The organism is Synechococcus sp. MIT2312, assembly GCF_059772315.1.
This window is the reverse complement of record NZ_CM186281.1, coordinates 597,929-651,008: the sequence shown is the minus strand read 5'-3', so window position 1 is coordinate 651,008 and position 53,080 is coordinate 597,929. Positions and strand designations below refer to the sequence as shown.

67 protein-coding genes, 1 other RNA gene and 1 pseudogene (2 of these 69 cut by a window edge) are annotated in these 53,080 nt (G+C 52.9%); 35 read left to right on the top strand and 34 right to left on the bottom strand.

Translation table 11 applies throughout. The features are described from left to right. On the top strand, positions 1-579 hold the 3' portion of the coding sequence (locus AC6EI9_RS04025) for a PCC domain-containing protein (protein WP_498469233.1). Its footprint begins 57 nt before the window's first position; the window shows 579 of its 636 coding nt (coding positions 58-636); its start codon lies off the left edge, out of view; its stop codon occupies positions 577-579. Positions 580-906: 327 nt separating this feature from the next. Here the strand turns inward: AC6EI9_RS04025 and AC6EI9_RS04020 are convergent, their stop codons facing one another. Then, entirely contained in the window at positions 907-1,116 is a 210-nt protein-coding gene (locus AC6EI9_RS04020) for a hypothetical protein (protein ID WP_498469232.1), read from the bottom strand. Positions 1,117-1,664: 548 nt separating this feature from the next. Between AC6EI9_RS04020 and AC6EI9_RS04015 the strand changes: the two genes are divergently transcribed. Beyond that, positions 1,665-1,877, top strand: coding sequence for a DUF6737 family protein (locus tag AC6EI9_RS04015; protein ID WP_498469231.1), 213 nt, complete (start codon positions 1,665-1,667; stop codon positions 1,875-1,877). On the opposite strand, the gene AC6EI9_RS04010 is transcribed toward AC6EI9_RS04015, so the two are convergent. Genes AC6EI9_RS04010 through AC6EI9_RS03995 form a run of 4 tightly spaced genes read right to left on the bottom strand, consistent with a single transcriptional unit; the run spans position 1,865 to position 5,146 of the window. Next, positions 1,865-2,062 (bottom strand): hypothetical protein, encoded by a 198-nt coding sequence (locus tag AC6EI9_RS04010; protein ID WP_498469230.1) that lies wholly within the window; start codon positions 2,060-2,062, stop codon positions 1,865-1,867. The genes AC6EI9_RS04015 and AC6EI9_RS04010 overlap by 13 nt on opposite strands. A gap of 50 nt (positions 2,063-2,112) precedes the next feature. Beyond that, entirely contained in the window at positions 2,113-3,573 is a 1,461-nt protein-coding gene (locus tag AC6EI9_RS04005; protein WP_498469229.1) for an iron uptake porin, read from the bottom strand. A gap of 27 nt (positions 3,574-3,600) precedes the next feature. After that, positions 3,601-4,305 carry a ZIP family metal transporter gene (locus AC6EI9_RS04000; RefSeq protein ID WP_498469228.1) on the bottom strand — a complete coding sequence of 235 codons (705 nt, stop codon included), beginning with the start codon at positions 4,303-4,305 and terminating at the stop codon, positions 3,601-3,603. A 31-nt stretch (positions 4,306-4,336) separates the two neighbouring features. Continuing rightward, a complete protein-coding gene (locus AC6EI9_RS03995) occupies positions 4,337-5,146 on the bottom strand; it encodes an ABC transporter ATP-binding protein (RefSeq protein ID WP_498469227.1) in 810 nt (269 codons plus the stop codon). A 38-nt stretch (positions 5,147-5,184) separates the two neighbouring features. On the opposite strand from AC6EI9_RS03995, the gene AC6EI9_RS03990 reads away from it, so the two are divergent. Further along, positions 5,185-5,367, top strand: coding sequence for a hypothetical protein (locus tag AC6EI9_RS03990; protein ID WP_498469225.1), 183 nt, complete (start codon positions 5,185-5,187; stop codon positions 5,365-5,367). 34 nt (positions 5,368-5,401) lie between these two features. Here the strand turns inward: AC6EI9_RS03990 and AC6EI9_RS03985 are convergent, their stop codons facing one another. Next, complete coding sequence (locus AC6EI9_RS03985) at positions 5,402-5,830, bottom strand: NUDIX hydrolase (RefSeq protein ID WP_498469224.1); 429 nt, start codon at positions 5,828-5,830, stop codon at positions 5,402-5,404. A 241-nt stretch (positions 5,831-6,071) separates the two neighbouring features. On the opposite strand from AC6EI9_RS03985, the gene AC6EI9_RS03980 reads away from it, so the two are divergent. Continuing rightward, positions 6,072-6,515 carry a hypothetical protein gene (locus AC6EI9_RS03980; RefSeq protein ID WP_498469223.1) on the top strand — a complete coding sequence of 148 codons (444 nt, stop codon included), beginning with the start codon at positions 6,072-6,074 and terminating at the stop codon, positions 6,513-6,515. 740 nt (positions 6,516-7,255) lie between these two features. Here AC6EI9_RS03980 and AC6EI9_RS03975 read toward each other — a convergent pair. Beyond that, positions 7,256-7,552, bottom strand: coding sequence for a DUF3104 domain-containing protein (locus tag AC6EI9_RS03975; RefSeq protein WP_498469222.1), 297 nt, complete (start codon positions 7,550-7,552; stop codon positions 7,256-7,258). 121 nt (positions 7,553-7,673) lie between these two features. On the opposite strand from AC6EI9_RS03975, the gene AC6EI9_RS03970 reads away from it, so the two are divergent. From AC6EI9_RS03970 to AC6EI9_RS03945, 6 genes are all read left to right on the top strand, one after another. Next, the gene (locus tag AC6EI9_RS03970; RefSeq protein ID WP_498469221.1) at positions 7,674-7,937 is read left to right on the top strand and encodes a hypothetical protein; all 264 of its coding nucleotides are present in this window, start codon (positions 7,674-7,676) and stop codon (positions 7,935-7,937) included. A gap of 30 nt (positions 7,938-7,967) precedes the next feature. After that, positions 7,968-8,213, top strand: coding sequence for a hypothetical protein (locus AC6EI9_RS03965; RefSeq protein ID WP_498469220.1), 246 nt, complete (start codon positions 7,968-7,970; stop codon positions 8,211-8,213). Positions 8,214-9,174: 961 nt separating this feature from the next. Continuing rightward, positions 9,175-9,417 (top strand): hypothetical protein, encoded by a 243-nt coding sequence (locus AC6EI9_RS03960; RefSeq protein WP_498469219.1) that lies wholly within the window; start codon positions 9,175-9,177, stop codon positions 9,415-9,417. Positions 9,418-10,023: 606 nt separating this feature from the next. Then, positions 10,024-10,308, top strand: a complete 285-nt coding sequence (locus tag AC6EI9_RS03955; protein ID WP_498469217.1) for a Nif11-like leader peptide family natural product precursor — start codon at positions 10,024-10,026, stop codon at positions 10,306-10,308. Between the two features lie 410 nt (positions 10,309-10,718). Then, on the top strand, positions 10,719-10,952 hold the full coding sequence (locus AC6EI9_RS03950; protein ID WP_498469215.1) for a Nif11-like leader peptide family natural product precursor: 234 nt from the start codon (positions 10,719-10,721) through the stop codon (positions 10,950-10,952). A 375-nt stretch (positions 10,953-11,327) separates the two neighbouring features. Continuing rightward, entirely contained in the window at positions 11,328-11,588 is a 261-nt protein-coding gene (locus AC6EI9_RS03945) for a Nif11-like leader peptide family natural product precursor (protein ID WP_498469214.1), read from the top strand. A gap of 276 nt (positions 11,589-11,864) precedes the next feature. Here AC6EI9_RS03945 and AC6EI9_RS03940 read toward each other — a convergent pair whose 3' ends face one another. The 3 genes from AC6EI9_RS03940 to AC6EI9_RS03930 are packed head-to-tail and all read right to left on the bottom strand — an operon-like array spanning position 11,865 to position 12,839. Further along, positions 11,865-12,023, bottom strand: coding sequence for a DUF3104 domain-containing protein (locus tag AC6EI9_RS03940; protein WP_498469212.1), 159 nt, complete (start codon positions 12,021-12,023; stop codon positions 11,865-11,867). A gap of 39 nt (positions 12,024-12,062) precedes the next feature. Beyond that, the gene (locus tag AC6EI9_RS03935) at positions 12,063-12,272 is read right to left on the bottom strand and encodes a hypothetical protein (RefSeq protein ID WP_498469211.1); all 210 of its coding nucleotides are present in this window, start codon (positions 12,270-12,272) and stop codon (positions 12,063-12,065) included. Between the two features lie 30 nt (positions 12,273-12,302). Beyond that, complete coding sequence (locus AC6EI9_RS03930) at positions 12,303-12,839, bottom strand: PAP/fibrillin family protein (RefSeq protein ID WP_498469209.1); 537 nt, start codon at positions 12,837-12,839, stop codon at positions 12,303-12,305. A gap of 692 nt (positions 12,840-13,531) precedes the next feature. Between AC6EI9_RS03930 and AC6EI9_RS03925 the strand changes: the two genes are divergently transcribed. Next, a complete protein-coding gene (locus AC6EI9_RS03925) occupies positions 13,532-14,050 on the top strand; it encodes a hypothetical protein (protein ID WP_498469208.1) in 519 nt (172 codons plus the stop codon). A 64-nt stretch (positions 14,051-14,114) separates the two neighbouring features. On the opposite strand, the gene AC6EI9_RS03920 is transcribed toward AC6EI9_RS03925, so the two are convergent. Further along, positions 14,115-14,585, bottom strand: coding sequence for a DUF427 domain-containing protein (locus tag AC6EI9_RS03920; RefSeq protein ID WP_498469207.1), 471 nt, complete (start codon positions 14,583-14,585; stop codon positions 14,115-14,117). A 53-nt stretch (positions 14,586-14,638) separates the two neighbouring features. On the opposite strand from AC6EI9_RS03920, the gene AC6EI9_RS03915 reads away from it, so the two are divergent. Beyond that, complete coding sequence (locus AC6EI9_RS03915) at positions 14,639-15,340, top strand: esterase/lipase family protein (protein ID WP_498469206.1); 702 nt, start codon at positions 14,639-14,641, stop codon at positions 15,338-15,340. 2 nt (positions 15,341-15,342) lie between these two features. Here AC6EI9_RS03915 and AC6EI9_RS03910 read toward each other — a convergent pair whose 3' ends face one another. Next, the gene (locus AC6EI9_RS03910; RefSeq protein WP_498469205.1) at positions 15,343-15,948 is read right to left on the bottom strand and encodes a DUF1543 domain-containing protein; all 606 of its coding nucleotides are present in this window, start codon (positions 15,946-15,948) and stop codon (positions 15,343-15,345) included. Positions 15,949-16,025: 77 nt separating this feature from the next. Between AC6EI9_RS03910 and AC6EI9_RS03905 the strand changes: the two genes are divergently transcribed. Then, positions 16,026-17,138 carry a DUF819 family protein gene (locus tag AC6EI9_RS03905; RefSeq protein WP_498469203.1) on the top strand — a complete coding sequence of 371 codons (1,113 nt, stop codon included), beginning with the start codon at positions 16,026-16,028 and terminating at the stop codon, positions 17,136-17,138. 55 nt (positions 17,139-17,193) lie between these two features. After that, entirely contained in the window at positions 17,194-17,427 is a 234-nt protein-coding gene (locus AC6EI9_RS03900) for a hypothetical protein (protein WP_067094872.1), read from the top strand. A gap of 47 nt (positions 17,428-17,474) precedes the next feature. Here AC6EI9_RS03900 and AC6EI9_RS03895 read toward each other — a convergent pair whose 3' ends face one another. Then, positions 17,475-17,711 (bottom strand): hypothetical protein, encoded by a 237-nt coding sequence (locus tag AC6EI9_RS03895; protein ID WP_498469202.1) that lies wholly within the window; start codon positions 17,709-17,711, stop codon positions 17,475-17,477. A 272-nt stretch (positions 17,712-17,983) separates the two neighbouring features. Between AC6EI9_RS03895 and AC6EI9_RS03890 the strand changes: the two genes are divergently transcribed. Further along, positions 17,984-18,304: a hypothetical protein gene (locus AC6EI9_RS03890; RefSeq protein ID WP_498469201.1), complete on the top strand. Its 321-nt coding sequence runs from the start codon at positions 17,984-17,986 to the stop codon at positions 18,302-18,304. Between the two features lie 125 nt (positions 18,305-18,429). Beyond that, entirely contained in the window at positions 18,430-18,918 is a 489-nt protein-coding gene (locus AC6EI9_RS03885; RefSeq protein WP_498469200.1) for a hypothetical protein, read from the top strand. Positions 18,919-19,778: 860 nt separating this feature from the next. Here AC6EI9_RS03885 and AC6EI9_RS03880 read toward each other — a convergent pair. Both AC6EI9_RS03880 and AC6EI9_RS03875 read right to left on the bottom strand, forming a co-directional pair. Continuing rightward, on the bottom strand, positions 19,779-20,045 hold the full coding sequence (locus tag AC6EI9_RS03880) for a hypothetical protein (RefSeq protein WP_498469199.1): 267 nt from the start codon (positions 20,043-20,045) through the stop codon (positions 19,779-19,781). Positions 20,046-20,235: 190 nt separating this feature from the next. After that, complete coding sequence (locus AC6EI9_RS03875; protein ID WP_498469198.1) at positions 20,236-20,508, bottom strand: DUF3764 family protein; 273 nt, start codon at positions 20,506-20,508, stop codon at positions 20,236-20,238. Positions 20,509-20,861: 353 nt separating this feature from the next. Between AC6EI9_RS03875 and AC6EI9_RS03870 the strand changes: the two genes are divergently transcribed. After that, positions 20,862-21,926, top strand: coding sequence for a hypothetical protein (locus AC6EI9_RS03870; RefSeq protein WP_498469197.1), 1,065 nt, complete (start codon positions 20,862-20,864; stop codon positions 21,924-21,926). Between the two features lie 98 nt (positions 21,927-22,024). Here the strand turns inward: AC6EI9_RS03870 and AC6EI9_RS03865 are convergent, their stop codons facing one another. The 5 genes from AC6EI9_RS03865 to nadA form a co-directional block, all read right to left on the bottom strand. After that, entirely contained in the window at positions 22,025-24,520 is a 2,496-nt protein-coding gene (locus AC6EI9_RS03865; RefSeq protein WP_498469195.1) for a ligase-associated DNA damage response DEXH box helicase, read from the bottom strand. Next, positions 24,517-26,226: an ATP-dependent DNA ligase gene (locus AC6EI9_RS03860; protein ID WP_498469194.1), complete on the bottom strand. Its 1,710-nt coding sequence runs from the start codon at positions 26,224-26,226 to the stop codon at positions 24,517-24,519. The genes AC6EI9_RS03865 and AC6EI9_RS03860 overlap by 4 nt, the downstream gene beginning before the upstream one ends. 25 nt (positions 26,227-26,251) lie before the next feature. Further along, positions 26,252-26,569 carry a DNA ligase gene (locus AC6EI9_RS03855; RefSeq protein ID WP_498469193.1) on the bottom strand — a complete coding sequence of 106 codons (318 nt, stop codon included), beginning with the start codon at positions 26,567-26,569 and terminating at the stop codon, positions 26,252-26,254. A 71-nt stretch (positions 26,570-26,640) separates the two neighbouring features. Next, entirely contained in the window at positions 26,641-27,618 is a 978-nt protein-coding gene (locus tag AC6EI9_RS03850; RefSeq protein ID WP_498469192.1) for a ligase-associated DNA damage response exonuclease, read from the bottom strand. Positions 27,619-27,671: 53 nt separating this feature from the next. Then, positions 27,672-28,604 carry a quinolinate synthase NadA gene (gene nadA / locus AC6EI9_RS03845; protein ID WP_498469191.1) on the bottom strand — a complete coding sequence of 311 codons (933 nt, stop codon included), beginning with the start codon at positions 28,602-28,604 and terminating at the stop codon, positions 27,672-27,674. Between the two features lie 111 nt (positions 28,605-28,715). Here nadA and AC6EI9_RS03840 point away from each other — a divergent pair, with 111 nt between their 5' ends. The 3 genes from AC6EI9_RS03840 (at position 28,716) to AC6EI9_RS03830 (ending at position 31,586) form a co-directional block, all read left to right on the top strand. Continuing rightward, on the top strand, positions 28,716-29,513 hold the full coding sequence (locus AC6EI9_RS03840; RefSeq protein WP_498469906.1) for a TIGR04168 family protein: 798 nt from the start codon (positions 28,716-28,718) through the stop codon (positions 29,511-29,513). Next, positions 29,507-30,601 carry a hypothetical protein gene (locus AC6EI9_RS03835; protein ID WP_498469190.1) on the top strand — a complete coding sequence of 365 codons (1,095 nt, stop codon included), beginning with the start codon at positions 29,507-29,509 and terminating at the stop codon, positions 30,599-30,601. Before AC6EI9_RS03840 ends, AC6EI9_RS03835 begins: the two co-directional genes overlap by 7 nt. A 247-nt stretch (positions 30,602-30,848) precedes the next feature. Next, on the top strand, positions 30,849-31,586 hold the full coding sequence (locus tag AC6EI9_RS03830; protein WP_498469189.1) for a glycoside hydrolase family 24 protein: 738 nt from the start codon (positions 30,849-30,851) through the stop codon (positions 31,584-31,586). A 21-nt stretch (positions 31,587-31,607) separates the two neighbouring features. Here the strand turns inward: AC6EI9_RS03830 and AC6EI9_RS03825 are convergent, their stop codons facing one another. Continuing rightward, on the bottom strand, positions 31,608-32,405 hold the full coding sequence (locus tag AC6EI9_RS03825) for a TPM domain-containing protein (RefSeq protein ID WP_498469905.1): 798 nt from the start codon (positions 32,403-32,405) through the stop codon (positions 31,608-31,610). 47 nt (positions 32,406-32,452) lie between these two features. Here AC6EI9_RS03825 and AC6EI9_RS03820 point away from each other — a divergent pair, with 47 nt between their 5' ends. Then, a complete protein-coding gene (locus tag AC6EI9_RS03820; protein ID WP_498469187.1) occupies positions 32,453-33,676 on the top strand; it encodes a class I SAM-dependent methyltransferase in 1,224 nt (407 codons plus the stop codon). Here AC6EI9_RS03820 and aroB read toward each other — a convergent pair whose 3' ends face one another. Next, the gene (aroB, locus tag AC6EI9_RS03815) at positions 33,677-34,804 is read right to left on the bottom strand and encodes a 3-dehydroquinate synthase (RefSeq protein WP_498469186.1); all 1,128 of its coding nucleotides are present in this window, start codon (positions 34,802-34,804) and stop codon (positions 33,677-33,679) included. It abuts the gene before it with no gap. 77 nt (positions 34,805-34,881) lie between these two features. On the opposite strand from aroB, the gene AC6EI9_RS03810 reads away from it, so the two are divergent. The 3 genes from AC6EI9_RS03810 to ssrS all read left to right on the top strand — a co-directional run bounded on the left by AC6EI9_RS03810 (position 34,882) and on the right by ssrS (position 37,193). Next, positions 34,882-35,778 (top strand): carbohydrate ABC transporter permease, encoded by an 897-nt coding sequence (locus AC6EI9_RS03810; RefSeq protein ID WP_498469185.1) that lies wholly within the window; start codon positions 34,882-34,884, stop codon positions 35,776-35,778. A 63-nt stretch (positions 35,779-35,841) separates the two neighbouring features. Then, positions 35,842-37,008, top strand: a complete 1,167-nt coding sequence (locus tag AC6EI9_RS03805) for a 5-(carboxyamino)imidazole ribonucleotide synthase (RefSeq protein WP_498469184.1) — start codon at positions 35,842-35,844, stop codon at positions 37,006-37,008. A gap of 1 nt (position 37,009) precedes the next feature. Next, positions 37,010-37,193: non-coding RNA, 6S RNA (gene ssrS, locus AC6EI9_RS03800), on the top strand. Positions 37,194-37,311: 118 nt separating this feature from the next. On the opposite strand, the gene AC6EI9_RS03795 is transcribed toward ssrS, so the two are convergent. Next, a complete protein-coding gene (locus AC6EI9_RS03795) occupies positions 37,312-37,473 on the bottom strand; it encodes a DUF1651 domain-containing protein (protein WP_498470153.1) in 162 nt (53 codons plus the stop codon). Positions 37,474-37,869: 396 nt separating this feature from the next. Here AC6EI9_RS03795 and AC6EI9_RS03790 point away from each other — a divergent pair, with 396 nt between their 5' ends. Continuing rightward, the gene (locus AC6EI9_RS03790) at positions 37,870-38,250 is read left to right on the top strand and encodes a hypothetical protein (RefSeq protein WP_498469183.1); all 381 of its coding nucleotides are present in this window, start codon (positions 37,870-37,872) and stop codon (positions 38,248-38,250) included. A 130-nt stretch (positions 38,251-38,380) separates the two neighbouring features. Here the strand turns inward: AC6EI9_RS03790 and AC6EI9_RS03785 are convergent. Next, positions 38,381-38,661, bottom strand: a pseudogene (locus tag AC6EI9_RS03785) (Nif11-like leader peptide family natural product precursor). Between the two features lie 144 nt (positions 38,662-38,805). Further along, entirely contained in the window at positions 38,806-39,060 is a 255-nt protein-coding gene (locus AC6EI9_RS03780) for a Nif11-like leader peptide family natural product precursor (protein WP_498469181.1), read from the bottom strand. Positions 39,061-39,179: 119 nt separating this feature from the next. Between AC6EI9_RS03780 and AC6EI9_RS03775 the strand changes: the two genes are divergently transcribed. Genes AC6EI9_RS03775 through AC6EI9_RS03765 form a run of 3 tightly spaced genes read left to right on the top strand, consistent with a single transcriptional unit; the run spans position 39,180 to position 40,307 of the window. Beyond that, complete coding sequence (locus AC6EI9_RS03775) at positions 39,180-39,518, top strand: hypothetical protein (protein WP_498469180.1); 339 nt, start codon at positions 39,180-39,182, stop codon at positions 39,516-39,518. A 13-nt stretch (positions 39,519-39,531) separates the two neighbouring features. Then, a complete protein-coding gene (locus AC6EI9_RS03770; RefSeq protein ID WP_498469179.1) occupies positions 39,532-39,969 on the top strand; it encodes a hypothetical protein in 438 nt (145 codons plus the stop codon). Further along, positions 39,966-40,307, top strand: coding sequence for a hypothetical protein (locus AC6EI9_RS03765; RefSeq protein ID WP_498469178.1), 342 nt, complete (start codon positions 39,966-39,968; stop codon positions 40,305-40,307). The genes AC6EI9_RS03770 and AC6EI9_RS03765 overlap by 4 nt, the downstream gene beginning before the upstream one ends. A gap of 390 nt (positions 40,308-40,697) precedes the next feature. On the opposite strand, the gene AC6EI9_RS03760 is transcribed toward AC6EI9_RS03765, so the two are convergent. Then, positions 40,698-40,877 (bottom strand): hypothetical protein, encoded by a 180-nt coding sequence (locus AC6EI9_RS03760; protein ID WP_498469176.1) that lies wholly within the window; start codon positions 40,875-40,877, stop codon positions 40,698-40,700. A 298-nt stretch (positions 40,878-41,175) separates the two neighbouring features. Here AC6EI9_RS03760 and AC6EI9_RS03755 point away from each other — a divergent pair, with 298 nt between their 5' ends. The 3 genes from AC6EI9_RS03755 (at position 41,176) to AC6EI9_RS03745 (ending at position 42,422) form a co-directional block, all read left to right on the top strand. After that, entirely contained in the window at positions 41,176-41,316 is a 141-nt protein-coding gene (locus AC6EI9_RS03755; RefSeq protein WP_498469175.1) for a hypothetical protein, read from the top strand. Between the two features lie 491 nt (positions 41,317-41,807). Further along, positions 41,808-41,987, top strand: coding sequence for a hypothetical protein (locus AC6EI9_RS03750; RefSeq protein WP_498469174.1), 180 nt, complete (start codon positions 41,808-41,810; stop codon positions 41,985-41,987). 54 nt (positions 41,988-42,041) lie between these two features. Next, complete coding sequence (locus AC6EI9_RS03745) at positions 42,042-42,422, top strand: hypothetical protein (RefSeq protein WP_498469173.1); 381 nt, start codon at positions 42,042-42,044, stop codon at positions 42,420-42,422. Positions 42,423-42,462: 40 nt separating this feature from the next. On the opposite strand, the gene AC6EI9_RS03740 is transcribed toward AC6EI9_RS03745, so the two are convergent. Both AC6EI9_RS03740 and AC6EI9_RS03735 read right to left on the bottom strand, forming a co-directional pair. Beyond that, complete coding sequence (locus AC6EI9_RS03740; RefSeq protein WP_498469172.1) at positions 42,463-42,855, bottom strand: hypothetical protein; 393 nt, start codon at positions 42,853-42,855, stop codon at positions 42,463-42,465. 682 nt (positions 42,856-43,537) lie between these two features. Continuing rightward, on the bottom strand, positions 43,538-43,813 hold the full coding sequence (locus tag AC6EI9_RS03735; protein WP_498469171.1) for a DUF2103 domain-containing protein: 276 nt from the start codon (positions 43,811-43,813) through the stop codon (positions 43,538-43,540). 79 nt (positions 43,814-43,892) lie between these two features. On the opposite strand from AC6EI9_RS03735, the gene AC6EI9_RS03730 reads away from it, so the two are divergent. After that, positions 43,893-44,120 carry a hypothetical protein gene (locus AC6EI9_RS03730; RefSeq protein WP_067095102.1) on the top strand — a complete coding sequence of 76 codons (228 nt, stop codon included), beginning with the start codon at positions 43,893-43,895 and terminating at the stop codon, positions 44,118-44,120. Positions 44,121-44,145: 25 nt separating this feature from the next. Here the strand turns inward: AC6EI9_RS03730 and AC6EI9_RS03725 are convergent, their stop codons facing one another. Further along, the gene (locus AC6EI9_RS03725) at positions 44,146-45,534 is read right to left on the bottom strand and encodes a BCD family MFS transporter (RefSeq protein ID WP_498469169.1); all 1,389 of its coding nucleotides are present in this window, start codon (positions 45,532-45,534) and stop codon (positions 44,146-44,148) included. A 38-nt stretch (positions 45,535-45,572) separates the two neighbouring features. Then, on the bottom strand, positions 45,573-45,869 hold the full coding sequence (clpS, locus tag AC6EI9_RS03720) for an ATP-dependent Clp protease adapter ClpS (RefSeq protein ID WP_498469168.1): 297 nt from the start codon (positions 45,867-45,869) through the stop codon (positions 45,573-45,575). 72 nt (positions 45,870-45,941) lie between these two features. On the opposite strand from clpS, the gene petN reads away from it, so the two are divergent. Further along, positions 45,942-46,043, top strand: coding sequence for a cytochrome b6-f complex subunit PetN (gene petN / locus AC6EI9_RS03715; RefSeq protein WP_066907630.1), 102 nt, complete (start codon positions 45,942-45,944; stop codon positions 46,041-46,043). 194 nt (positions 46,044-46,237) lie between these two features. Then, positions 46,238-47,644 carry a hypothetical protein gene (locus AC6EI9_RS03710; RefSeq protein ID WP_498469166.1) on the top strand — a complete coding sequence of 469 codons (1,407 nt, stop codon included), beginning with the start codon at positions 46,238-46,240 and terminating at the stop codon, positions 47,642-47,644. Here the strand turns inward: AC6EI9_RS03710 and psb29 are convergent. Then, positions 47,641-48,321, bottom strand: coding sequence for a photosystem II biogenesis protein Psp29 (psb29, locus tag AC6EI9_RS03705; RefSeq protein WP_498469165.1), 681 nt, complete (start codon positions 48,319-48,321; stop codon positions 47,641-47,643). The genes AC6EI9_RS03710 and psb29 overlap by 4 nt on opposite strands. An 81-nt stretch (positions 48,322-48,402) precedes the next feature. Here psb29 and clpP point away from each other — a divergent pair, with 81 nt between their 5' ends. After that, positions 48,403-48,993 carry an ATP-dependent Clp endopeptidase proteolytic subunit ClpP gene (gene clpP / locus AC6EI9_RS03700; protein WP_498469164.1) on the top strand — a complete coding sequence of 197 codons (591 nt, stop codon included), beginning with the start codon at positions 48,403-48,405 and terminating at the stop codon, positions 48,991-48,993. Between the two features lie 146 nt (positions 48,994-49,139). On the opposite strand, the gene ftsH is transcribed toward clpP, so the two are convergent. From ftsH to pyk, 3 genes are all read right to left on the bottom strand, one after another. Continuing rightward, on the bottom strand, positions 49,140-51,053 hold the full coding sequence (gene ftsH, locus AC6EI9_RS03695; RefSeq protein WP_498469163.1) for an ATP-dependent zinc metalloprotease FtsH: 1,914 nt from the start codon (positions 51,051-51,053) through the stop codon (positions 49,140-49,142). Positions 51,054-51,115: 62 nt separating this feature from the next. Then, entirely contained in the window at positions 51,116-52,345 is a 1,230-nt protein-coding gene (locus tag AC6EI9_RS03690; RefSeq protein WP_498469162.1) for an ABC transporter permease, read from the bottom strand. 16 nt (positions 52,346-52,361) lie between these two features. Beyond that, positions 52,362-53,080, bottom strand: partial view of a pyruvate kinase gene (gene pyk, locus AC6EI9_RS03685; RefSeq protein WP_498469161.1) — the final stretch only. It continues 1,066 nt past the right edge of the window; only the last 719 of its 1,785 coding nucleotides appear in the window; its start codon lies beyond the right edge, outside the window; it ends in the stop codon at positions 52,362-52,364.

Here is a 53,080-nt window from a genome sequence, read left to right as displayed (position 1 = left end):
GAGCTGGCGATGCAGCAACAGCTCAGTGGCTTTGTTCTCGGGATCGTCGGCAATCTTTCTCAGGCCACGTTTCGCTGTCCTGGTCAACAGCAGCCAACGCGGATGAGTGGGGAGCTCGAGGTCATCACGCTGAATGGAACCTTTTCGCCCTCCGGTGTACATCTTCATCTCAGCCTTTCAGATGGCGCCTGTCAGGTCTGGGGAGGGCATCTTGAGCCAGGAACCACTGTTCTCAAGGGTGCTCAGCTGCTTCTCGGCTTGAGCGGTTTGCCCACTGCTCAGACGATTCAGCCGTCTGACCAGGAACCTGTCCAGTTCGAGGAGCGCGTCGAGCTGGCAGTGCTTCCCGGATGTCCATGGAGTTTGCGGGCCAGGCAGCTACTGGAAAGGTTGTCCATTCCCCACCGCCTGGAAACAATCGAATCTGACGATCGCTTCGAGGCATTCCGACAACGCAGCGGTATGAAGACTTTCCCGCAGGTCTTCATTGATGGAGAGGTGGTTGGGGGTTATGACGACCTCGCCCAGCTCGCTTTGCAGCCCTCGTTCAGGGCGATGGCAAAACCCAGGCAGGCCTAAAGCGTTTACAGCTGGGGCCATTCATTCTGCTTGTCCTGAAGAGCAAGTTGGAGAACAGAATGAATGTCAAGTAATTGTTTGAACGAAGGGTTCGATAACACTGGTCTTGGTCACTGCCTTAACTTATTTTTGGGAATATGTAGTTTGTTTGGCATAAGAATGTCGTGTCCTAATGAGTCCTCTGTTGGCTGTTTTCAGCGCAGTGTCTCAAGGTTTTATGGATTTTGAGACAGGGCGCTTATCAAAAAGCTACCCAGTCATTTTGGCGACTTTTGCTGAAGCTCTTGCTGAAGCGTTGAAACTCCCCCTTCCTAAGTTGGCAAGGAGTTAGCGCGAATTGGGCAGTTCTGGGAGCTCGATGCATAGCTGCTCAATCTCGTTGTGCAGCGCATTAATCCTGTCCAACGGTGTCAGCTTGCCGCGGCCAGGGGGCCAGAGCTGATCGCTATCGAGGTCTGAGGCCAAAGCCTCTTCCTCCATGGTCTCGATCAGTTCAGCAAGCTTGGCGCGAGCCTCTAGCCATTTGGTGATGCTCAAGATGTTGAAGGACCGTGGCGCTCGTCAGGTTTGAAACCTAGCCAGCCTGATGGCACAGGTCAGGCTTGCAACAAAGTGATGGAACTCTTCGGATGTCGATGGAGTGCCTGTGAGTTTTGTGCTGACTGTCTCATTTGAATTCAATGATTGCGATTTGCCCCAGTGAACAGCAATTGGGTATCTGTTGTGTTGATGTCTTTTGGATGAATATGTGTGATCAGAGCGTTTCGGAGCTCTGGAAAGGACGAAAAGATGCCAACCAATGCAATCATTCAGTGTTAACACTGGCTGCTTTGATTGAGATGCTGTTGCGAAGTCTGTTGAAGCGTGTTGTCTCCACCGAGATCCATTGCTGCGTTCTTAAGGCTTAATTGAATGCATCTCTCTATCAGTTGCACACTGATCCTCAGCCACGTCATGGCCGTGCAATCTGATCTTTCCTCTGATGCATTTGGAATTTTATGGAGGACATTCTTACCAGCAGTGAACTCACTGCTATGACGCATGGGTGTACAACTCCATGGTGAGGGAGTCCTTGGGAATCTGCGGTGTCTGATGCTCCTCTACCAGATCTCTGGGCTGAAAAACCCTGGTGGTGTCAGCCCTGGACGATCCTTCTCACCGGAGTCCTCGCCATCTCCGGCAGTTGGCTGGTGCTGCATCGCCTCTGGGTCACCATCCCGATTGCAGTGATCGTTGTGGCTTGGTGGATGCTGTTTCTAGTGATTGCTCCCACCGCCTACAAGAATCAGCCGCGTTGAGCGCTTCTGAAACGTTGTTTCTCTTCCATCAGTTCGGCTTCGAGCTGTTCAATCAGCTTGGTGACCAGAGCCTGAAATTCGGGCTGGCAGCCTCGAAACGCCGCCTTGTGCCGGATTGGTTCGTTGCGCATGCGCAGATCGGTCAGCATCAACTGAAGGGCGTCGATTCTGGCGTTGCTGTTCAAGGCTTCAGCCTGCAGGCGAGGCGAGGTTATGACACCGCCTCCCCCGTGAACTAGAAGCGCAAAGTGGTTTTTACAAGAGCACCAAGCTGGTTCAGCTGCTGTCCTTCAGGGGTGTCAGCCCCCAGCGGTCGGCTCAAAAAGAACACGGCCGGTGTGACTGTGATGGCATCCGTGACCGGCAGCATCGTCCACCACTCCATGACATAGCCAGCATCGTCGGGGTTTGTCCCGTCAACCAGCGCTGTGGCAATGATCGGCTGACCGACCGCCGCTCCCATGGCTGTTCCCGTGTTGAACAGATCGCTCCACTGAACCGCAACAGTCCAAGACTGGGATATGGCAACGAGTCCTGTGCGATCAACTCCTTCGCGGTAGCGCGTGCTGTTCCAGCCCCAGCCGAGACTCACTGAGGGAATCCAGCCATCTGTCGATGGTTGCCAGTAGCCGCTGATCGCCGTGCTGGTGGTGATTCCAGGTTGTTCGTAGCTGCGCAGGGTGTACGGACTGGCGTAGTCAATGATTCCGAAACCATTCTCGATCGCCACCAATGCAGCCGCAACGCCCCAGTTCTGCCTGGCATATCCAAGCTGCAACGTGCTGCTGCTTCCGGACTCATCACCAATCAACCCGGAACCTTCAGAGCCTTCATGGCCCTGGCCAGCGATGTAATTCGCACTCACGCTCAGCGGACCTCTCTGCCAGATCACACCGCCACCAGCTCCAAGATTGCTGCTGTACGCACCAGAGGCACCGGCCTGGGTGAACAGGTCCAAAACCGTTTCCTCGGGGTAAACGCTGGGTCGCAACGCCAGCATCACGCTCTGGTTCACCCGGCTGCCCAGCGTCAATGTCCAGTCCTGGCCAAGCGGGAACTGGTACCAGGCTCGGTTCACCCCGATCAGGTCGGGAGTGCGGTTTTGTTGGAAGGCCACCTCCAGTTCGGAGAGTTTGCTGGGTCCACCCCCTCCGAAGCTGTCATTGGTTGTGTCTAAATTGCCCCCCCGCAGCCTGAGATTCAGCAGGTCTTTGCCGGTGAAGCTGGTGCGCAGCATCAATTTCTGGTCGTATCCGAATTCCAGCGTTCCGTAACTGCTGCGCACAGAGTTGAGCAGATCTCCCTCCGTTCCGGAAAAGGTGTTGCCTCCGACGATGAATGTGCTCACGCCTTGAAGGCGCGTGGTTGGAGAAAAGGAGAGACTCTCCAGTTCCTTGGTTTGTTGCTCAACCCTCAGCAGCTGCAGGTTGAGTGCTCTGCGCTCCGCTTGAAGTTCGTTCAGAAGCCTTTGGAGCGGATCGTTGATGTTGAGTGCCTCCTCCAGGCATTGCTGAAGAACATCCGCGGCCTGATCGCGATCTCGCAGAGGCTGCGCTGATGTGCAATCAGCTTGTTGAAACAGCTCCTGCAGCTGGGGGGAGATTGATGGTGAGGCCTGTTCGCGTTGTTGAGGCTGCGCAGAACCTTGAACGGCCTGAATCGCGAGCATGACCGCCAGCGATGCAGTGTGGATCAAGGCTTGTGAGTTGAGGCAGCTCACAACTCAGGTGGTGATGCTGTCCAGAAGCCAGATGCAGAGCAGACCAATGAAAAAAGCCACATTGACCAGGCCTGAATCATCTTCTCCGCGTGCGTGGGCTTCCTTCATCACCTCTTCCACCACCAGGTAGATCAAAGCCGCTGTACCGAATGCGAGTGTGCCGGTCAGTGCAGGGCCCTGCAACCCATTGGTGATCAAGAGGCTGGTACTCAGGCCGATCAGGTAGGTGACAGCCATCAGTGCACCTGACAGCGCGCTTCTCCAGCGACCGGCACCACGGCCTAGCAGAGTCCCAAGCCCGAGGGTCGCTAATCCCATTTCAAGGGCAACGGCCACTGGAATCACCCACTGCTGTTCCGCGGCTTCACTGCTGATGCCTACCACCAGCCCATCGATCAGGCTGTCCACGAGAAAGGGCAACATCAACAGCAGCATCGGTCGAGGCCGACCCTGTTCCGGGCTGTCGTGGGGCTCTTCCAGAACCGCATTGATCACCAGCAACAGCGAGAAGCCCAGGCAGAAACCGATGGCCAGTGCAGCTGGGTGACCGCTGTTGCTGGCGGCCGGCATCAGGTCGGCTGCTGCAATGCCCAGCACCAGACCGCCCACCAGATGGGCAACCACTGCTCGAAAGCGTTTGCCAGGTCTGATGCGGCTACCAAGCAGACCGCCAAAGGCCATGCTGATGGCCGGCAGGATCAGAAGCACATCAGCCTCGTGCGGGCATCATTAATCATGGTCACCCTGGCAAGACCTGGCGGTAACCTCCGGCCTGCACAACGACCAGTGGTGTGTCGAACAGTGCTGAAAGCCTGGGTCCGGTGAGTGTGTCTTCAGCTGGGCCATCAAGGCTGACGCGGCAGTTCTGCAGTCCGACGACTCTTTGAATCTCGGGGATGATGGCATCCACCTGGTGGGTCACCAGCACCAGAGTTGTGCCTTGTTGGCACAGATCCCGCAGGGTTCTCAACAAGGCGTGTCTCGCGCGCAGATCAAGCGCGTTGGTGGGTTCATCCAGCACGAGCACTTCCGGTGCATGCACCAGAGCTCTGGCAATCAGCAGCCTTCGACGTTGGCCTTCGGACAGCTGTCCGTAGTTTTCGTCAGCTAGGCCATCAAGATCCATCCTTTGGAGTAATGCTTCAGTTCGCGACCACTGTTCTGCGGTGGGGGTTCTGTCTCTGCCGAGACCGATGGAACCGAAAAAAGCTGCCAGCAAGAGCTCCCGGCCAGTGAGCGATGCCGGGATGCGCTGTTCCACTTCGCTGCTCACGACCCCGAGTCTTTGGCGCAGTGCCCAGAGATTGACCGTCTCCGAACCGAACAAGCGCAGATGCGATCCCGGTTTGACCACTGGGTAGAGCGCGCGGCTGATTAATTTCACGAGCGTGGTTTTGCCAGCACCATTGGGACCGAGTACAGCCGTTGACTCTCCTCTCACGAGACGCAACGTCAGGTCTTTGACGACCTGATGACCATTGATCCAGGCCTCAACGGCCTGACAGTCCAGCCAGGCTGGTTCAGTATCTCTTGCCTGATCAAGCTTCATCGGTTGATTCTGGCCCTATCGAGAAGTTGTGTTGATGTTTGATCGCCGTTGTGCCCGTTGTGGTTCCACCAGCTTTCGTGCTGATCGCTCGCTGGGTGGACGCCTGGTGTGTTCCCACTGCGGAGTTCCTGCGGATCAGCAGGCTCGTCGATCCAGTGGAGGAAAACGATCACTTCGATCGTCTCGAAGCGGTTCAGGTGGTTTCAGGTTTTGGATATTGATCGCTTTGATCGCGCTTGTTCTCGTGTTGTTGTTTCAGTCCGCCTGAGTGATCTCGTCCAGTTTCTCGACCAGCATCGACAGCGCTGATGCCAGCGGACGCTCTTCGTTCAATTTGCTGCTCCAGAGCCGACCGCAGCGGATCTGTTCAGGACTGGCCAATCTCATGTCCTGTCCTTCACGCAGCTGCAGCTGTTGAAGAGGCACGCTGAGCTCGCCTGTGAAGACGTGCACAATGCGCTGCTCATCCTGATGCCGAAACCAGATCTTCAGCTGATCTGGGCACCAACTGATTTCCTCGTTGAGTTCTCGTCGCACAGCGATGAGAGCGGTTTCGCCGGGTTCAACATGGCCACCGAACAGCCCCCAGCACCCTGGCGCGACGATCCTGGGGTTCTCATCGCGCAATTGCAGCAGCCATCGGCCTTGCTGCTGCAGCATTGCAATCGCGAATTCAACGGCCATGGCCTTGTTTCGTGGATACCGAGATGTTCCTTTTTGGCGTGGAGCTTGCCATCAAGGCGGAGGAGATGATCAGCCGACTGAAAGCTTTCGTCTAGGGGCCGAGGAAAAAACCTACTGCCTTCTGTATTGATTGCCAGGTCTGATCTCCTCTGGGATAGCAGGCCATTTCAGCCACAGCTTGATGACAAGCGTTTGGTGCATGCCAATGACAAGTGGCCGAGGTTCAGCCACTATTCACAGCATGGAATTCGAACAATTCGCCGCAAAGATCAGGAGCCTCGACGCGGACTCCAAAGAGCGCATTGCACTGGCAGAACGATGTCCAGACCACGAAGCTCGAATTCAGGTCGGATTGGGTCACGCCAAGAACATCCCTCTCAATGGAAATCTGCTGGAGGCTGATTTCGCCAGCGATGGCACCCGGTTCACCGAGGACGAGTTGAATTACATGAGCGATGAACAAGCATCGATGTTGGCCGGGATGGTGTTCATGAAGCTGTTTCCCAAAGCTGCGCGTATTTCTGAAGACGATATTCTTGAAGTCGAAGATGAAGATGAATCATGGTCGGGCACGGTCTACACAGGTGAGGGGAATGGTTGGGTATTTGCATGGGTAATTGAAAAGAATGATAATGAACAATACGTCATCTCATTCAGTGACTATGAGGATGAAGACGAGGCATAGAGCTTGTCCCAGAAGTGACTGATGGAGCCAGTCCTTTGGCAGATGCCAAGTCTTGAATTTTTGGCTTTTAACTGTTCACTTCGTGGATCCATGATGGTTCGTCATCATGGATCCACGAGTATTAGCAGCTGGAGAGCGATACTTGCTTCGATGTTTCTCTCATGGATTTCATCTCGCATGTGCAGTGGCCTTTGATCGAGGCTTCAGGATCGAAGCCATGCACTGGGCCGGTGTTGATCGCTGCTTCAGGCACGACCACGGGATAGTCCTGATGTTCCGGGGTAAACAGGACGAGCGAGAAGAGTCAAGGTTTTGTTCGCCTCAGGCTTCTTGTTTTGGACTTCGTTTTTGGGTGTGGTCTGCATTGGATCAGCAGCGGTTGTTTTGAAGTTTTGATGGGTGCCTCGCCATCCCCCGTGTCAAGGCACACCCACAAGAAAAGCCGCCCTCCGTGAGAGGAAGACGGCTTGTCTGAATGTTGCTCAAACCCATTACTCAGTCGGCCGAGTAGGGCGGGTCGAAGCGTCTGGCTGTATGGCTTGTCGGGCCAGTCAGGCAGCTTCTAATGGGTGCTCAGTTGGACCGTCGTTACTCATTGAACGCCTCCGAATCCCGTTGATGCGATCACTATCCATCAGCGAGGGGGGCTCTGGCATCCGTCGAATCGCTCATTGCTTGTTGGCACGTTGGGTCCCAATGTGGAGACGACGTTTTGTTTGTGGCCAGAAGACGTCGTCGAATCACTGTTCATCGCCAATGCCATCAAGCGCGTGAACAACGTGGGTCACTGCTTCCGCCTTGACCCAGTGCAATGCTCCGTCGTCAACATTGGCCACCTGCAGCAGAGCGCTGACTCTGGTGTCAATGACCTCTTCTCCACACCCAAGGATTTGTCCCAGCCACCAGTCATCGACAAAGGGCTCTGCAATCTGCTGTTGAGCTCTGATGATTACGAAGTTTCCCGGCCTGACAGCCAGGACCTCAGGTGCAAGAGGGTTTGCGCTTGCTGAGGGAGTCGATGCACGACCGCTGCTCATAGCCTCGCTGCTGGTACAGGCGTTCTATCCGCCTTGGGGTTGGCTGGCAAGAGAGTCCACTAGAAACCAACAGATTTGATTGGCATGCAGCGCCTATCTTTCGTGCACCTGGGGAGCCCATGTGGCAGCCAAGCAATCCACCACACAACCCAACTGTCGCTGTTGGGTCTGGTTCAGGGGAGGTTTAGGGGTTGAATCCGAGTGGATCAGTGGTTTCTATGGCGCGCCATCGACTCTTGGTGGCATCCGCATCGAGCGAAGTGATTACGTTGCCTGCCGTGTGGCTGATTGGCGTGTGGTGTTTGAAGAGCCTGCGGACATCAATGCTGGTCCTGTGATTCCTGAAGGTGCTGAATGGAAGCTTGTACCGACAGACCCAAGATGATGGCAATCAAGAAGAAAGAACCGCGACATCATGACTGAAAAGCATCAACCTCATCCAAAAATCCCTACTTATTTAGTGGCTGTTTGTTCAGCATTTCTTGTTGCTCTATTCCATCTAGAATATACCGGACACTTTTTGGTTGGTTATTCCTTTTTGGTTGGTCTGATTGCAGGTGGATGTGGTTGGTTATTGGCGTGGGGGCTTTGGCGATTCTGGATTGTTTTTCCATACAAGAGAGTTTTCAAGCTCAGAGTCAAAGTCTATTTACAGGATTGACGTGAAGCAGTCCTGGCGATCTGTTATTCAACTAGTTTGAAAGCATGTGATGTTGAGCTGATCAGAGCTGTTTGATCTTGGGCAAGATTCTTGCTTGCCCGCACTTACAAGGCCGGACACTCCACGCGATTAATTTTAATACAGAACCATTCTCTGCTTATTGCTTCGACTGAAACATTGGGCCGGAGCTTATGAACTTAAATTCGAGCAAATCTTTCAAGGAACCCTTCAAGACCTTTCAGTTGTGATAATGGTTTCCTCAACTGAGGTGTCAATCCCAATTGCTCAGTTTGACCATCCTATGGCGAAGTGTCTCATTGAGGCAAGTGGTAAAAGTTTTTGGGACTGTGGCACAAAATAAGCTGAAACTGTGTGCTCTGTGCCATTGAAAGTGATATACCTTTGGTCCTTGAATTATTGTGAAAGTGGTTTCAAGCAATAGTGGAATAAAAGCAAATTTTATATCGATTCAATTTTTATGCCCAAAGATTTTAATTGAAGCTAATTTTCAAAAGGCATTGCCAATTTACGAATAATGTTTTTGGCTGCGGAACTATAATTTGATTTTAGCCTGTCAAGGCTGACTCAAACAGAATTGAACTCTTCTCGCCCCTAACCTGGCAACTACATATGTTGTACCTCAACCTCAACTTCAAGTGTGGTGGCTTATCAGATTGGGGAAGGTTTGGATCAAAAGAACAGCAGAGTTGTTCTTAAAGGAGGAACAGGAAGAGGACGATCCAGGCAGTACCAATCAGAAACAATTTGTCTGAGCCCCTGTCAATATCGAACAGCTCGTAAGGTTCTGGAATCATTGCAAGATCAAAAGCAAACAAGAATCTAGTTGATTTCGGCAGTTCAAGTGATCTCTCCAGATCTCGACCTAAAACTTCCCGTGTGTTCTGCACAACTCATGCTGAGCAGCTGAAAACTCCTAAAAGTCGACAGAGACTGACATGTCATGCCTCTTGAGCAGGGCGAATGTTGTTCCAGCATTGCCCCTACAGACGACGACCACCTGATGACACACCGACAGCTGCAAGAGATCGCTGCTCAGGAGTGGTTCGTGACGACAAGGATGCTGGCGAAAGTACTGAAGCAGAGCACTTCATCTCTGCATGCCTGGGGCTCAGTCATGAATCGCCTGGGGTTCTCTATTGAACGGACCAGAGAACGCGGCATATTTCGTGTGGTGAGGCTTTAGGGCTCAGTGAGTGGAAGTCGAAAAGCGAGGAGTGTCCGGGAGCGGTCAGCCCGTCGTCAGATGGATGCGCAGTCCCAAAGCCGACGATGCCTGGCAAACGATGCAAAAGTCAGGCAGGTGTAAATGTTTTCAGCCCAAGTGGCAAAGGTCTGACCCATTCACCAGAAGCTCACCAGAACCTTTGAGCCTCTACACCAAAGCTTTGCAGTGGGTTTCACCAGAAGGGCTGTGATCTTGAAGGAGTCGAGGGGGAAACACCCCAACACAACTCACTCACTTCAAAACCATGACTACTGCAATCTTGTTTAATGGTGTCACCACTGCTCAGATTCAGACTCAGGATCTGACCGATGACCAGCTTGAGATGATTTCTGGCGGGCACCATGGCGGGCCCCATGGAGGACGTCGGGCGGATCCATCTGGCTTCTGTGAGGATCTGCGGTGGGTATTGCCCGAACAAGATCTTCCCTGTGGATGCAAATAACACGTTTATTAACCAAGAAAACTCTCATATTTCCCGCTTAGTGCGGGGTTTTTTTTGTCAAGCAAGTGAATGCTGTGTTTCCTGCCAACCGTTGCTATGACTGCTGAACAGACCTGAAACCCATGTCAGAAGAGCAACTCAAAGCTTTCCTTGAAAAAATCAAAGGCGACTCCAGCCTGCAGGATAAATTGAAGGCAGCAATGTCTAACGAAGAGATAGCCATTATCGCCAAGGAGAATGGTTACGAATTTGCCTATGATGAATTAAATAAACTCAGTGAAAAGGAGCTCGAAGGTATGGTTGGTGGCGCAACAAAAACACGTGGAAATTTTGATTGTCCAACGATGTTGGCAGATACCTGTCTAGATTGTAGTATGAATTGTACTGCTGGTACGAATTGTGATTAGACCTCGAGTTCCTAATTTTGCAAGAAAAAAACTGGACTTTTGCTATCAAATCATCCCGTTTACTTCATACAATAGCCTGTAATGTCTGGTGGTACGGAGCGCAGTAATTATTGGCAAGGCCCTGAAGTAGTCCGCTTCATAAAGGTGGGAGAGTACGGCTAGCAAATAGTGTTGAAGGTCTGCCAAGTGCTTCAGCAATGACACCCCTGCGGCACATGTTTTTTAGGTCTTGCTGACATCTATCGCTCGGAACAGATTTATCAGTCTGTATCAAAGGCTTGTATGCCTCTGCTCAGGCACGTCGCCGTCGAGGTCTAGGGAGCCATGCAGAAATCAGGCAGCTGGAAACAGTGCTCGCCTAGATAGTGAATCAGACCTTTGCTATAACTACTCAAAGAGGCAAATTACCCATGTCCAAGGAACAACTCAAAGCTTTCCTCAACGAAGTCAGAGGAAATTCCGATCTTCAAAACAAGTTAAAAGCAGCTAAGTCTTCTGAAGAAGTTGTTTGTATTGCTAAAGAACACGGTCATGAGTTTAATTCAGACTATCTAAACGAACTTAGTGACGCGGAGTTGGAAAGTATTTCCGGTTCAGCTGGGACTTGTGCACCTGGGACTAATTCATGGGCTTGTACCCAATAGCTGGTTCAGAATTGCTAATCCCTAGCTAGGTTTGATTTTACTCTTCAATCTACCCTGTTTGCTTTCCAAAAAAATTCGCATCCATTTCGTTGCAATTAATATAAGCTTTCCTCGATAATGGCAAAGGCGATTTAAGGCTTCAAGAGTCTTTCAAGTCAGCAAGGTCGAATGATGCAGTTTTGTTTTCTCCTAAAGAATGCGAACATGAGTATTTGTCGATAAGATTATTTGGCGCAGCGAAAACAAGTGATAATGCGTGTTAATTAGTGCGTAGCATGTAATAAGTAGTAGAATCTGTCGCGATTGGGCGCAGTAAATATTAATCAAAGACTTTTTGGTATATCTTTGCTATAACCGATAAATCAGCCAAAAATCATGTCAGAAGAGCAGCTCAAAGCCTTCCTGGAAAAAGTCAAAGCTGATACCAGCCTTCAGGAAAAGCTCAAAGCTGCTGCTGATTCCGATGCAGTTCTTGCGATTGCAAAAGAGGCTGGGTTTAGTATTTCTGCTGCTGACCTAACCCAGGCTCAATCCGAACTTTCAGAAGATGAGCTAGAAGTCGTAGCTGGAGGAATTGAGAAGTCTACTCAAACTGGTGGCTGGGGCTCACACTGCGGTGTAGGTTGTTGCTGGTAAAAATCTAGTGTCCGAAACGTTTTTCCCTCGGATTCAAAACTTACACACTCAAAGCCTCTGCATTAATAGGAGCTTTTTTTGCTTCAATCTCGCCAATAATCCCACAAATCAGCCTTCAATACCTGGCACCACTGACATTAAAATAGTCATAGCTTTCACTCATCCAGTCAACTAATCCATCCACAAAAAATACAAGGTAGAGCAAACAAAGCCTCAGTTTTCTTTAGTCCTACATCTATTCATATCCCCTCAACGCAACTGCCAATCGTGTCGCTATCACAGCGCGTCACTTAACCCTTCCAGGCAATGGAGGATCTTGAGCATCTCATCCACATTGACCCACCTGATGGCTCCGTCGTCGACATCGGCAATCTGAAGCATCGAGTTGATGCTCGGGTCTCGTGCCCCACCTTCGATCCAGATCACAAGTCCCATCCACCAGTCATCTGTCTTGGCGTGGGCAACGGTCTGTGGCTACTGAACAATCACGAAGTCGCCTCGCTTCACATTCAGGAACTCAGGGCGTGCTTCTGCCGGTGCTGCGGTTCCACAGGCGTGATCGATTGACATGAGCACTCCGCTGGTGTGGATGCTGTAGTGATGGCGTTTGTCGGTGACAAGTGCTCCTGCGGGCTTGATTGCCGGAGTTGTGGAAAGGAATTCGGAGTTCCCAAAAATCGGCAATGGTTCCCATTTGGTTCTCAAAATCAGCGACTATTTCGTGGGAACCTCAGGAAAAAAGTCAGAGACTGACATGTCATGCCTCTTGAGCAGGGCGAATGTCGTTCCAGCATTGCCTCGGCAGATTCGCAGCTCGTTCGTCAGTGCGGTGATATCGAGCCATGCCGGAAAAGACTGGTTCACGGTCTTGAACAATTCGAGTCGTCGTCCACCAGGCAAGGCCGGTCCTCTCCATCCACCTTTGAGAAAACGAACCCCCACACGATTTGCACCATCAGTGCTTAGCTCAGCCTCAACAGTCACTGCTGCTGCCCCTCCAAGAGGACCGGCAAGGCGTAGGAGATTCATCCCCCGAAAATTCACTGGGTCGAGAACCTGAATATTCTCTAACCAGTTCGCTTGCTTCAGCCAGGGCTGAGTTGCACTGCTCCAACGCAGTTCCCAGACACCCATGAGAAGTGCCACATCCTTGCCGAGATCAACGTCTGAATTGGCTTCGGCTGCGACGACGAGATCGGGGATGCTTTCATCGTCCGGCTGTTCTCTCAAGCGTCGAATCAGTTCTTTCATCGGTCAATGATGTAGAAGTTTTTCTGCTTTTTTGGCGTGTGTTGTGGCCTTTCTAAGCATCTTTGATTATCACTTCAATCATATTGCATGATTGATAGATTGTGCTTTTAAATGCATTCAGAAATCAATTCTGCTCTTGCCAGGATTGATCAATGCTGTTGGCGAAGCCGATGATCTCTTGAATTAATCACCACATTTCGGATCTGCGTTTTTTAATCAACTCCTTGATCTGGCATTATTTCGACCGATCAATCCCAAGTCACTGTGCAGCGAAATTTATTGTCACCTCCGGAGGGAACGCCAACGGTCTCGCAACTTGTGTCTGTGATCGTCGCACCTTGTGGCACATTTGTTTTCAGATCGTCGATTGTGGCTGATTGATCGAAACCTGTTGCTGTGACGGATCCAGCATGACTAGGAGCAACAGTTCCTAGAACAATGATGCTGGTCATGATGTGCACGAAAGCCTTCATTGTTGAAATCATCTTTTCTGAAACCTAGCAACTCGACAGCTTTGCGCCAATTCTTCCACGGCATGAAGTTGCAGTTAGGCGTAATAGTGAGCTGCCTCCCTCTTTCTTCTTCGTATGTGGTGGCCCATCAATTTCCCACAAGTGATAACAAAAAGCACCGGCCAGGGCTTCAATTGACGATTCTTTTTATCTCTTATTCCATATGCTGAAGTTATTGACTTGCTTGATGTGGGTATTCCTTCGATCGTTAATTGGCTTGGCGATGACATTGATGATGGCAACGCTGACGCAGCTCTTTATGTTGCGGAAATCCTTCATGATCCTAGCCTGATCACGATTGGCCACTGCGCTTTGAATCAAGTTGATCAGTTGCAATCGAGCTCATCACTTGGCAGGCTGAGATATATCACTTCTGCTGATCCTGAAATAGGTGCTACGCGCTCGACTTTATCGCTTAAAGATTGTTGGTTGGGTGAGCAGTTTCTCCTCTTCCAGCTATCGGACTATCGTGAAAATCTGTATAAAATTGAAAACGCTGATGCACAATCCTACATCGAGACTCTCAAGCTACCCGAAACCGGTGCCTCGAGGTTCATTGAGTGGATTGCCGAAACATCACAGAAGATTTTCTGTCAGCCCCAGTCTGGGTACAAACTCTGTCTGGATACTTTGGTGACAACGTCTAGGCAGCGCCTGCTGTATGAAAAGGTCAAAATGCAATGGATGATCGACGCATAAAGACCTTGCCTGTTGGATGTTTTGCGGCCTGAATCAACAGTTGTTTGACTGATGATTGTCCTGATCAGATCAGTTCTGGATGGAGTGGATCTCCCTTGAAGGGCCCTTCCACCGCTGAGCTGATCCAGCCTCCATAGAAACCTCCCGGCTGAGCAGTCACCTCTTCACCGTTGAGCCAACAGCCATCCATCAATCCTGGATACAGGGCGAACCAACCTGCAATGGATTGGAAGGACTTCGTGGGAGAGGAGTATCGCCAGACAGCACGGTGAATACGTTGCTCTCCAACCGTGACGTCGAAATAATCAGCAACACCCTTCCACTCACAAAAGCTCCGTCCAGCAGCGGGAATCAACAGCTTTTGGTTGGTGCCGGCAGGTGGAAGGTAATACGTCGGTGGATGAAAAGTCTCCAACACTCGCATGCATCCAACGCCATCGAAGAGAACGTCTCCGCCGACCCGTACCAAAACATGATCAGGGCTGACCTCAAGCCGAGGAGGTCGGGGGTAGTCAGCAACTTTCTCAGCTGTCATTCAATCGTTCTTGTCTGCGGAGATGATGGCGTTGTTTCGGTGTGATCGGAGCTATGGCATCTGTTGATCCACGTCAGCCGGTGGTGATTCTCGGTGGTTTTCTGATTACCGAAGAGGCCTATCAACCGATGGCTGATTGGCTGATGGAGCAGGGTGTTCAGGATGCTCAGGTCGTTCCAGTCAGCCGCTATGACTGGCTTCTGACGAGTTGGGGGTTTGGCTGGCGGCGAGTGCTGGATCGAGTTGATGCGCTGGTGAAGGAGCTTCAGCACAAGTCGCCCTCCGGATGTGTGTCGTTGATTGGCCATAGCTCCGGAGGGGTGATGCTCAGGCTTTATCTCAGCGATCAACCGTTCCAAGGTCGTACCTATGGCGGAGCAGCCCGGTGTGATCGGCTGATCAGCCTGGGTAGTCCTCATCAAGCGGTACGTGCCACTCCTCTCAGGGCCATGGTGGATCGATGCTGTCCCGGATGTCATGAGCCTGGCGTCGACTACGTGGCGATCGCCGGTGAGCTCAACCTGGAGAGTCCGATTGCTTCTGTCTTTAGTCGCCGTAGTGCCAAAGGCAGCTATCGCGGTATTTCCGGATCTGTCGATGTCAGGGGTGATGGCCTGGTGCCGGTGAACTCCGCCTTGCTTTCTGGTGCTCGTCATCTCGTCCAGTCCGACACGGCCCATGGTGGACTGTTTGGCACTACCACGTATTTCTCTCCTGCAAGGCTCGCGGCCTGGTGGCGGTTTGCTGCGCAGTGAAATCACGGCAGTTTCTCGGGCTTTGGTTTGGGCTGCCGGCCGTCAATTCTCCAGTAACCAAACCAGTCCGGCTTCAGTTCCGCCTGAGGTCTGTTTGGGTCCGCTTTCAGATGGATTTGCCAATCTTCGACATTGAAAATGGGTAGGCAGTCATCAACCGTGTCCAAGCGATCGAGGGTGTGCAGATCATCTTTATGGACCTTTAAGGCACTGCCTAGCCAACGCCGACGAGCACGTGCCTTGGCCGCTTGCTTGTTGGGAGCCACAACAAGGCCGAACTGGTGCAACTCCTGAAGTGAATCTCGGTCGTAACCACCGAGGTTGATGAACCACAGTTGATCGTTCATTGCTGTTGAAGACGCCTGCTGTTGCTGTGTGCAGTCCACTCGCCGCTGGATCAGCTCAATGGCGTAGCCATCAACATGTTCAATGGCTTTGTAACTGTCGATGTGAAGGCCACTCTGCAGCCCAAACCACTGTTCCCTCAGGGTCGGGATCGTGTTTTCAATGCTTGTTCCCACCACCCAGCGCACATCATGCAATTCAATGTGGCTGGTCGCGGTACGTCCGCCTAAAACGACGAGAAACAGTGTTGGGGTTGCGTTCATCGCTTCATGCTGATGCTTTCAGTCATGCTTTTGAAATCAGCAACTGGCCGTTTGTCATGATTGCCTCCCTTCCGCTGATGTCACTGATTCTGGTCGTAGGCCTGGCAGGCCTCGGCTGGTGGCTAGCTCAGGTGAACAGCCTGGCTCGCAAGCTCGGGTCAACCATGGTGATCCTGATGCTTGGTCTGCTGCTGGCCAACGTGACCACCTGGACTCCGGATCCATCCGCGGTGTCGTGGGTGAACGGACCGTTGACCTCTTTCGCCATTGCAGAACTGTTGCTTGCGGTGGAACTCCGCAGCGTGATTCCTGATGCCCGTCGCTTGTTGCTGCCTTTTCTCACAGCTGTAGCCGGAACACTGGTGGCTGTTGTGCTGGTTGGGTTGCTGCTATCGGGATGGCTTGGGCAGTCTTGGATGTCTCTGGCAGGTCTCTTGAGTGCCACGTTCACCGGCGGCAGTCTGAACTTCGTTTCTGTTGCCAGAAGTCTTGAGATCTCTCCTTCTCTACTGCTGATTGCCACGGCGGCGGATCACGTTGCATTCACCGCATGGTTTCTCATCAGCTTGCTGATCGGCCGGGGGCGTCGGCAGTACAGAGAGACAGAACCCCCGGTGGTGAACAGTTCCGCTTCAACCCCCATCAACGCTGTTGCGTTGCCTTCATTTCAAGTGCTGATGGTCGGTCTTCTCTGGGGGGGAGGAGTTTTATTGATTTCCGAACGTCTGGCCGGTTTGTTGAGTTTGCTGGGGGCTGATGTCCCATCAATTCTTGTGCTTACAACAGTGGCATTGATTGCCGCACAGTTACCCCGAGCAGATTCTCGCAGTGCTTGCTATGCGCTCGGCCTGGTCTTGATTCAACCCTTTTTCGCTGTCATCGGACTGAGTTCGAGTCTGGGTGCGCTCTTTGGTGACGGCCTGCCTGTATTGCTTTACGCCGGCCTGGTGGTTTTCATTCAGGCCATTGTTGTGCTCCAGGCACGCCGCTGGTTCCGCTGGCCGATGGCTGAATGTCTGGTTGCTTCTCAGGCTGCAGTGGGCGGGCCAAGCACTGCTCTGGCTCTGGCGGGAAGCCTTGAGCGCCCCAATCTCGTTTTGCCTTCAGTGGCAATCGGGCTGCTGGGATACTTGCTTGGCACCTACCTCGGCCTGGCTGTGTCGACCTTGCTCAACGGGCTGATTGCCTGAGACTTGATCAATTTTCACCTCATGGTCTTAGAGTCCGTCGACTCATCGAGCTTTGATGGCCTGGGAATACACACAGCTTCGCTTTGTTCCCCGTGGCAAGAGCTGGACTGGAGAAATTGAAGAGCTCTGGCTGGACGACAAGCCCCTGATCTCCAGAAATCATCCGCAGCAGGTGAGCCTGGTGGAGCTGATGAATGAACTCGGTGCCCAAGGCTGGGAACTGGTGACCTATGCCCAACCGTTCACGGGCTATCACGGTGGCTGCTACACCTTCAAACGCCAGCGCTGAAGCTTGTTCAGGTGTTTGCCAGTCGCTGCACGACGTTCAGTAGAGACCTAATTGACGTCATACCTCTCCATGGCCAATTGATGCAAGATCGATAGCTCGGCCAAAGCATCCAATTTTTGCTGGGCTTGAGTCAGCATCGCTCTCCCATGCGGAGCACAGGCTTCGATCAAGGCAGCTCCCTCTGAGGCTTCGGCCTTGATGCGTTCAATACAAAGCTCGAGTTGCAAGTTCAGAGGTTTGTTTTGATCATTGTGTTGATAGGCCGGTCCAGCAAGAACTGACATGAGTTTCAAAATGGCTCGGCGGGTTTCTGCTGAGCTGACTGTCATGGCAACCAATGTCTTGTGTCTATTCTGACGCAACCAGAGCGCGGATTGCATCTGCATCAGATTGAGGTCCTTTCTGACTTGCTCATCCAGTCAGGCATAACCTGTTTGTGTTTCTGATTGGAAAGATATTCTTGTGAAAGGCAATCATAGCTTCTTTAACTGTGATGAATGACATTACTCTTGCTTGAGCCTTAAGCTTAAAATAGAGCTGTTAGAGCAACGACCGCATGCAGATCCGAGACTTCAATAAACAGATTGCTTTGTTTGTCACAGAGAAAGTCGGCACAATGACCTGTGCTTACTTCTTTGCTTTGATAGCACTTATTTCATTGCCAGAAGCCCTGTCATCGGAAGACCCTTTAGAAATCGTGTCGTGGATCGCCGAGACATTCCTGCAGTTGGTCTTGCTTTCAATCATTATTGTTGGCCAGAATATTCAAGGTGATATTGCTGAGCAGCAGGCTCAGACTGACCGAGAGACGCTGGCGGCTATCAAAAAGTTGGCTGAGGAGATCCATGTTGTCGCTACGCGATCACAGCCAACCTGATCGGATTTTTGATCGTTCAATATGATTCATCTCTAAAGCCCAATTGGTTTTCAATAAGGGATAGAGGTTTGGCTCTCAAATAGTGATTGTGTGCCTAGTCTAAATAAAGGATAGTTTATTGACTGATGTCTCCTGAATCTCAAGTCATTGATTCCAAGCAACCGAATCAATGTGATCCAACATCCAAGAAATTTGCTTTTGGCATTGCACCAATGGGAGTCGTCGCCATTGGTATTGTCCCCATGGGTGTGGTTTGCATCGGTGTAGTGCCGATGGGACTTGTCGGCATAGGGCTGGTCTCGATGGGTGCGGTTACGGCGTCTGTTGTTGGTATGGGGCTGCTTTCGATCGGCTTCAATACGATGGCGGTCTGGACAGCAGGCCCACTGAGTATGGGTTTTGTTAATTTAAGTGGATCGAAGCAACAAATTCCACATGTGCATCATTCACATCCGCATCCCTTAGTCAAAAACACTCAGCTTCAGAGTCAGCTGATGTATTCAGACAAAACAATGGCACAACTCGCAGCTCAGAGATTGGGCTGTAATCGTGTTCATCAAGTTGATGGATACTGGAAACCATGCGATCAGAGGGAAAATCCAGAAGTCAAGTAAGGAAAATTTTACAACTTCTTCTCATAGCCAAAGACTAAAACATTCTCTCTTCAAAACCTTAAGCAGCCTCTTTCAGTGCTTTCGACATGTTGATTTTGCCCACATTTATCAATGCTCCGAAAAGAAGATCGTGAGTTCAAGTCTACAATCCTAGACAGATGATGGCTTGTATCAATTAACAATTGAATTGTGCAATGACATTGTCTGATTGATCAAGTACGCGTACAGATCGATTGAGCTGGGTGCTAAGAGATTTTGCCCAGCTAATTGCCCCCTCCATCTCAATCGCTGATCCATGATGATGCCATTCCCGGAATGGATTTAACTCTTCGACTCGGTACGTTTGCAGATTTGTCATCCTGAAGACTCAGGTTTATCTATGAGCCTATGATTTTGACTTATTGTATCAGTTAAGTTTCTAATTGAAATATGATTTTATTGATTGAATCGATGCTTAGTTAAGCAAACCACTGGCTGATAACAAGTGGACTTCCATTGACCAGCCAAAAAGGAAAGACAGAACAACTGAAAAGACGAGGTAAAAATATTGGTTGCTCAGAGGAAAATAGGGTGCTTTGCGTCTGCTCACATTGCTTTAATTGCAGGTGTAACGATAAGAGCAATCGACTTGGATTGCGGTATTAAGATTGTCAAAACTGTTGTGAGCCTGAAACTCATTTGTGACGAAGATCAAATGTTACAAGCCTCTGAAGTTGGCTTGATTGTTGCAATATTGGCTTCGTGATCGAACATTTGAGAGTAAGTATGCCGAATTCATGAAAATTGTACCCGAGCTATTAGCGTCAATTGGATTGTTCCAGTCCAATTCGCTTTGTTGTAGTGATTTGATCACTTGATGCTCATAACGGATGATCAAACGGGTGTGGGTGATCAGGAAGGCTGACTTTGTAGAGAGTGTCTTCAATTGGTTTCCACTGAACAAGATGAAGAGGATTGATTTTATGTTTGTCGAGACAATCCCAGACGTCGTTTCCAGGCAATGTTGCTTCTGACCAGTGATCCCCTTGGCTGATCATTTGCTCTCTGACATAGTCTTTCCACTGACCCCAGTTGATTTGAGGATAATTTTCGATGAACTCATCAAGAATCACGATGTGAAAATCCATTGCTAACTCCTTCAATTCATCAGTGTGTTACAGCAAAGATCATACGCATTGATCGATCTGACGGAAGATTCTGAGGATCTCAACGACAGGGCCGTTGAGATCGATCTCTATGCAGAGTTTCGAGGATCAAATCATTCCCGCCTTAAGCCGGCACTTGATGCTCTGACGCAGCGTTGCTCCTCTGATTCGTTCATTGCTCTGTATACGCTGTGATGATGGTGCTTTCGATGATATGTCCAGCTCCTCGGATCATCTCTTTGTTCTCTTCAAAGATCTTTTGTGCGACCCCAATGGGTGCTTGTTGAATGGCACAGACCTTCGATGGGTCATCTTTGGAAACTCCTCTAAACAGTGATTTGATTCCCACTGATGCGTGCATTTGGGTGACATCATCACTGTCATAGATTTTGGCCCACTCCGAGAACGGAACGCTGAGGTTGAAAGTCCAAACGGTGGTTTCCATTCTTCAGGGTGTTTTTGATTTCTGATTGTTGCACTATCTCTCTGATTTGTTCAGCTATTAATGTGACAGTTTCATTGCTTTTCGGTTGTTCGCCCGGCACAGTTCAAAATCTTTGCATCCTCTCTTTTTATTTTTCTTTATGCTATTCGGCGTCGCGTTAGCTTTGACAGCTTGGATTGTTGTTTTTGACTCATTCCCGAATGGTCTTCACCTCTTGCAGTCATGGTCGTCATTCACCTGATGGCCTCTTTTTTTATCTGGTCTGTTGTCTTTGTGATTAAGTAAACCAGATAGCTTTTGGTTGCTATTCATTTTTCTGACTATTGTGAAAGTCTTGAGCTCATGATGATGCCATGCCGTTAGTTGACAAAAATGATTTCAGCCCCCTTGGTGTTATCGGCTTATCTTTGCTGGCCTGTCTGTCTGCAATTGCTGTTTCCAAACCTGTATCAGCTGGTTATTTTTGTAGTGCTTACGGTCCCGAAGCTCCAAAACCATGGTGCGGAGGCACTCACAATCCTGAGACAGAATTAAGCTGTTCGCCTTTCAATTATCGCCCGTGGACAACCAATAACAACCTTAAGCTTCAAAATAATGGCAGTGACCCTACGTATTGCACACAGAGTAATGTTGTTAATCAATTAGCTGGTGGTCCGTTTAATACAACACGTGCTTGGATGTATTTCAAGGATGATCAAGGGTCTCGCGATAATAACTACTGGGTGTTTCATGGTTGCGATGGAGCCGGTATTATGCCTGATTGCAAGGGAGATATTTTTTATGTAGAGAGAATATTTGAAAGATCTGAAGATCAATCAACTGTTTGGTGCCAAGGTACTGAAGGACTTCCGAACATCACTCTTGGCCAAGTCCCTCAACATGCTCATGAGAATGGCGCTGGGCGACGACAATGTCAGTTTAAGCATCCAGGAACAGGAACGGTTTATAAGAATTATGAGGCAGGTGTCTGGGGTTGGAATCTAACCACCATTCGGGATGACATGGTGGGTTCGGCGGCTGCAAAATTGCAGGGAAGAGAATGGGGCAAAGGTGTGAAAGGCCTTGTGCAAGGTATTACTACTCCCTTTAACGGGCAGCCTGCAATTGTGATGGTGACTTTTCCGTGGGTCTGCACGGGAGCCAATAGTAATGAAGATCAGACAGGTCTTTTCACCAATCCTCGTACGCCAGGTGCCAAGTGTTATTGGGATAATGAGCCTCTCACTGACGGTCAAGGACAAAATGGTTATCCACCCCAGATTCAGGTGTATTGGATGCAGTTAGGCAATGATTCCGGCAAAGAGTATCTAACAGTTTACGGCTATTATTTAGACAACAATGGTGGTCCAAATATCAAGCGCATGAACAATGGGCAGTCCTGGAGGCTGTATGCGTGTCATGGTGAATGTCCTTGGTGAATTGACAATCATCAATGCATTTTGCTTTGTGTGATTTAGAAGTTTAAATCATTTAATTCTGTTATAATGTCTGACCATTGGGACGACTTTTTCACTGTTTACTGTTCCTGACTAAGAGCTGCCTCTTGCATTCGCTTGATGCGTTCCAGTACAGACTCATTGCTCATTCGATTGTTAAGTCTTTCCACCAGCAGTGGAAAGGCGAGAGGTGTCGGTCGAGGCGTTGGACAGTGCAGTGTTTCTCCACGTTGCATTCTTTTCAGTGCACTGCGTAAACGTGGCAGTTCAAGTTGCTCCTGCAGCACTTCTTGTTGCGCTTGTCGCAGGAGAAGATTGCCTGGTTCATGCTTGTTAAAGACCTCCCACAGCAGTGAACCGCTGATCTGCAGCTGCCCTGCGCTTTTGTTCTTGCCTGGGAATCCCTGTACAAGAAGCCCGGCAACCTGGGCGATGCTTCGAAACCGTCGTCGACAGAGTTCGGAGAGATTGAGAGCCTGCTCAAGATCAGTTTCCAGATTGCCGTCATCGAGCAGATCATCCAGATGCTCCTCCAGCAGGTCATCCATGGGGTACCCCTTTGGCGCCAGCAGTTCAAATCCGTAGTCGTTGACTGACACCGTGATCGTTCCGCGATGCTGCCTTGTGAGTCGTGTTGCCCAGAGGAATCCCAGACCCTCATGCACAAAGCGACCCTCAAAGGGGTATGCATACAGATGCATTCCTTCCCGTGTTCGGCAGGTTTCAATCAGCAGCTGTTGACTCGATGGCAAGGTCGACAGATCCATTTGACGTTCAAACAACGGTTCCAGTGCTTGGAGCTCCGCGTTGTCCAGTTCTCCACGGCCTGCGCGTGCCACTTCTTCCCGCAGGTGATGGGTCAACAGATCCGATAGCGACATCTGACCTCCAGCCCAGGCTGGAACCGCAGTGCTTTTTCGGGTTGTTGTTTTGACGTAGGCCGTCATGTCGCGAAGCCTCACGAATTCCAGTTGGCGTCCTGCAAAAAAGAACACATCCTTCGGCTTGAGCTGGCTGATGAAGGTTTCTTCCACGTGTCCCAGCACTGACCCCCGCACGAAGCGCACTCGGATCGATGGAGCTGATGTGATCGTGCCGATGTTGAGCCGATGCAGTCTGGCGATTGCGTTATCGCGAACCACAAAACGTCCGTCATCTGTGGTGTCCAGTTTTCTGTAGCGGGGATAGGCACCGAGGCAATCACCTCCATGCTCAAGAAAGCGCAAGCACCAATCCCATCCCTCTTGTTCGAGCGTTCTGTATGTGCTCGTGCTGCGAATGGCCTCGAGAGTTTCAGCAGGCCTGAACCCTGGCCCGCAAGCCAGTGTCGTGAGGTGTTGCAGCAACACGTCGAGAGGTTGGTTGGGTGGGCGTCGTTCTTCGACCATTCCGTTTTCCAAGCCTCGGCGAACGGCACTCAGTTCCAGGAGTTCCAGGGCATTGGTCGGCATGAACAGCACCTTGGAGGTTCCGCCTGGCAGGTGTGCTGAGCGCCCTGCGCGTTGCAGCAGCCGCGCCAGATTTTTCGGCGATCCGATCTGAACAACGCGCTCCACAGGTTGAAAGTCCACTCCAAGATCAAGCGAGCTGGTGCAGACCACCCAGAGCATCGCCCCCGCTTTGACAGCAGCCTCGATGGCTTCCCTTTCACCGCGATCAAGAGCGCTGTGATGCAGTGCTAGTGAGCCCTCCATTTCTGGGCAGGCGTAGCGCAGGCACTGAAACCAGCGTTCAGCCTGATTGCGTGTGTTGGTGAACAGCAGGGTGCTGGTGGAGGGCTCGAGCTGCCCGATGAGATCTTCGTATCGCCTTAGCCCGAGGTGACCACCCCAGGGGAATCCATCAATACTGTCGGGAAGGATGCTTTTGACATCGAGTCCTCGCTTGGGAGCTCCAGTGATCAGACACGGCTCACATCTCTCGCCAAGGGCATGCCGAGCAGATTCCTCAAGATTTCCGATCGTGGCGCTGATCGCCCATGTCTGCAGTTGAGGACGCTGCTGGCGTAACCAGCTGAGAGCCAGCTCCGCCTGGATGCCGCGTTTGCTTCCGATCAGCTCATGCCATTCATCAAGAACGACTGTCTCGAGCGTCTTGAACAGTGCTTCGCAATGGCGGCTTGCCAGTAGAACGCACAATGATTCCGGCGTGGTGATCAGAATTTCAGGTGGCGTTCTGGTCTGTCGGCTGCGTTCGGCTGTGGGGGTGTCTCCGTTGCGGATCCCGACCCGCAGGGGCCAGCCCATCGCCTCAATCGGTTGCTGTAGTGCGACTGCCAAGTCACGACCCAACGCTCTGAGTGGCGTGATGTAGAGCAGACGGATCCCTGCTTGCTCATTGGCTGACGCCAGCATCTGCGCGATTGGCCCCATCACCGCGGCGTACGTTTTTCCTGAACCGGTGGGGACCTGGATCAGACCACTCAATCCCTGCAGGTGTGCTTCCCATGTCCGCCTCTGGAATGGAAGTGGAGACCATCCCTGATGTTCAAACCAGTCGAGGATCGGCGAGAGAATCAGCTGCGGATCAGCGTCGTGCTCAGGGCGACCGCGATGGTTGTGAGACGTCCGCTTCATGATGACTGCGTTCGCTTCATCACTTGATCGCAGAGCGTTCGCGCATCTTCGAGGGTGTTGGCGCTGTCAGCCGTGCGGTCACTTCGCCATCGCAGAATCCTGGGAAAACGAACGGCGAGGCCACACTTGTGTCGCTTTGAGGCCTGGATCCCTTCAAAGCCGATTTCGAAGACCAGTTCAGGCTCCACAGATCGTGTTGGACCGAATCGTTCCCGGGTGTGACTGCGAATCCATCGATCCAGTTCGAGGATCTCGGCGTCGTTCAAACCGGAATAGGCCTTGGCGAATGTCACCAACTGAGGTTTGCTTGTTGGCTCAGACAGTTGCTCCCAGAGTGCGAAGGTGTAATCAGTGAACAGGTTGGCGCGACGTCCGCGGCCTGCCTGTGCATAGATCAGCACCGCATCCAGGGTCATCGGATCACGTTTGTGTTTCCACCAGTGTCCGCGTTTGCGCCCGCTCAGATAGGGCGATTGCAATTGTTTGAGCATCACCCCTTCGGCACCCTGCTCCACGGCCTCCTGGCGGAGTCGATCCAGCTGGTCCCAATGCTCAAGCTGTTGTCCACTGCTGAGTCGGCAACGCCACCCCGTCGAACCGGCGTCCATCCGTTCTTGAAGATCGGCGAGTTGTTCGAGCCTTTGCTGCAGTGGGGCTGATCGCAGATCCTGTCCCTTGCGTTCCAGCAGGTCATAGGCAACGAAACTCACAGGACACTCAAGCCGCAGCTTGCGGCCGACACTCTTCCGGCCGAGTCGTCGCTGCAGATCGCTAAAGGGTCTTGGCTGTTGCTCAGATTCCGCCCAGCAGATCACCTCGCCATCAATCACCGTATCGGCCGGTATCGCTGACGCCATCTCGATCAGTTCTGGGAATTGTTCGTTGATCAGTTCTTCACCACGACTCCACAGGTATGTTCCGCTTTCGCGTTGAATCAGCTGTCCGCGGATGCCATCCCATTTATGTTCCACCCACCACTCGGAGGGGGCGGTGTCTTCGATTGTCTCCGGTTTGAGTGGACTGGCGAGAAAAAAGGGGTAAGGAACGGGCCCTCTGTTGCCGCGTTCTTCACTGGCGACAGCCGTCAATCCTCGAAACCAGCGCTCAGAAGCATCTGCTGGCGCCATCAGACGCTCGAGAACCAAGGCCTCCTCCAGGTTGAATCCTGTCGCGATCGCTTTCACGACAAGTCCGCGGGCAACACCAATACGAAAGCCACCCGTCAACAGTTTGTTGAACAGGAACAAGCGGTCGTTGGGCAGGGATTCCCAGATCGCGAGCACAGTGTTGCTCTGCTCCTCAGCTTCCATCGCCGCCACGGCCGGCAACAGTTGTTCCATCCACCAGTGCATCGGCGGTGAATGAGCGAGTTGATTGATCCAGATCGACACACCAGGGTTGTGGATGCCGCCGCCAATGTCGCTTTTGAGTTGTGGCCAGAGCAGTGAGAGAGTTTCTGCTGAATCTCCGACATGACTCTGACAATCGTCGAACAGCCAGTCAGGCATAGCGCTCGCCTGCTGAAGGATTTCGCGCAGCCGGCGTCCGGTGATCAATCTTTTTCGCCGTTCACCCATCAGCAGCAACACTGTCCAGGCCGCGTCGTGGGCATCGGCTTGCTGGAGGTGCCCTGCGATCAGATCAATCTTGCGATTCGTTCCTGTGCTCTGATCCAGCTCTTCGATCAGAGCTGCGAAAGCATCCATAGCGAAAGAAGCTCAGGCTCTTGATTTAGTAATTCCAGCGATTGTCTTCAGCGGGGCCCGTCACCTGCACATTGCAACCGTTGATTCCTGCCGAAGCACTGTTGAACGCTTTGACGTAACGGGTCGCTGAGCCGGAATCGCCTGCTTCTCCCAGGGCCTGCTGCAAACGGGCTAAATCACTGCCGACCTGATCCCTTGTGAGCACACCGCTGGCAAGACCAGCGCAGATGGCCCCTGCAGCAGCAGCACCGTCAGCAGGGAACACCACGGTGTTGATCTGCTCAATGGTGATCGTGGTTTGCTGGGCGAGTGCCGTTCCTGCAGTCGCAGCGATCAAAACCATGAGGCCGGTCAAGGTAGAGCTGCGGGTCGCCATGGGGACACGAACGGTGCGTGAAGAGGCTTGAGGTTAGTTCAGTTGAGCTGATCAAGGGGTTTGGCATCGAGTCCATGTCGCTCGCGCAGAAAGCGTGCCAACACATCGCTCTGGCCATGGGTGACGTAAACGGTTGCGGCCCCGCTCTCAAGCACCGTCTGGATCAATCCCTGCCAGTCGGCATGGTCGCTGAGAATGAAACCTCGCTCATAGCCACGCCGCCGCCTGGCTCCCCGCACGGCCATCCAGCCTGAGGCAAAAGCTGTTTGCGGTGACCGGAATCGTCGCATCCAGGCAGAACGATGAGCTGACGGTGGTGCCAGGACCAGCCGCCCCTCCAGTGAATCCTTTCGTGGCAACTCGCTGACAGGCCTGCTTGCCGTCATGGCTATCCCGGCTTCGCGGTAGTGGCGCGTGACGGTTTCGACAGCTCCATGCAACAGCACTTCCTCTTCAACACCGATGGCGTTCAGCTCCGCCAACAGTCGTTGAGCCTTGCCGAACGAGTAACAGAACAACAGCGAGGGCCGCTCTCGGTCTGCATGCCACCAGTCTCGGATCTCTGTTGCTACCCGTTTCCCCGTATCCCATGCATAAATCGGCAACCCGAATGTGGCTTCGGTGATGAGCACGTCGCAAGGCACCACCTCAAAGGGTTCGCAGCTTGGATCAGGGCAGCGTTTGTAATCACCGGTCACCACCCAGACCTGATCCTCAACCATCAATCGAATCTGAGCTGACCCCAAGACGTGACCAGCGCTATGGAATGACAAACAGGCCTGATTGAGCCAGAACTCTTGGCGATAAGGCATGGAATGCAGAGTGATGTCTCGGCCAAGGCGTTGTCGAAGCACACCTTCGCTGACATCCACAGCCCAGTACTCACCGCATCCAGGTCTGGCGTGATCGGCATGGGCGTGAGTGATCAGGGCTCTCGACACGGGCCGTGAGGGATCGATCCAGGCGTCTGCTGCTCTGCAGTACAGACCGCTGTCGGTTCGCTCGAGAACGTTCATCCTTGAACTCTGGCAAGCCTGAGCTGCTGCCGTGCTTCAGGCTTGTGTGCCCATTACTTGCTCATCTCGAGCATGCGTCGGATCGGCGCTTCTGCCTTAGAGCGAATCGACTCCTCCATGGTGATCTGGGGCGACAGTGTCTCAAGACAGTCGCGGAGTTTTTCCAGGCTGTTCATGCGCATGTAAGGACAGGCATTACAGCTACAGCCATCGAGGCCGGGAACATCCAGCAACGTCTTCTCGGGAACCCGCTGCTTCATCTGATGCAGGATCCCAGGCTCTGTGAGAACGATGAACGTGTTGGAGTCACTGGTTTGGGAGTGAACCAGCAGCTTGCTAGTGGATCCGATGAAATCGGCAAGATCCAGGAGATTTTCCTGGCATTCCGGATGGGCGATCACCTCAGCGTCCGGATGATCCAGTTTCAGCTTGAGCAGTGCTTCCTCACTGAAGGTTTCATGCACAAAACAGCGTCCAGGCCAAAGCGTCAGTTCCCGTCCGCTCTGGCGTTCCACCCAACGTCCCAGATTGCGGTCGGGGGCAAAGAGCACGGGTTGTTCAACAGGCAGCTGCTTCACCAGATCCACGGCATTGCTGCTGGTGCAGATCAGATCGCTTTGAGCTTTGACGGCCGCCGTGCAATTGATGTAGCTCACCACTAGGTGATCAGGATGGTTTTGGCGAAAGTTGGCGAATTCATCGGCAGGGCAGTCGTCGGCCAGTGAGCAACCTGCCTCGATATCAGGCAGCACCACTGTTTTTTCAGGGCTGAGGATCTTGGCGGTCTCCGCCATGAAATGCACGCCGCAGAACACGATCACATCGGCATCAGTGTTGGCCGCCTTTCTCGACAGCTCGAGTGAGTCACCGATGAAATCGGCGATGTCCTGAATTTCGGGCTCCTGGTAATAGTGCGCCAGGATCACGGCATTGCGTTCCTGCCGGAGCTGGTTGATCGCCGCGACGTGTGCGGTGTCAGAGCTCATCGGGGCCATCTGGGGCAGGATGGGACCAGCCTAGAAGTCGTTCTGACATCACTCCGTGTTGCCATTGCCGGAGACCTCCATGGTGACTGGGGGACAGGGGATGTGGATCTGATTGAGCGACTGCAACCGGATGCACTCCTTTTTGTGGGAGATCTCAGTGATGGAGACCTGCGCTTGGTCAAGAGCATCACCCAGCTGGCCCTGCCTGTGGCGGTCCTGCTTGGAAATCATGACCGTGGACGTGACAGAAGCGGAGATCTGCTGCAACGGCAAATCACGATGCTGGGAGCCCGGCATTGTCCATGGCAATTGAGAGCATGGAGCCAGCCGCCGCTGGCGGTGGTTGGTGCCAGGCCTTGCAGTGCAGGAGGTGGATTTCACCTGTCTCAGGCTGTGCAAGCGGTGTTCGGGCCAATCACTGAACAACAGTCGGCCGACTGGATCATCGATGCGGCCAAGCAGGCTCCCGAGCATTGGCCTTTGATCGTGCTGGCCCATTCCGGTCCGACGGGGCTGGGCTCTGCTGCGGACAGCCTCTGCGGTCGTGATTGGAAGCAGCCCCATATCGACTGGGGCGATCGGGATCTGGCGATGGCTCTGGACGGCATGCAGCGAACGCGTCCTGCTGACCTTGTGGTGTTTGGCCACATGCACCATCAGCTCAAGGGACGACGCGGCGAACGGATCACGTTCCACCGCGATCGTCGAGGCACCTGCTTTGTGAATGCGGCATGCGTGCCCAGAGTTGGTTTAGATGAATCAGGCCAGCCGCTTCATCACCTCACCTGGGTCGAGTTCTCTGGCACTGAACCCTCTTTGGTGAGTCACCGTTGGTACCGCCCCAGTGGTGAACTGATCTATGAACAGACACTGTTGCGTCATGCCATCAAAGGGCAGGCGCCATGCTGATTTATGTCTGCGTGAGTACGCATGGCTATGGCCATGCCGCGCGTCAGGCAGCGGTTCTGATTCAGTTGCACCGACTCCAGCCGGATTGGCGGCTGGTGATCAGTTCCAGCGTGGATGAGACCTTTCTCGCTCTTGTGCTTCGCCACGTGCCGGTCAGCAGAAGAACAGTTCGCTGGGATGTGGGCATGCTTCAGGCCGATGCCTTGGGCGTGGATCAGCCAGCCACGCTTCACGCACTTCGGCAACTCGAGAATGAGCTTCCCCAGCTTGTGCGACGGGAGGTTGACTGGATTCGCGAGCAGGACAGCCAGTGTGTTGTTCTCGCTGATATTCCGCCTGCAGCAGCCCAGATCGCCCGTCAGCTTGACGCTCCCCTGATTTGGATGGGCAACTTTGGCTGGGATGAAATTTATGCGCCCCTCGGTGGTGCTTTTGTTGATTGGGCCAACAAGGCCACAACGGCTTATCAAAGCGGAGCGCTTCTGTTGCGCTGCCCGTTGTCGTTGCCCATGAACTGGTCGCTGCCGCAACTGACGCTGGGGCTTGTGTCAGCAGATCCGGAGGCGCTTCCACTCGATCTGGAGAGGCGTCTTGGCTCTGATGATCGAACCAAAGTTCTGGTGGGGTTTGGTGGACTCGGATATTCGCTTCAAAGCGACCTTTTCAAACGCTGGCCTCAACATCTGTTTCTCATGCCTGCACCTCAGGATTCCAGTCAGTTTGAGCAGCTTGATCAGGTCACGAATGTGCTGCTGTTGCCGGAAACGATCAGGTTTCTGGATGTGATGCCGTTCTGTGATCGGCTTCTGGGCAAGCCGGGATTCAGCAGTTTTTGTGAGGCGATGAGCTGCGGAGTGGCACTTCACGTGGTGGAACGCCAGGGATTTGCCGAGGCGTCTGTGCTGATGGACGGTCTGCGATCGCATGCGGAGCACAGGATTCTCAGCCGACAGTCACTGGAGTCTGGTGACTGGAAGCTGGATCAGCCTCCGGAACCTGCCACTGGTTCACCCCTGAGGGCTGGCGGCGCAGCCCAGGCCGCTGAGGCGATTCGCCTGGTCGCAATCAACACTGTTAAGCAAGGCTGATTTTTTTGATTAATTCAGCTTATCTGCGCTTCAAAGCATTTCTATCCCTGGACTTTTGAGTTTCTCCTGACAGGAGCGGCTTGCATGACGATTATCCGCCTGTCACAAACCCTCTGTAATCAGCGGCGTCGGTTCGACACAGTTTGCGCGTGTTTTCAGTACTGGATTCATTGAATCCAGTCGATCAGCTCACCAATTCACTCTTTCAGTGTCTTTGGAGGTTGATTCTGTTCCCTGACTGATTTGTATGACTTCCCTTGCTTTCACCGCCTGTCGTTGCATTCCAGGCGCTGTCGCAAGTGTTGTCTCTCTGCTCACCATTCTCCCGGCCCCTGCGGTTCGTTCCGCTCTCCCTGCTCTGGAAAGCTCCCGTTCCAGGTTGGTGATGCTTGAGGAGGATGCTGAGACTTCGGCACTCCCCTACGTCATCACTCCAGAGCGTCGCGCGATGCTCAACACCATCCGTTTCGCTGAAGGCACCTGGAAGGGGGGACATGATCTTGGCTATCGCGTCATGTTCGGTGGAGGTTTGATGCCGTCGATGGATCGCCACCCCAACCGGGTGATCTATTCCTCGCGTTATGCAAGTGCTGCTGCGGGTGCCTACCAGTTCATGCCATTCACCTGGGACATGGTCAAACGCCGTCTTGGCGTCCGAGGCTTCGGCCCGGAAGTTCAGGATCAAGGAGCCCTGTTTCTGATTCAACGTCGCAAAGCGCTAGGTCTGACTGACAACGGTGTGATGACCCCTCAGCTCGCTGCATTGTTGGCTCCTGAATGGGCATCGTTTCCCACCCTTCGAGGCAGGAGCTACTACGGACAACCGGTCAAGCGATTCGCCAATCTGCGGGGATTCTTCAACGTGAATCTGGCCCAATTGCGCAAGATTCGCGACGAGCGGCGTTCAGCTCTTTCGGTACAGAGCTCCAACCCAACCAAGGGTGATGCTCCAGATTGCCTAGGCCCAGCTTTTTCATGCAAGTAGGCCTAACGCAACTCGTCTGACTCAGCCCTCCTCACTGGATTCGTTCAATTTCCGTCCGACCGTCGCACCGGCGATCAGATAGGCACCAATTCCTCCAGCCATGAAGCCCATGCCGTTACGAATCAACGGCAGTACTTCACTAGTGCGTGTGACCACGGGCGCAACTCCAAACACGCCAAAGAGCATCACCCAAAGTGGTGACAGCAATAACAACCAGCCCCAGGCAATCAATTCACCCTCTTTGCGTGGATAGGCCGCGAAACCCGCAATCAGGCCACCCAGGATTGAGGTGCTGAGCGTCCAGAGCCACTGCTCCGTCGGCAGGCCGGGTACAACCTGGCAACCGCCACGGTCCAGGCACAGTTCAACGGCATCCAGTGCCGCCAGGATGGCGCCGTCTTCTCCGTGATCCTTCACATAGAACTGATTGCCGTAGCGGGTCTGCAGTTCAACCCACCAGGTGCGCGGCATCAGCGCAAACAGGGCATCGCCCACATTGAAGTTGAGCAAGTTGCCCCCACGAGGATCCGCCACCAGCAGCAGGCTGCGTTCGTCCAGTCCCCAGAATTCCTTCACGGCCAGTCCTGGCGTGCGCTCGTATTGAGTCAGCACCCTCAGCTTCCAGCCGCTGCGTTGCTCAAAGGCGTCGAGAGACGTCTCCAGCGACTGGCGCTGTGTCTGACTTAGAGCCTTGGCAAGATCGATGACCGGGGTCGGATGGTCTGGAAGCAGATCGGGATTATCAATGGCCCCGGCAGGCGCGGCGACCATCAGCAGCAGCACCGAAAGGCTCAGCAGGGCCTTCAGGCAGCGCATCATTGCTTGGACACCCATGATTTAGAGCGAGTGCACGCCATTCTCACCACATGAAGGCCTCTGATGTGCCCTGCCCCGAATGGCTGCGTGAGCGATTGCAACAGCATGGGCAGCGGGTGCCCTTTTCCACCTTCATGGAATGGGCCCTGCATGACCCTGATCATGGCGCCTATGGCAGTGGTCAACTGCATGTGGGCCCGGCTGGCGATTTCGTCACCTCTCCCTCCCTTGGTGAGGATTTCTCGGGTCTGCTGGTTCATCAGCTGATCGATTGGCTGGAGACCCTCGCGGCTCGCCATCCAGAAGGCCGACTTTCAATCGTTGATGTGGGTCCGGGTGAGGCTGATCTCATCGCTCAGATGATCCCTCTTCTCCAAGTTTCCGCAGCTGAATGGCTGCCGCGTCTGGAGTGTGTTCTCGTTGAAATCAACCCCGGGATGCAGCGCCGCCAGAGGGCGCGGCTCGAGTCAGTGGGCCAGATTCCCTGTCGCTGGGTTGCGCTGCAGGAGCTCGCCGCTGAACCGGTCAACGGCATCATGCTTGCCCATGAGCTGCTTGATGCTCTGCCGGTCGAGCGTCTCATCCTGAGAGGAGGATCACTTCGGCGGCAGATGGTCACCCTTCAGGCCACAGAGGCATCAGAAGCTCTGCTCCGATGGGATGACGATCCCTTGCCTCCTCAACTGGAGGCCCAGATCCAAAAGCAGGCGGATCGTGATGCTTTCGAGCTTCCGCCAAGAGGAGCGTTGGATGGATGGGCCACGGAGTGGCATCACTCCGTCGCTCCCTGGATGCAGCAGGCCAGTGCAGCCATGAGCGATGGCATGTTGCTGGTGGTCGATTACGCCTTGGAGTCAGGCCGCTATTACGCTCCGCGCCGCTGCGATGGAACGCTGCTCGCCTACAAAAGCCAGCAGGCATCATCGGATGTCTTGCGTGATGCCGGTTCTCAAGACATCACTGCCCACCTGTGCCTGGAATCGCTTGTGGGTGCGGCTTCAGAGGCTGGCTGGTTTTTCACCGGACAGTGCCGTCAAGGAGAAGCCTTGCTTGCCTTGGGTCTGGCAGAGCGGCTGACAGCAGTGCAGCAAATGCCTGCTGATCAGCTCGCGGAAGCGCTGCGTCGACGTGAAGCCCTGCTGAGACTTGTCGACCCCAGTTGTCTCGGTGAGCTGCGCTGGTTCGCCTTTGTTCGCAACGAAGAAACTGCCGCTGAACCAGCACGTTTTGACAGTCGTTTTCTGCGTGAACCGATTCCGCGTGAACCGCGCTGATCAGTTGAGGGATTCAAGGCAGCGACTGACATCGTCATTGCTGATCCCATCACTGATGATCACGCTGCCGATCTGGGTCGGCAGAACGAATCGCAGTTTCCCGTGCCGGACCTTTTTATCGCCTTGCAAGGTTCGCAGCGCTGCCTCCTGATCCAGGGACGGCCAAGCCACGGGTAAGCCGGCCTTTTCGATCAGTTTCAGCTGGCGTTGCTGATCAGCTTCGCTCCAGAGACCTTTCTGGACGGCAAGGTGTCCAACCGCAGCCATGCCGATTGCAACCGCCTCACCATGCAGCCAGGTTCCGTATCCCGTCAGCGTCTCCACCACATGACCAAAGGTATGGCCGTAGTTGAGGATTGCGCGACGTCCTCCTTCCCGTTCATCGTCGGCCACAACGGCTGCTTTGGCTTCCGCTGAAAGCACAAGGATGTCGTGCAGCATCGTGGGATCCATGGCTGCGGGTTCGGAGAGGTCTGATGCCTCCTCCAGACGCCTGAAGAGTTCGGGGTCTCCGATCACTCCGTATTTGATCACTTCCGCCATGCCAGCCCGGAACTCCCTCACAGGGAGCGTGTTCAATGTCAATGGATCAATCACCACCAAGCGTGGCTGGTGGAAGGCTCCGATCAGATTTTTTCCCTTGGGATGGTTCACACCGGTCTTGCCACCGATGGAGGCATCCACCATCGAGAGAAGAGTCGTCGGGACTTGGACGATGCCGATGCCGCGCAGCCAGCATGCTGCTGCAAAGCCCGTCATGTCACCGACAACGCCACCTCCCAGCGCCAGCATCAGGGAGGTGCGCTCGAGACCCTCCTGCTGTGCCTTGTCGAGGATCAAACTCAGTGTTTGCAGTGTTTTTCGTTCTTCACCCGCATCGATTTCCAGTAGCACGGGGTTGAAGCCTGCCGCTCTGAGTCCGTTCAGGCAGCTGTCGCCGTAAGGTCTGGCGACGTCAGGATTGCTGACCACAAGAATTTTGGTCCCTGACCGAATGGGGAGATCAGCCAGCGCAGCACCGATTTCTCCCACCATCGAACGGCCGATGATCACGTCATAGGGATTGCGCTCCAGGGACACCGTGATTGTTGTGCGTTCCTGCAAGTCAGCTGCCTGCACTGTGCTCATGGGCTGATGCTGCGGTTGCGATCCGCGGGGGATTCCATCGACTGACCTTATCCTCAGCCGCAAGCTCTTTGAGTTCGATGAACCCTGCCTCCAGGCCAGACCGGCGAACAAGCCTCACAGCCTGGGCCTTTCTTGCGCCTGCACTCACGCTGTTGAGTCTTTCCGTGCTGATTCCTGCTGCAATGGCTCTGTTGATCAGCTTCACGCAGACAGGGCTTGATGTGTCAGAGCCGCTGAGGTTCATCGGCTTGGCCAATCTGCGCAGGCTCGCTGGTGATCCGATGTTCTATCGGGTCCTGGGAACAACCCTCGTTTACCTCGTGGGTGTGGTGCCTCCGATTGTTCTCGGTGCCCTGGCCCTGGCCGTCCTCGTCAATCGTGTCCTGCCCGGCATTCACTGGTTGAGAGCTGCCTTCTACACACCTGTGCTGGTATCAATTGTCGTCGCAGCCATCGCCTTCCGCTGGCTGTATGCAGAGAACGGTCTGATCAATGGCTGGCTCGAAGCCTTGATCGGATCCGGTTTCATCCCCATCGACTTTCTGACCAATCCGTTGCTGGCACTGCCTTCCGTGATGCTTGTGACCCTTTGGAAAGGACTGGGGTACTACATGGTGATTTTTCTCGGAGGCCTTCAAGGGATTTCCAAGGAGCTCTACGAGGCCGCGGAACTGGACGGCAGTGAGGGCTGGAGGAAACATCTCGATATCACTCTTCCGTTGTTGCGTCCCTACGTGACTCTGGTTGCTGTGATCTCAGCCATTGCTGCCACCAAGGTTTTTGAGGAGGTTTTTCTGATGACCCAGGGAGGACCCGCCGACTCAACCAGGACCCTCGTCTACTACGTGTATGACCAGGCTTTTGCAGAGCTTGAGATCAGCTATGCCTGCACCGTCGGTCTTGCCCTCTTCCTGATTGTTTTGCTGCTGACGGCGATCAGGTTCGCCTTCAGTGAGGACCGTTCACTGATTTAGGCCCATTCCCTTGCATGGCCCTGAGGGTCGGATGGCAAGCTTCAGAGGAGGACATCAGTGGCTATGGCCAGCGCTGCCGGGACAATTGGAGTTGTTGGGGGTGGTCAACTCGCATTGATGCTCTGTGAAGCAGCGAAGACGCGGGAGGTTGATGTGATCGTGCAGAGCGCATCTGGCCAGGACCCGGCGATGGCCGTCGCTCATGAACAGGTGGCAGGTGCACCGAATGATGTTTCTGCAACTGCTGAACTGTTGAAGCGCTGCCGGCACATCACGTTTGAGAATGAGTGGATCCCTGTCGATGCACTAAGGGCACTGGATCGAGATGGGGTGGTGTTCTCTCCTGCCCTCGTCAGTCTGCTGCCGCTGGTCAACAAGCTGTCTCAGCGCCGCATGCTGGATGACCTGGCGATTCCAAGCCCGGCCTGGATTGCGCTGGATGAGGTCAACACCGACTCACCGGCTCTTCCCGCCGGCTGGACGTTTCCTGTCATGGCCAAAGCGGCCCATGGCGGCTACGACGGCAAGGGAACCTGCGTGATCAGGGATCTCAAGTCTCTTCGGAAGCTGTTGAGCAGCGTTTCAGTCGAGGATTGGCTGCTTGAGACCTGGGTGACCTATGAGCGTGAGCTCGCGCTGGTCGTCAGTCGTGATCGGCAGGGTCGAATCCGAAGCCTTCCTCTGGTGGAAACGCATCAGAAGAATCAGGTTTGTGACTGGGTTCTGGCGCCAGCTCCATCGGAGCAACTGTTGGAGGCCACCGCTTACAACATTGCAGCGTCCTTGCTCACAAGCCTCGATTACGTGGGCGTGATGGCCCTGGAGTTCTTTTACGGCCCAGCAGGTCTGATGGTGAATGAGATAGCGCCGCGAACGCACAACTCAGGCCACTTCTCGATTGAGGCGTGCAGCAGCAGTCAGTTTGATCAGCAGCTCTGCATCACTGCGGGTCTGCCGGTTCCGACAACCCACCTTGTGGTGCCTGGCGCGATCATGGTGAATCTTCTGGGTTTGCCGTCTGAAGGCGCGGAATCCCTGGAGAAGAGGCTTGCTGCTCTCGAGGCCATTCCTCGCTCTCACCTGCATTGGTATGGCAAGCGGGAAATGCCTGGAAGGAAAGTTGGTCATGTGACTGTGCTGCTTGAGCAAGCCGAAGCGGATGCTCGTGGCCTGGAAGCTGAACGGGTTCTGAAGCAAATCCGTGAGGTCTGGCCGAATCCCTTAAATTGAGTTCGGACTGCCTGGTTGGTGACAGCCTTTCTCTAGTGCTCTGATCTGACTCTCTTTCGACTTGGGGTGACTGTCGTGAAGGTGCCGTAAACCGGCCTTGTAGCCGGAAACGAATCCTCACTTTGTTGCCCCTTCTGGTAACTCCAGGTCGATGCCTAAAGGCTCCACGGTCAGGTGGTCCACCCCAATTACAGCAACGGTTCTCAGCGAAGCGAACACTAGGGCTGAACCCACAAGTTGAAACCAAATATTGGGTCAAGTCAAGTATTTCTGTCTGCTTCGTTGGCAGCTGGTGCGTGTCAGTCAAGGCTCCAGATCAGCTCCCCGCACAGGCTCACTCACGGTCCATCCAAGGCTCTTCGGTTGGAACTCAAGAGACGCAGCATCTTCGTAACGCATCTCCCTTCTTGTCTTGAGTAGAGCAGGGCCATCAGGCATGGGTCTGCCGTGATCCACAACAACCATCCGGTCTCCCAGGTCGTTACTTGATGGATCTCTGTGAACAGCACAAAACCAGAGTTGATTCAGTGTCAATGTTCTTGGCTATCTATGTTCGTTGGGATACATAGCGGTTAGTACCACATTGAATTGATCATCCGGCGAGAACAACTGCAATCAATGCGATCCTGGCCAGTCCAGAGAGTATTGATTCATTTACGGCAGCCCCGGCTACCACGGCAGGCATAAATAAAAGGTCATGACCATGGTGACCATCCTTTGCTGAGCCACCCCGCGACAGCAGACCCGGTGGGGGGAAGCGCCAGGCGGTGGCGGTATAGAGATGCCTTCAGACATATCTGCCATTTTTATCCGATTTCGCCAATATGAGTTCAAAGGGATGGAGAGATCCAGGTGCGACAAATGGTTGATACGGAAGTCAAGGAAAAGGACCCGGTCCAACAGCAGTATCCCAATTGGCTGAACTGGGTAGGGGCTGTTGTATTCGTCGCGATGACTGTCGGTGCGTTTATGCCAGATACCGGTAACTGGAGATTCTTTCCATTCACTGCATTGATGGCATTCATCTTTATCAAAAAGGGTGTAGAGCAAAGGACGTGGGAGTTAGGAGAGAAGTTGGTGATGCCTGTTCTTTGCTTTCCGTTTGTAATTGAGTTCGTTCTGGGAATAATAAATAAAGCTGAGCCTTCAACACTTTGGACTAATGGAGGAGTGGCAGTGTTATGTGTTTTGGTTAGCGCGAACGAGCTCTATTTCAAGCCAAGACGGAAGAAAAATAAGTAGCAGGTTTCGGTAGATTCACACTTCTCTGTCATTTTTAATCAGAATATACATCGACAACCAACCAATAGTGGCGGCATTTATGGCAACAAATTCATTGCCTATTGAAGGCCGGTTTATGGGATGAGTTAGCCTAGGAACAATAGAAAGCTCCTGTTTCCTGTGTATTACACAAACAAGCTGATTTCCAAGCCCAGCAGTGAGTGTCTTCTTTAACTCCCCCCGCCGCGCCTTCGAGCTCCTCTTCAGAAACTTCTGATTGAGCCTTCTTCAAATCATCAGTTGAAATACTAAAACCAGCCTCCCTTGCAATAGCCTCTACTTCATCAGCATCAGCCGCTGCTTTCAGCTTCTCCTGAAACTCGTGTCAGTTTTGAGCTTTTCGAGGAAAGCTTTGAGTTGCTCTTCTGACATGGGCTTGAGGTCTGTTCAACAGTGATAGCAACTGTCTGCACAAGTGTCTTTGGTAAAAAATTACTGCACTCAATCGTGCCAGGCATAGGAGGCAGCTTTGTTGGTATTTGGATTTGTAGTCTACAAAATGACATGCAGTATTAACTAGAGACACTTGTCTGTAAAACACCAAATGCAGCCAGTCTGATTGCGAGTATCAAGACCTCCAGCCACGCCTTCCAGCTCCTTGTCAGAAATCTCTGATTGAGCCATCTTCAAATCGTCAGTTGAAATACTAAACCCACCGTCTTTTGCAATCGCAAGAACTGCGTCTGAATCAGCAGCGGCTTTGAGCTTTTCCTGAAGGCTGGTGTCAGCTTTGATCTTTTTTAGAAAGGCTTTTAATTGCTCTTCTGACATAGGTATGAGGTCTCTTCAGCAGTTATAGCAACAACTATTTGAAAAACCAAAGAATAGGCTTGACTGATTTTTTTAATTTTTAATCGGTGTTGCTACGGTTAAGATAAGACTGAACTTTCATGAGAAACTTGTTACTCTTAACAGCACTAATGGTGTCGGCTATATCACTTAAAGCAGATGACACACGGCTTCTTCATCGATCAACAGTAATAGGAGCTTTTGCGGCTGCAGAGTGCCTTGTGAGCAAGGGAGAAATAATAGAAGAGCAAGCAAAAGCACTAATGAATGAATATGGAAGCGAGAATCCAGAGCTTAATGCTGCGTATTTATGGGCATTACCATCTGATAAAGTATCGAAAGGTCTGCAAGCACTGGTTCCTCATTTGAACTCTGATTGTGACGATCATACTGTTTCAGAAGATGAGGCATTGCGATTATTTGGACCTTACTTGAATTAACAGACGCTTAGCAATGAAGCGATTATCAGTCTTCCTAGGTGCCATACTCCTCTCAGCATCTCCTGCTGTAGCTGGTGACTTTGTTTATTTGGAATGCGAAGCAAAGTCTGTTGCTATAACAAAAGACCTTAAGTCAAATCAAATTACGAAGAGACAAGAAACGACTGAGACAACGCATCACAAGGTTGACCTAGCAAACAGTCGAATTGCATCGGCAAAGGAGCATGAATGGGAAGAAGTCAAGATTGTCGACGGTGTGGCTGTTTTAGATGAAGAGTTGACAGAGGATGGGTGGAATATAAGTATGAAGGGTTCTTGGCAAATAGTTCCTCCTGGTCGATTTACGGGAGATGGTTTATTTAGCAATGACGCCATTTCGGAGACATTCAAGTTGAGAGGCATGTGCAAGGCTAGTGATGCATCAGTATTTGAGGAGGCATTGAAACAATGAAGAAATTATCATTCCTCATTCTTTTACTAGGATTAATAGGTTGTAAGTATCCAGTAAATGCAAAGCCAAACGCATCAAATAGCTGTAATGGAGTGCATGAATTCTACGGAAATCCGTTAGCCGATAGCGGCAGAGGCTCTGATCTGAGGATTCTATTCTTTGTTGGCGAGCGAGAGAATATATTGGGATGCTTTAAAAATACTAGAGGAGTTAAAGTAGCACCTCTTTGGAAGGAGCTAGCCAACAAAATCTATAGCAAGATGGATGAACGATTAATTCTAGACATCGTTAAAGATCTGAACATTAAAGATCCATACCTTGCTAATGGAGGAATATGAAACTGCGGATCATTGTGCTGATGTTTGGCTTGGGTCCCTAGAATTCATCTCAAAGCTATTCAACATCTAACTTGTAGTCAAAAGTGTCTGACGCCAGATATTCGTGTTTTGCAATCAATAAACACAGCTGGCCAAGCATAGGTTGAACAGGTTCAAGCTTGAGTGGAGACGAGTGTATCTGCATAAAAGCTCAGCTGAGAGGCGCATAAAGAATGATTCCTGCAGTCAAAAGCGCGCACAACGATGAAAAGATATAAAAGAAAACCATTGCTGTGATCTAAAAACTGTGAATTGCGAGATAAGCCCCTTCAGTAAAACTTGACTGAAGCTGAGTGAAGGTGTTGAGGATGACAGCTGCCCCATATTTTCTTCGGTCTGGTCAAGAGTGGTTCAATCGTCAGCTTCATGGAGTGCTTCAAACCATTGCCGTAACTGATGGGGTGTCTTCACTCCAATGCGTGACAGTCCTTTTGCCAGCTGTTTGCAGTCCCGTGGCGTCAGATAAAACAGATCCGTATCGGTATCCATCAGCTCCCGGTAAAGAGAGCTTTGCTCTTGAGTCAGTGTCATATCCCTAGCCCGATCAGAGGAATGGCTTCAGTGTTGACCGGCTGGTTCGCTTTGTGATCCCCTATTCGAGCTAGAGACACCCAGGATCTTTGGTCCTTTCAGGGGATGTGGTTCAAATCGAATGCACAAAAGCTGGTACAGCATCTGGAGTTTTTGTGGACCCAAAAGAGATAGACACTTCGTACTGGAAGTACCTCCAAGGAATCAGTTACCATCATTTCAAGGACTACTTAAAGTCATTCAATGCAGAAGAGTATTTTGAGGAGCTCTATCCTGGAATATTCAAGAAGTTGCAAGCGTGCGCCGCAATCAGCGTTTGCAAGGAGGAATTATGAATAATTCTCATCGTTGTGCATTGATTGTTGCTTCATTTGCTTTGGTTGTCGATGTAGGACCAGAACACGTTATTGACGTGCCAATCACAGCTGTGATGGATTGAATCTTGACTCAGAGCAACTTTTAATGACTACAAGTCAGGCAGCACTTCTTCTCTTCTGTTTCTTGTCAGAAATTGTGGCTTGTGGTGCTGTCTTCGGCTTAGAGGATGTTGCTGCCCATCCAGATGAGGGCCTGGGGATCGGTTTCGGTTGAGATCATCACGCACATCTTCATCTATGACGTCTTGTGTAAGCCTTTCTGCCCTCAAGCAGTACTGCGCAGCCACAGGAGCTCCAACTACTTCATCTCTGTGACCAGGCTCTGTGTCTTCCACCTTGCTGGTCATCCAATGGCGAGAGTTGCCAACGCAGTGATGACTAGTTTTGGTCTCATCCCACTGGATCAGGCAGGATCGAAGACAGCGAGAGGAGTCTTCTGCCTGTTGCATCAGCTCCGCAACGTGGCTTTTCCAGCTCTGTTGCACAAAGTGGTCGTCTTAAGCCAACCTTAAGGAGTCGCTTTCATCTCTTTCTGGGTTCGGGCCCTGATGCCATGGCCGCAATCATCCGCTTTGTATCCGGCCCGGAGCCGCTCTGGCGGCGCTGCCTTGAGCGTTGCTGGCTCCTGGAATGCGACATTGATCCGCTGATTCTTAGGGCTCGCTGGCTTCACCACCACGGGCTGCATCATGATGCATCGGCCGTGGAAGAAGAGTTACACCCTGTGTTCTGAAGCATTGCGCTTGTGAGACGTCATCATTTAGCAGTCGCAATTGTCGTGCTGATCGTGGCTTCCTCCTGTTCGACGAATTACCCGTCGAAATCTGAAGCTGAGAGTGCTTGTAGTGAGTGGCAAGGTCAGGAGGCCAAGGTTGATCATGAGCGTGAGTTGTTAGGTTTTGAAAAAAGGACCAAATTTGAGCAAGAGAATCCCAGGCCAGACGCAGCTTTTTGGGATGATGAAATTATCGATTGGGAGAAGCAAAAATTAGCTTATGCATCGAAGACGATTCGTGAGAGTGTTGCGATTAGTCCTCGCTACTGTCAATCTGAACAAGAAACCTCTCAGTTTTTAGGATATGAGAATAATGCGATTAAAAATGGAACTTATCGTGATGAATTGGGAAAAAAGGGCGAGTGGACTGTTGTCAAGCATTTCCGTTACTAAGGCTGTTGTCATTCCCGCAGGATGGCTTCAAATGATGTGCTCAGTCTTTCCATGGATCATTCATCGTTCCATTTTTGTGAATGATTTGCAAACCCTTTAGGCTAAGACGAGTGCCAACCGTTTCTTTATCTTTCAGTAAATAGCCGGTCTGAACAAAGATGAGTTTTGCCGTGATCTTGCTGTCCATTGATAGCTTCTGACCAGTGAGTGTTTGGTAGTTTTGGTCAACGATTTCAGGTTCTTTCTCTTCATCCCAGGAAAATACCGCCTGATATCTGTTCCCCTCGATTTGATGCCATGGTGCAGGAATGATTTTGCATAAATCAGGATTGCTGGCTTTTGCAAATTGATGCTTTAGCTCATCATTTCTGTCGTCTTCTAGCCGCTTGACAAGCTCCCTTGGCAAAATCGCCGAATTGCCAATGAGGGTCACAGGCTCCTTTGTGATTATCACTCGTCTCATTGCAGGACTCTCGGGCTTGTTTCTGTTGATACTGTTCTTGGAATACTCGCATGCTTTGTTGAATCCTGGTGATCCGATCCTCGAGGTGATCAGATCCTTGATTTGAACGATGTACTCCGCATTGCCTCCGTGCTCATTAAATGTGTTGCCATCTGTTGTCTCATTGATGTTATGGCTTATTGATTCATGGGTTGTTGGGGCTGAACAGTTCTGGATTCCTGTTCGTGGCTCGTTGAATGGTCTTCTGTTCAGCAGTTAGGCCTGGTTCAGGCTTTAATGTAATTGTCGCGTTTCAAGAATGAGTAATTTTAGAAAAAAGCGAATCATTTCCGTCAACAAAAAAGCTTTGCTTTTCAATGCTGGCTCGATTCTGGATTATGTAGCACTTTATTTTCTAATCTCAACCGCAATTGAAAAAGCATTGAATCTTGAGATGCCAACACTCAATGAGTATGGTTTTATCGCGGTTACGCTTTTGTCGTGGCTTTTTGGATTGCCATATGAATGGAAATTGCGATAGGCAAGATATGAAGGAATTGTCTACGTTCTTGCCATGGTCGCGATTCTTTGCATCTACGTTTCGATCGGAAGGCCTGTTTGAATGATGTCTCGAACCAGGCTCCTAAGTTTTGTTGTCTGGAGTGAGTTTGATTTATGGGCTACTGGTCTTGATGCGCCTCAGCAGTTCGTCTTTGGCGAGTTGTGTTACAACAAACACTTCTTGAGCGCTCGTACCTTTGCGTGCCAGCATCTTGAAGCCGCCAGTCACCGGTATCGAAACGCGTAACTGAAGGCCGGAGCTGTGCCCTCTGACCCTGGAAATCACGCCGGGTGTGATCGTCTGGATCTCAGGATCCTTGGCAAGAACTTTCAACCAGGGGATCAGCCCTTCCACATAGGTGCTGTGCGTAATGACCAGGCGCCCCACAGAGACTTGCTGCTTGCTGAACGTTTTGCTGGTCGAAGCTAGTGGATTTGGCTACAGAGAAGAGAGAGATCTGCCAGCCATGCTCCGATCTGTCGACAGGCTGCTTTGTGAGGTGACCGGTCCTTTGCAGGATCGCTGCGGCCCCCAGGCCAGGGTTTTAACGGCGGAGGTTCACGGTGATGAAGTCCGCGGATTGGCGTTTTGTCCTGGCAAGGTTTTGCGCTACGTGCTGGCAGCTCGCAACAGGCGCATCAAAACAACGGAAATGCTTCGCTTGGCGCGCAGCAGCAGGCAGCCTGCTGCTTGAACACCAGCCTGATCAACGGCTTGATTTAGTCGAGCTCACTGGCCAGAACCGAGCTGAGTGCTTGTTCCACTTTGGTTTGAAACAGCTCTGTGTCCACCCGTAGAAGCAGAAGACCTGCTGCTAAAAGACCGACAGCCTGGAGAACAAACACCCCGGCGTAAGCCTCAAAGCTGTTTTGTGATCCGGTGAATTCTCCGAAGAGGCTCAGCAGCGCTCCGCCGCTGATCGTGGCGAGCCCTCGCGCATAGGCCTGGGCAAGCCCCCAGACACCGATGAACGTGCCTGCCATCAAAGGTGACGTCAGTCCGAGCATCAACGTGAGGCTTGCATTGGTGCTGATTCCGGCTCCCACTCCGAACAGAAACAATGCTGCTCGGAACAGTGGTGTTGAAGCCAGCAATCCGGCCAGGATCATCATCAGCACAAACAGTGCTGAGAGCACTGCACCGGTCAGTGCTGTTCTTTGGGCGCCAAGGCGTGGTGTGATCAGGAACCCAGTTGCAGCAATACCCAGCAATGTTCCGATGCCCCAGACAGCATTCAGCCGAGTGGTTGTGCAGAGATCCATGGCGAAAACGGCTCCGCCGTAAGGCTCTAGGACAGCTTCCTGGAGAAACAACGCGAAGGTAAACAGGGACAGAACAGCAAAGAAATACCCGACCTGTGGAGATCCTTTCAGCACAGTCCAGGCCCCCCTCAGAGAGATTTCCTGAGTGGCGGCGAGTCGCGACTGGTGTCCGCCGTTGCCTGGCTTGAGGCGTGGCTCGACCCCTGCGATTGAAGCCAACACAAGCGTGAAAATCACCAGTGGGGCCACGGTGATCAACCGCTCCACTCCGCTGATGAGATTGCCTAACTCGGCTGTGGCGCATGAAGAGCCAAGAAACGAACTCAGCAGGATCGCTCCGGCCACGATCCCCACCATCAGCATCGACCACACGATGGAGACCAGAGCAGGTCGCTGTTTCTCAGTGCTCACATCCACCAGAAGCGCTGCAAACGGTGTGGAACTGGCTGCAATGGCCAAGCCGTAAAGCACAAACACCAGAGCGAGGACCAACCCTCTCCAGATCACATCCCCCTGACTGCCGGTTTGGGATGCTGCCGCTAACCAGAGAACGGTGTGTCCTGCAATCCAAGTCAGCGCGCAGAATGCCGCTGCACCGCCAACGATGAAAGGGGTACGTCGTAATTGCTTCCAGCGGCAGCGATCTGATTGCTGTCCGAACCAGATTCTTGAAAAGGCGACCAGCTGCTGACAACCCAGCGCCAGCGCGGTCAGGGCGGCAGGCACTTCAAATTCATCGATCAACAGTCTGTTGAAGATGCCCAGGGTCAGAACTGAGAGGGCGCCGAGGCAGGCCTGAAACAGACCCAGGCGCAGTGCAAGGACGATGAACCGTGCTGATCCCACGGATTTGCAGAAGCGATTCGCTGACCTTAGATGGAGCCTCAGCAGCGTTCGACCGGAGCCATCGTCAACCCTTCCGAACCAAGCTGTTGGTGATACAGCTCAGCCTGTTCAAGTGGACCACACCAGACCTCGGCACGTCCTTCTCCGTCGATGCGTCTGGCCAGTGCCCAGGCCCGATCTGCATTCATGTCCGGAATGATCTTGCACAGGCACTCCACCACATGTTCGAACGTGTTGACGTCATCGTCGAGCACGATCACTCGGGCTTGTGGATAGCGCTGCGTTGTCCCCTGGCGTTCAAGAACCGTTGCTGCACCGGGTGATGACGAAGTCATGATGTCTCGTGAACAGACGGGATGAATCCGCAGGGAAGCTTAGTTAAACTGCCGGCAATCAAGAGATCCACAATGCTTTTCACCCTGGGCTGGGCTTCTCTAGCAGCTGTGTTCAGCTTTTCGATCGCCATGGTGGTGTGGGGTCGTAACGGTGACGGCTCCATTAATTTCTGACGTGTACGAGACGCTCCAGTCTCCTCTGGTCAATCAAGGACTCGCTGTTACAGCGGTAGCACTGCTGGTCTTTGTGAGCGGGTCTGTGATTTATCTATCCACCATTGAGTGGAGAGATCGGCGTCGGCGCCGGTAATCGTGTGTCTGAAACTGCTCTCTTGAGCCAGATGTGGGACCGTTGTCGCAACCAGCTGTTGCGTTCAACTGCCACGTTCGCCGGTATTTCGCTCCTCGTCGGAGCCGGTTTGATCGGGTTGCGACTGTCGAACAGTCGGCTGCAGTGGGCAGATGACAGTTCAGCCTCCTCGTTGGCTCAGTTGTCCGGGGCGCTCATTCTTGTTCAGAGTTTCCGTGGCGATCCGAGCCGTGCCGTTCCGTCGCTCTGGGCAGAGCGCCTGGGTGTGCAGCCAGCCACCGAGCTTTGGCGTCGCTACGGCCGTTCCATGTGGTGGCAGGGATGGTCAGAGGATGGTGATGCTTATCTCATCCTTTCGTCTTCCACGCTTTCTCCGGAGGTTCAGGGTCTGCAACGCCAGCGCGTGGGCTCGATGGAGGTCCTTGCCTCCGATGCATTGCACCGCCAGCAGTTGCTGCAACGCTTGAAAGCCAACCAGGTCGCAAAGATCAAAGTGCAGTCCGACAGCCTTTGGGGTTCGTGCCTTCTGTCGTTGTCAGAAGCGCCAGGGGTGATCTGGAACGCTGATGCACTCGCAACACTGAGCGGAACGCTTGCGCCGCTCCTTCAGCAGGGGCGTGAAGGTTGTGTTCAGCTTCGGCTTCAGGCCAACCAACTGCTCTGGGAGGGAGTGATCGGCCGTCGACCCTTGAGTTCGCTCAGCTTGCGGAGCTCCTTGTCGTCCTCAGGCTCTATCGCAGCTTCTCTGAATCCATCATCCACTGAGCTCAACGCCACCGAGACAACATCCAGTGATCTCAGATTGCTTCAAGTGGATGGTGATCGTGTGGATCTGATTCTGGGAACGCTGCTGTCCCGGCAGATCATTCAGGCTCCACTTGAGGAGCATTACGGCATCAATGGTGCGATGCGCAGCGAAATCGCTGACCTTCCGTTCTCCTTGAGGCTTCAGAGCCTTTCAAGCGGTCCTTACAAAGCTGGTTTACAGCTTCAATTGCCCTTGATCGGCAGTCGGCAGCAATGGACATCGATCCTCAGTGCGGTGTCGGATCGTCTCGCTTCCAGGGGGTTCCAAAAGCTTCCGGTGGATCGGGCGTCACCAGAGGGGGAGACTCCCACCCTTTGGCTGCGACGTGATGATCCCGATCCGACCACCGTCGGTGGCTGGCTGATCATCCAAGCTCAGAAAGCACCCGTCTTGAGCATTGGACTTGGCACTGAGCCCGCTGCTCAGCCCTTCCTTTCAACTCTGTTGCCGCCCAATCGCATCTCGCTCAGAGTTACGGGCGACCCGAAGCGTTTAACCCAACTTGGTCTGCTTGCTGGTCTTTGGCCCAAACCTGTGCAGAGGGCATCGAGCCTCAATCTGGAAATCAAGCCACTCAAGATCCCAGCGGGCAGCAAGCTCGCCAGAGAGTCATGGTGGAGAGTCAGTGGAAGCCTGACGCTCACGCCTGACTCTTAGTCCTTGGCAGCTTTTTCAGCTTTCTGTCGCTCGCGCTTCCGTCGTTCAGCAGCAAGGGTTTCCTCCATGAGCTCAACGGCCTGAACCATCTTTTCGAGGTTGCTGCGATAGAGCCCAAGATCCTTCTCCAAGCGGGGACGAGACAGTCCAATCTCTTCACCGATGGCGTGCACGGTTTTGCTCAGTTCCTCAGGATCATCACTTTTATTCCCCTGAGCTTCGGAGAGCAGGCTGAACAATCCAACGGCGACGAGACGGGAGTAATGGAATTCATCTCCGGTCACCGCTGAAAGGCCACTTGCCAGTGGTTCTGGAGCCCCTTTCCCCTTGGCTTTCAACCAGGTCTGGACATCGTCAACGGTGTGTCCCTTGACGGCTTTGCTGCTTCCTTGCGCAAGAGCCTTGATTTCATCGCCATCAAACCCATTGCAACTGCAGAGAGCCGCAAACAACGGGTCGAGTTGTGTCTCCGGGCGATATCCCTTCGTGAAGGCCTTGAAGACCTGACACAGGCCAACGGCGAACAACGCATTGATCCTGAAGTGAGTTTGATGACTCAGCAGGTGCAACTCCACCAGCAGCTCATCGGCTGTGCGTCGATACAGCGAAGGAATGACGTAAGGGAAAGCTGTGTGAAAGGCTTTCTTGCTGTCAGAGATCGTCTGGGACCCAGTCAAGCTTTTCTAAGGCTGTCTTTAAGGCAAGACCATAGCGCTGCTGTTGCCGCCGTTAAGATTCAGCCAGTCAGAAGGCCCAACATGATCCCCATCGTCATTGAGGAATCCGGACGCGGGGAAAGGGCGTTTGATATCTATTCGCGCTTGCTGCGCGAGCGAATCATCTTTCTCGGTGAAGCTGTCACCAGTGAGTCTGCAAACAGGATCGTTGCTCAGTTGCTGTTTCTCGAAGCAGAAGATCCTGAGAAGGACATCTACCTGTACATCAACTCACCGGGGGGATCGGTCTACGATGGCCTCGGCATTTTTGACACCATGCAGCACATCAAGCCTGATGTGCAGACGGTCTGTGTCGGCCTTGCCGCCAGCATGGGCGCTTTTCTCTTATGTGCGGGTGCCAAAGGGAAACGCAGCAGCCTTCAGCATTCGCGCATCATGATTCACCAACCTCTCGGTGGGGCAAGGGGTCAGGCCAGTGATATCCGTATTCAGGCTGACGAAATACTGTTCTTGAAGGACCGTTTGAACACTGAACTTTCTGACAGAACCGGTCAACCTCTCGATAAAATTCAGGCTGACACTGATCGTGATTTCTTTATGTCCCCGACGGAAGCGAAGGACTACGGATTGATCGATAGTGTGATCGATAAGCGGCCTGTGCATTCGGTGTAATTCTTGCGGCATTAAACCGAAATCAAAAAACTCCCTATCAGGGAGTTTTTTATTGCCTGGTACTTTTGTGATGAACGAAAATGCTCACAACAAAATCCAGGTTCATTTCTGAACCTGGATCAAGGAACATTATTATCTCAATCCAATCAGTTCAGAACTGGTGAGAATCGATCTTTTTCAGGGATTGTGGTGTAGTCAGCGAGAATTTCGCGGAATTCATCACCATCCATCGTTTCTTTTTCGATCAGCAATTCAACGAGACGATCCATTGCTTCGCGCTGACCCTGAACAAGGCTCAGGGTTTCTTCGTAGCACTGCATCACGATGCCGCGAACCTGTTCATCAATTTGCTTTGAGGTGCCTTCAGAGGTGTCGCTGCGCGTCATCAGGTCTCTGCCGATGAACACTTCCTGGCTTCCGCCATCGGTGGACATCTGGCCAAGGCCACTCATCCCGTAACGCGTGACCATTTGACGAGCAATTGACGCAACCATCTGGATGTCTCCGCCGGCACCTGTGGTGACTTCTGCGTATCCGAACACAACGTCTTCAGCAGCGCGACCTCCAAGGGCTCCCATGATCCTGGCTTTGAGCTGCGACCTAGAAACGAGCATTTGCTCTTCGTCAGGAGAGAACCAGGTCAGACCTTGTGCTTGACCTCGGGGAATCAGAGTGACTTTCTGAACGGGATCGTGGTCCTTCACGAGGCTGCCGACCAGAGCGTGACCGACTTCGTGGTAGGCAATCAGACGTTTGCTGCGTCCATCGGTCAGGGGGTGACCTTCCAATCCCGCGATGATCCGGTCAACGGCATCATCAATTTCAGCAAGGCTGATGGTTTCCTTGCGGCGGCGAGCAGTCAGGATGGCCGCTTCATTGAGAAGGTTGGCCAAGTCAGCACCCGTGAAACCAGGAGTTCTGCGGGCAATGCTTTCAAGGGAAAGATCTTCAGCGAGTTTTTTATTGCGTGAATGAACCTTGAGAATGGACAAACGTCCCTTGATGTCGGGAGCGTCAACGGTGACCTGACGGTCGAAGCGACCGGGGCGCATCAACGCTGAGTCGAGCACATCGGGGCGGTTGGTTGCCGCGATGATGATGATTCCGCTGTTTCCTTCGAAACCATCCATTTCGGTGAGCAGCTGGTTCAGCGTTTGCTCACGTTCATCGTTGCCACCACCGATTCCAGCTCCACGCTGACGTCCAACGGCATCGATCTCGTCGATGAAGATCAGGCACGGGCTGTTCTCTTTGGCGCGCTTGAACAGATCTCGGACTCTGCTGGCTCCGACGCCAACGAACATCTCCACAAACTCAGAACCTGAGAGGGAGAAGAAAGGAACACCAGCCTCACCAGCAATGGCCTTCGCAAGCAGCGTTTTGCCGGTGCCAGGAGGGCCCACCAACAAGACACCTTTGGGGATCTGAGCTCCGACGGAGGTGAATTTCTCTGGCTGCTTGAGGAATGTCACCACCTCTTCAAGATCCTGCTTGGCTTCGTTCACGCCTGCGACGTCATCGAACATCACACCTGTTTCGGCTTCCATGGCAAAGCGAGCCTTGGTTTTTCCGAATTGCATGGCCTGGCCAGGCCCTCCAGGCATGTTGTTGCCACGACGTGCCAGGAAAATCAGGGAACCGATCAGCAGCAGTGGGAACAACAGGTTTCCGAGAATGCCAAGGGCAGGGGGAGCCGTTTTGGGTGGATGGACGTCGAAGCTGATGCCCTCAGCTTTGAGGGTGTTGATCAATTCCGGTGCCAAACCCGGCAGGTCAACTCGCAGACGCTGGACTCGGTTATCGAGGTCGGGATCAACTGCTTCAACCACCGCGTCACGACCGCCGTCGTAGATGTCGACGGATGTCACGCGTCCGGCTTCCACGTAATCGAGGAAGCGGCCATAACTCATCCTGGCCACGGCGGTGTTGCGCGGAGCCTCTGTAGGACCACCTGGCTTCAGGTTGCTCAGCGCTCCGCTGCCGAGGAATTGCAATGCCAGCAGCAGAGCAACAGTGATGGGTAGGCCCCAGAGAAGGATCTGCCGCCAGCGCTGATTCATGGCATTGATGAAGATTCGATGATCGTAAGAGCTTCGGGTTACAAACTGTGCAGTTGTTCTACCTAAAGACTGCGTAAAGCCGTAATCGGATCAAGTCGAGCTGCACGTCGTGCAGGCACAACACCAAAGAACAGTCCGATCGAACCTGAAAGTCCAACTGTCAGAAGCACTGTTGGCACACCGATGGCTGCGGGAAGCGGGGTGAGCATGGCCACCGCTGCGATCGCCCCGTAGCCGGCTGCCGTTCCGATGACCCCTCCAAGGCTGGAGAGCACCAGAGATTCAACCAGAAACTGCCGCAGAACATCCGAGCTGCGTGCCCCGAGTGCTTTGCGAAGACCGATTTCCTCGGTTCTCTCGCTCACGGAGACCAACATGATGTTCATGATGCCGATCCCGCCGACGAGCAGCGAAACCCCTCCGATAGCGCCAAGCATCAAGGTCAGCCCTCCGGTGATGGTCCCCACGATGGTCAGTGCGTCCTGCTGTGAGCGGACAGCGAAATCGTCATCGCGAAGAATGCGATGCCGTTGACGCAGAAGATTGGAGATCTGGAATTTTGCCGCACTTGTGCTGTTTTCATCCCTGGCCTCTGCACTGATGAAACTGAGGCTGACGCCGTAGGTGGGGTCGCGCCCTGTCAGGCGGCTGACCATGGTGCTGATCGGGATGTAAGCATTTTCATCCTGATTGGATCCGAAGACAGCTCCTTTTGGCGCCATCACTCCAATCACACTGAAGCTTTGGTCACGGATGCGCAGGGAGCTACCGATGGCTCCGCCGCCTGGAAAAAGCTTGTCGCGCAGATCAGGACCGATGACCACCACGGTTCGTGCTGCCTGGACGTCCTGCTCGCTGATGAAACGCCCCCGGCCCACTTCAAAACTTCTGACCGGCAGGAACTCCGGGGTCACGCCGAAGATGGCGGCGGTACTGCTTCTTGCCCCTGACTGCACCACCTCGTTGGCATTGATCTGAGGAGCCACCCGCTTGACGCTGGGGACCTGTTGGGCAATGGCCTCGGCATCCTCAAGCACCAGCGTTCGCGGGAACGCCACCCCCTGACGCCTTGTGTCGTTGCTGCCTGGAACCACGAACAGCACATTGGCTCCAAGGTTGCTCAACTGACTCTCAGCAAGATTCTGGGCACCACGTCCCACACCAACAAGCGTGATCACTGACGCATTGCCGATCACAATCCCGAGCATGGTCAACAGGCTGCGCAACCTGTTGGCCTTCAGGGTGTTGAGGGCCATGCCGACGGTCTCGGCGATGGGCAGATTGCTGGCCATGGATGAATGCTCAGGCTCAGAGCATCGTGTCGAGTTTCACGGCCATGTTGCTGCCGGTTCCTCGATGAACGGCTCCTTCCTTGACGAGCAGAGTGACAACCTCGCCCTCGAGAAGATCGCGAGTGGCATTGGCGATGCCTGCAATCACAGGGATACCAAGACGTTGAGCGATCACCGCTGCATGGGAGCTTTCTGCAGGTGTTTCGGTGATCACCGCTGCGGCGTCTCTGATCGCGTCGAGATAGTCAGCATTCGTGTCGGTGGCCACGAGAACCTCGCCGGGCTCGAGCTTGGCACAGTCACTGGCACAGGTTGCGATGCGCACTTTGCCGCTGATGGATCCGCTGCCGAAGCCTGTTCCTCGACCCAGTACAGCACTCACGATGCCCACCTTGATCAGATCGGTGGAGCCGCTGACGCCTGCCAGCGTGCCAGCGGTCTGAACACAGAGGTCACCGTCCTTGAGCACACCGATTTCCTGTGCCACTCCCATGGCGAGAGTGAAGGTTGCGGTGGTGCTCTGCTGAGTTTCGATCAGCAATGGCGTCACGCCCCAGACAAGCTGCAGTTTCCTGGCCACTGACACCTCAGATGTCACCGCCAGGATTGGTGTGGAGGGTCGAAATTTGCTGACGTTGTGGGCTGTTGCACCACTTTTTGTGAGCGGCAAAATCGCCGCAGCATTGAGCTGTCGGGCAATGCTGCTGACCGCGCCGCTGATGGCGTTGGGAATGG

Coding starts and splice junctions, on each gene's coding strand:
- AC6EI9_RS03820 (WP_498469187.1), top strand. CDS start 32,453: ATGAAGGCCTCTGATGTGCCCTGCCCCGAATGGCTGCGTGAGCGATTG.
- AC6EI9_RS03775 (WP_498469180.1), top strand. CDS start 39,180: ATGAGAAACTTGTTACTCTTAACAGCACTAATGGTGTCGGCTATATCA.
- AC6EI9_RS03860 (WP_498469194.1), bottom strand. CDS start 26,226: ATGGATGCTTTCGCAGCTCTGATCGAAGAGCTGGATCAGAGCACAGGA.
- AC6EI9_RS03760 (WP_498469176.1), bottom strand. CDS start 40,877: ATGACACTGACTCAAGAGCAAAGCTCTCTTTACCGGGAGCTGATGGAT.
- AC6EI9_RS03930 (WP_498469209.1), bottom strand. CDS start 12,839: ATGAAAGAACTGATTCGACGCTTGAGAGAACAGCCGGACGATGAAAGC.
- AC6EI9_RS03950 (WP_498469215.1), top strand. CDS start 10,719: ATGTCCAAGGAACAACTCAAAGCTTTCCTCAACGAAGTCAGAGGAAAT.
- AC6EI9_RS03905 (WP_498469203.1), top strand. CDS start 16,026: ATGTCACTGATTCTGGTCGTAGGCCTGGCAGGCCTCGGCTGGTGGCTA.
- aroB (WP_498469186.1), bottom strand. CDS start 34,804: ATGAGCACAGTGCAGGCAGCTGACTTGCAGGAACGCACAACAATCACG.
- AC6EI9_RS03980 (WP_498469223.1), top strand. CDS start 6,072: ATGGAATTCGAACAATTCGCCGCAAAGATCAGGAGCCTCGACGCGGAC.
- clpS (WP_498469168.1), bottom strand. CDS start 45,869: ATGACTTCGTCATCACCCGGTGCAGCAACGGTTCTTGAACGCCAGGGG.
- AC6EI9_RS03825 (WP_498469905.1), bottom strand. CDS start 32,405: ATGATGCGCTGCCTGAAGGCCCTGCTGAGCCTTTCGGTGCTGCTGCTG.
- AC6EI9_RS03965 (WP_498469220.1), top strand. CDS start 7,968: ATGACTGAAAAGCATCAACCTCATCCAAAAATCCCTACTTATTTAGTG.
- AC6EI9_RS03915 (WP_498469206.1), top strand. CDS start 14,639: ATGGCATCTGTTGATCCACGTCAGCCGGTGGTGATTCTCGGTGGTTTT.
- AC6EI9_RS03730 (WP_067095102.1), top strand. CDS start 43,893: ATGCTCCGATCTGTCGACAGGCTGCTTTGTGAGGTGACCGGTCCTTTG.
- AC6EI9_RS03900 (WP_067094872.1), top strand. CDS start 17,194: ATGGCCTGGGAATACACACAGCTTCGCTTTGTTCCCCGTGGCAAGAGC.
- AC6EI9_RS03750 (WP_498469174.1), top strand. CDS start 41,808: ATGGCCGCAATCATCCGCTTTGTATCCGGCCCGGAGCCGCTCTGGCGG.
- AC6EI9_RS03780 (WP_498469181.1), bottom strand. CDS start 39,060: ATGTCAGAAGAGCAATTAAAAGCCTTTCTAAAAAAGATCAAAGCTGAC.
- AC6EI9_RS03790 (WP_498469183.1), top strand. CDS start 37,870: ATGGTTGATACGGAAGTCAAGGAAAAGGACCCGGTCCAACAGCAGTAT.
- clpP (WP_498469164.1), top strand. CDS start 48,403: ATGATCCCCATCGTCATTGAGGAATCCGGACGCGGGGAAAGGGCGTTT.
- AC6EI9_RS03865 (WP_498469195.1), bottom strand. CDS start 24,520: ATGAAGCGGACGTCTCACAACCATCGCGGTCGCCCTGAGCACGACGCT.
- AC6EI9_RS03830 (WP_498469189.1), top strand. CDS start 30,849: ATGACTTCCCTTGCTTTCACCGCCTGTCGTTGCATTCCAGGCGCTGTC.
- ftsH (WP_498469163.1), bottom strand. CDS start 51,053: ATGAATCAGCGCTGGCGGCAGATCCTTCTCTGGGGCCTACCCATCACT.
- AC6EI9_RS03765 (WP_498469178.1), top strand. CDS start 39,966: ATGAAGAAATTATCATTCCTCATTCTTTTACTAGGATTAATAGGTTGT.
- AC6EI9_RS03795 (WP_498470153.1), bottom strand. CDS start 37,473: ATGGTTGTTGTGGATCACGGCAGACCCATGCCTGATGGCCCTGCTCTA.
- AC6EI9_RS03875 (WP_498469198.1), bottom strand. CDS start 20,508: ATGGAAACCACCGTTTGGACTTTCAACCTCAGCGTTCCGTTCTCGGAG.
- AC6EI9_RS03955 (WP_498469217.1), top strand. CDS start 10,024: ATGTCAGAAGAGCAACTCAAAGCTTTCCTTGAAAAAATCAAAGGCGAC.
- petN (WP_066907630.1), top strand. CDS start 45,942: ATGCTTTTCACCCTGGGCTGGGCTTCTCTAGCAGCTGTGTTCAGCTTT.
- AC6EI9_RS03835 (WP_498469190.1), top strand. CDS start 29,507: ATGCTGATTTATGTCTGCGTGAGTACGCATGGCTATGGCCATGCCGCG.
- AC6EI9_RS03885 (WP_498469200.1), top strand. CDS start 18,430: ATGTCTCCTGAATCTCAAGTCATTGATTCCAAGCAACCGAATCAATGT.
- AC6EI9_RS03770 (WP_498469179.1), top strand. CDS start 39,532: ATGAAGCGATTATCAGTCTTCCTAGGTGCCATACTCCTCTCAGCATCT.
- AC6EI9_RS03975 (WP_498469222.1), bottom strand. CDS start 7,552: ATGAGCAGCGGTCGTGCATCGACTCCCTCAGCAAGCGCAAACCCTCTT.
- AC6EI9_RS03855 (WP_498469193.1), bottom strand. CDS start 26,569: ATGGTTTTGATCGCTGCGACTGCAGGAACGGCACTCGCCCAGCAAACC.
- AC6EI9_RS03940 (WP_498469212.1), bottom strand. CDS start 12,023: ATGGGACTTGTGATCTGGATCGAAGGTGGGGCACGAGACCCGAGCATC.
- AC6EI9_RS03890 (WP_498469201.1), top strand. CDS start 17,984: ATGCAGATCCGAGACTTCAATAAACAGATTGCTTTGTTTGTCACAGAG.
- AC6EI9_RS03895 (WP_498469202.1), bottom strand. CDS start 17,711: ATGTCAGTTCTTGCTGGACCGGCCTATCAACACAATGATCAAAACAAA.
- AC6EI9_RS03850 (WP_498469192.1), bottom strand. CDS start 27,618: ATGAACGTTCTCGAGCGAACCGACAGCGGTCTGTACTGCAGAGCAGCA.
- AC6EI9_RS03920 (WP_498469207.1), bottom strand. CDS start 14,585: ATGACAGCTGAGAAAGTTGCTGACTACCCCCGACCTCCTCGGCTTGAG.
- AC6EI9_RS03870 (WP_498469197.1), top strand. CDS start 20,862: ATGCCGTTAGTTGACAAAAATGATTTCAGCCCCCTTGGTGTTATCGGC.
- AC6EI9_RS03805 (WP_498469184.1), top strand. CDS start 35,842: ATGGCCAGCGCTGCCGGGACAATTGGAGTTGTTGGGGGTGGTCAACTC.
- AC6EI9_RS03960 (WP_498469219.1), top strand. CDS start 9,175: ATGCCTCTTGAGCAGGGCGAATGTTGTTCCAGCATTGCCCCTACAGAC.
- AC6EI9_RS03690 (WP_498469162.1), bottom strand. CDS start 52,345: ATGGCCAGCAATCTGCCCATCGCCGAGACCGTCGGCATGGCCCTCAAC.
- AC6EI9_RS03995 (WP_498469227.1), bottom strand. CDS start 5,146: ATGAAGCTTGATCAGGCAAGAGATACTGAACCAGCCTGGCTGGACTGT.
- nadA (WP_498469191.1), bottom strand. CDS start 28,604: ATGAGCTCTGACACCGCACACGTCGCGGCGATCAACCAGCTCCGGCAG.
- AC6EI9_RS03985 (WP_498469224.1), bottom strand. CDS start 5,830: ATGGCCGTTGAATTCGCGATTGCAATGCTGCAGCAGCAAGGCCGATGG.
- AC6EI9_RS03910 (WP_498469205.1), bottom strand. CDS start 15,948: ATGAACGCAACCCCAACACTGTTTCTCGTCGTTTTAGGCGGACGTACC.
- AC6EI9_RS03810 (WP_498469185.1), top strand. CDS start 34,882: ATGAACCCTGCCTCCAGGCCAGACCGGCGAACAAGCCTCACAGCCTGG.
- AC6EI9_RS03880 (WP_498469199.1), bottom strand. CDS start 20,045: ATGGATTTTCACATCGTGATTCTTGATGAGTTCATCGAAAATTATCCT.
- AC6EI9_RS03945 (WP_498469214.1), top strand. CDS start 11,328: ATGTCAGAAGAGCAGCTCAAAGCCTTCCTGGAAAAAGTCAAAGCTGAT.